This is a genomic window from Litchfieldella xinjiangensis, assembly GCF_000759345.1.
Taxonomy (GTDB): Bacteria; Pseudomonadota; Gammaproteobacteria; order Pseudomonadales; family Halomonadaceae; genus Litchfieldella_A; species Litchfieldella_A xinjiangensis.
The window spans coordinates 573,864-628,648 of the sequence record NZ_JPZL01000001.1 but is presented as its reverse complement, the minus strand read 5'-3'; the positions used below and the strand labels follow the sequence as shown (position 1 = coordinate 628,648).

The window sequence follows — 54,785 nt, the reverse complement described above, 5'->3', positions numbered from 1 at the left end:
TTTTTCAGCGAACTGACCGAGGGGCTCACCTTGCCTTGTTCTATCAGCGACAGGCTGGAATGGGTCACCCCGCAGCGCTTGGCCAGCTCGCGCTGCGAGATCCCGCGAAGGCTTCGCAGGGCACGCAACCGCGTGCCCACATCATCCGACATCGCACCCTCCCATGTCGTCAGGACGATACCGCACCCGGTTCAGCACAGCGCATCCAGTTTTTCCTTGAGCAACTGGTTGACCTGTTGCGGGTTGGCTGTGCCTCGTGATGCCTTCATGACCTGGCCTACAAAGTAGCCGATCATCTTGCCGCGCTTGTCGGGCTCCGCATCACGGTATTGGGCGACCTGAACCGGGCTGTCGGCGATCACCTGGTCGATCATCGACTCGATGGCGCCGGTATCGGTGACCTGCTTGAGTCCCTTGGCCTTGATGATCTCGTCGGCGGTCTTGCCTTCGCCGTTCCACAAGCCTTGGAAGACCTGCTTGGCGGCCTTGCCGTTGATGGTGTCGTCGAGTACGCGGGCCACGAGTTCGCCGAGCTGCTGCGCTGAGACCGGGCTTTGCTCGATGTCGAGATTCTCGCGGTTCAAGGCACCGGCAAGCTCGCCCTGGACCCAGTTGGCGGCCTGCTTGGCATCGCCGCAGGTATCCTTGACGATATCGAAGTACTCCGCCATCTCACGGCTCGAAGAGAGTACACCGGCATCATAGGCGGAAAGGCCCAGTTCATCCTGAAAACGGGCGCGCTTCTCGGAGGGCAGCTCGGGTAGCGCGCTTCGAAGATGGTCGACATACGCCTGGTCGAGCACCACCGGCAGCAAATCCGGGCAGGGGAAGTAACGGTAGTCGTTGGCTTCTTCCTTGGTGCGCATGCTGCGCGTCTCGTCGAGTTCAGGATCGAACAGGCGGGTCTCCTGGACCACCTTGCCGCCGTCCTCGATCAATTCGATCTGACGCTCGACCTCGAACGCGATGGCGCGCTCGACGAAACGGAACGAATTGACGTTCTTGATTTCGGCGCGGGTGCCGAATTCCGCCTGGCCCTTGGGGCGCACCGAAACGTTGACGTCGCAGCGCATCGAGCCCTCGGCCATGTTGCCGTCACTGATACCCAGGTAGGTCACGATGGCATGGATGGCCTTGAGGTAGGCCGCAGCCTCCTTGGCCGAGCGCATGTCGGGCTCGGAGACGATCTCGAGCAGCGGGGTGCCTGCCCGGTTGAGATCGATGCCGGTCATGCCCTGAAAGTCCTCATGAAGCGACTTGCCGGCATCTTCCTCGAGGTGGGCGTGATGAACCCGGACACGCTTGGTGCTGCCATCGTCAAGGCTGATCTCGATCTCGCCACGACCGACGATGGGGTGGTACATCTGGCTGGTCTGGTAACCCTTGGGCAGGTCGGGGTAGAAGTAATTCTTGCGATCGAAGATCGAAACTTCGGGAATCTCTGCATCGATGGCCAGGCCGAATTGAACGGCCATGGCCACGGCGGCTTCGTTGAGCACCGGCAGAGCGCCGGGCATGCCCAAGTCGACGGCGCAGGCCTGGGTGTTGGGCTCGGCACCGAAGGCGGTAGAGGCGCCGGAAAAGATCTTCGAACGGGTGGCGAGCTGGACGTGGACCTCCAGGCCGATCACGGTTTCCCATTCCATCATGCGTTCTCCTTGCCGAAGGCCGGCTGCTGACGATGCCAATCGGTGGCCTGCTGGAACTGGTGGGCGATGTTGAGCAACTGCGGTTCGGCGAAATGCGGCGCAAGGATCTGGAGGCCGACGGGACGTGAGCCCGCCAGGCCGACCGGAATGCTGATGCCGGGGATGCCCGCCAGATTGATGGCAATGGTGTAGATGTCCTGCAGGTACATCGATACCGGATCCTTGTTGGCGCCCAGGTCGAAGGCCGGGGTCGGCGAGGTCGGTCCCATCAGCACATCGACATCCTCGAAGGCGTCCAGGAAGTCCTGGCGAATCAGGCGGCGTACCTGCTGGGCTTTCTTGTAATAGGCATCGAAGAAGCCTTCGGAAAGCGTATGCGTTCCCATCAGGATGCGGCGCTTGACCTCTTCACCGAACCCTTCGGCCCGCGAGCGCTTGTACAGATCGATCAGGTCGGTAGGGTTCTCGCAGCGATGTCCGAAGCGTACACCGTCATAGCGAGACAGGTTGGAAGACGCTTCGGCCGGGGCGATGACGTAATAGGCCCGGATCGCATGATGGGTGTGTGGCAGGCTGACCTCGCGCACCGTGGCGCCGAGCGATTCATAGACCTTGACCGCGTCGCGAACCGCGGCCTCCACCTGGGGATCGAGCCCGTCGCCGAAGTACTCCTTGGGGAGGCCGATCTTCAGGCCTGACAATGATTCGCCGAGTGCCTCCCGATAGTCGGGGACGCCGCGCGCGACACTGGTTGAGTCGCGCAGGTCATGGCCGGCAATGGCGCCGAGCAGCAGTGCACAATCCTCGGCGCTACGTGCCATGGGCCCGGCCTGGTCGAGACTCGAGGCATAGGCAATGATGCCGTAACGCGAGACCCGGCCGTAGGTCGGCTTCAGGCCTGTAATGCCGCAAAACGAGGCAGGCTGGCGAATCGAGCCACCGGTATCGGTTCCCAGCGCTGCCGGTACCAGCCCGGCGGCGACCGCCGCGGCGCTGCCACCCGAGCTGCCGCCCGGCACTGCATTCAGGTCCCAGGGATTCTTGACCGGGCCGTAATGGCTATTCTCGTTCGACGAGCCCATGGCGAACTCGTCCATATTGGTCTTGCCCAGGCTGACCATACCGGCCTCGCTGAGCTTCTCGACCACGGTCGCATCGTAGGGTGACACGAAGCTATCGAGCATGCGTGAGCCGCAGCTGGTCTTCACGCCGAGCGTACAGAAGATGTCCTTCAATGCCAGCGGCAGGCCGGTAAGCGGGCCGGCATTACCCTTGGCCCGGACCGCATCGGCGGCGTCGGCCGCGGCCAGGGCCTGTTCGCCGGTCACGCTGATAAAGCTATTGATTTCGGGGTCGAGCGCACCGATGCGCTCGAGGAGGTTCTGGGTCAGTTCGCGACTGGAAAACTCACCGGCATCGAGTGCGGCGGCAAGTTCGGTCAATGTCTTGTCATGCATGTGGAGGGTGGCTCCGGATCAAGGCTAGAGGCTCGCGCCGGCAACGGCCGGGCGGCGAAATCGATGTCGCATCACTCCACGACGCGGGGCACCAGGTAGAGACCGTTCTCCACGGCAGGCGCACAGCGCTGGAAACGCTCGCGCTGATTGCCTTCGGTGACCTCGTCGGCGCGGAGTCGCTGGGTGGCGTCCAGCGGATGGGCCAAGGGGGCAACGCCCTCGGTGTCGACAGCTTGCAATTGATCGGCCATTTCCAGGATGCGCCCCAGGTCGGCGGCATAATGGGCGGCCTCGTCGTCTCCCAATGCGATCCGGGCAAGGTGCGCCGCCCGCTTTACGTCGGCATGTTCAAGCGACATGGCGGTGTTTCCCTCAACGTTGTGGTCCGAGCACGTTCGGTGCCCCGTCAAATAACCGAAAAAGGTACCATATCTTAGCGTGTCTGGCAGGTTGACTTGCTTGCCGCCTACCACCGGCGATGATACCGTTTGCCTCCGCACAGGGTTCCGGTCTGGACAGGTGAAAAACTTCCATGTTTAAACGTTTGAGGGGGCTATTTTCCAGCGATCTTTCGATCGACTTGGGAACGGCCAATACACTGATTTATGTTCGCGGTCGTGGCATCGTCCTCGATGAGCCGTCAGTGGTGGCGATTCGTCAGTCGGGCAACATGCGCAGCGTGGCGGCGGTTGGCCTGGATGCCAAGCGCATGCTCGGCCGCACCCCTGGCAACATCACCGCGATTCGCCCGATGAAGGACGGCGTCATCGCCGACTTCACCGTGACCGAACAGATGCTCCAGCACTTCATTCGCAAGGTTCATCAGAGCACATTCCTGACACCGAGTCCGCGTGTCCTGGTCTGCGTGCCCTGTATGTCGACCCAGGTCGAGCGCCGCGCCATCAAGGAGTCCGCCGAGGGCGCCGGGGCACGTGAAGTCTTCCTGATCGAAGAACCCATGGCGGCTGCCATCGGCGCCGGCTTGCCGGTCGAGGAGGCCCAGGGCTCGATGGTCGTCGATATTGGCGGCGGCACCAGCGAGATCGCCATCATCTCGCTCAACGGCGTCGTCTATTCCGAATCGATCCGTGTGGGTGGCGACCGTTTCGACGAAGCCATTACCGCTTACGTGCGTCGCCATTATGGCAGCCTGATCGGCGAAGCCACGGCCGAACGCATCAAGGAAGAGATCGGTTGTGCCTACCCGGGGGGAGAACTGCGTGAGATCGACGTGCGCGGTCGCAACCTGGCCGAAGGCATTCCCCGTAGTTTCACCCTGAACTCGCATGAAATTCTAGATGCCCTCCAGGAGACCCTGGCGTCCATCGTCGCCGCGGTGAAGAGTGCGCTCGAGCAGTCCCCTCCCGAACTTGCCTCCGACATCGCCGAACGCGGCCTGGTGCTCACCGGAGGTGGCGCGCTGCTACGCGATCTCGACAAGTTGATTGCCGAAGAGACCGGCCTGCCGGTGATCGTCGCCGAGGATCCGTTGACCTGCGTGGCCCGTGGTGGCGGCAAGGCACTCGAAATGATCGATCAGCATACCTTCGAATTGCTTTCCAGCGACTGACGCATCGTTTGGCTGTCTTCGGGGGGGACGCCTATCAAACCGCTGTTCTCGCACGGCCCGGTGCCTGGCTATCGCATGCTGTTGTGTGCGATAGCCGCTTTCGCTTTGATGTTTGCCGAAGACCGTTTCTCGAGCATGGAAGGCGTAAGGGCCCAGCTTTCCACTATCGTTGCTCCCATTCAATGGGCGGTCAGCATGCCCAGCGATGTCCTGACCTGGGCGTCGCTCTCGCTCTCCGACCAGCGTCAGTTGGTCGAGGAAAATGGCCGGTTGCGTGAGCAGCTTCTAACGCTCTCGCATCGTGTCCAGCGAATGGCCAGCCTGACGGCGGAAAACGTACGCCTGCGAGAGTTGCTGGGGGCGGCCAGGCATGCGGATATGCCGTATATCACTGCCCAACTGCTGGCCCTGGACTCCGATCCCTTCACCCAACAGATGGTCGTCGACCGGGGGCGCCGGGATGGCGCCTATGTAGGCCAGCCTGTCCTCGATGCCTCGGGGTTGGTGGGACAAGTGACAGCCGTTTCGGCCTACTCGAGCCGGGTGTTGATGCTGGCCGACGCGAGCCACGCCTTGCCGGTGCAAGTCAACCGCAATGGGCTGCGTTTCATCGTCCAGGGCTCAGGCCGCTTCGATGCCATGCATGTTCTGCACGTTCCCGATACCGCCGATATTCGCGAAGGCGATCTTCTGGTAACTTCGGGACTTGCCGGACGTTTTCCTGCCGGCTACCCGGTGGCCACTGTTACGCGGGTCGAGCATGATCCCGGTGAGCCCTTTGCTCAGGTCACGGCGGAGCCGGTTGCCCAACTGGAACGCTCTCGACACTTCCTGCTGCTTTTTCCGCCGCCGCCGATCGACACCAGTGACGATCTTCCGTTGTGGGACGACAGTTTCGAGCTGATCGAGCCACCCAGCCTCGAGGGGGGAGCCTGATGGCGGCAAAGGGACCCAGAGGGTTGCTGATGATCTGGCTGAGCCTGCTGTTGGCGTTATGCCTTCAGGTGATGCCGCTCTCCGATGCATGGCTGATTTGGCGCCCCGATTGGCTGGGGCTGATGCTGATCTATTGGTGCGTGGTCACCCCTCAGCGAGTGGGGGTGTTGCATGGGTTCGTGCTCGGGATATTGCTCGATCTCATCGAAGGCTCGCCGTTGGGCCTGAATGCCCTGAGCTTCTCATTGCTGGCGTTCATGAGCGCCCTGGTATATCAACGCTTTCGGGCTTACTCATTGTTTCAGCAAGCCTTTCTCGTGTTCCTCCTGCTGGGTATCGTGCAACTCATGGAGCAATGGCTACGAACGATTTTCGGGCCGTTCTCCATGCATCTCGCCTTCCTGCTGCCTGCGGTGATAGGTGCCATTCTATGGCCTTGGCTGTTCACGATGTTGCAGTCCCTGCGTCGCCGCCTGGCCATTCTTTGATCGACACGCGTTTCAGACCCAAGGAGTCGAGACATGTCCGCCTCTCTTTTCCTGGCTTCCGCGTCGCCTCGTCGCCGTGAATTGTTGGCATCGATCGGGGTAGACACCGTGGTGGGTGCAGTGAATATCGACGAGACCCCACGACCGGGTGAGGCGCCTGGGGATTATGTGTTGCGTCTAGCCAGCGAGAAGGCGTGTGCCGGGGGGAAACTGACCCTTCTCCCGGCCCTGGGGTCCGATACGGCGGTGGTTTGCGATGAGCGCATCCTGGGCAAGCCGCATGACAAGGCCCATGCCCACGAGATGCTGCGTGCCCTGTCGGGACGCCAGCATCAGGTCATGACCGCTGTGGCAGTGATTGGTGGGGCGGGGCTTCTCAAGACGTGTGTCACGACACAGGTTTTCATGCGTGATATTACCGATGCGGAAATCGAGGCGTACTGGGCTACGGGAGAACCGCAGGACAAGGCGGGAGGCTATGCCATCCAGGGGCTGGCATCGGTATTCGTCGAGCGCATCGAGGGCAGCTACTCAGCCGTCGTTGGGCTGCCGCTATTTGAAACGGCGCAGCTGCTTCAGCGCCAGGACGTACCGTTATGGAAGGCTATGCCATAATGGCGCCATGAACTTTCTATAAGGAATCCCGCATGAGCGGTGAAGTCTTGATCAACCTGACGCCAATGGAAACTCGCGTGGCTATGGTCGAGAACGGCGTCCTCCAGGAAGCCTTTATCGAGCGCAGCCGGCGACGTGGCATTGTCGGGAATATCTATAAGGGGAGGGTGGCGCGCGTGCTGCCCGGCATGCAGGCCGCCTTCATCGACATCGGGCTGGAGCGCGCGGCCTTCATCCATGCCCAGGAAGTCATGCCCGCCAACACCCCGCCGGATGAGCAGGTCTCCATCGGCCACCTGCTCAGCGAAGGGCAGCCCCTCGTGGTCCAGGTCACCAAGGACCCGATCGGCTCCAAGGGCGCGCGTTTGACCACACACCTCTCGGTGCCATCGCGCTTTCTTGTCTATATGCCCGACTCTCCCCACAATGGCGTGTCCCAGCGTATCGAGGATGAGACCGAGCGAGAGCGGTTGCGTGAGCTGGTGGAGCTTTGCCAGGCAGAGCAGGAACTGGACGTGACCGGTGGCTTCATCATCCGTACCGCGGCTGAAGGTGTCAGTAGGGAAGAGATGTACGCCGACATGCATTTTCTGTTGCGTCTATGGCGTCGTGTCGGCGAGCGCAAGGTGGTCGCACCGGCCCCCAGCCTGATCTACGATGACCTGCCGCTGTTCATCCGTACCCTCCGCGATGTCATGAACGACGATATCGAGAAGGTCCGTATCGATTCGCGCGAGAACTTCCACAAGCTGGTCGAATTCGCCCGGGATTTCATGCCCGGAAGCGAGGACCGGATCGAATACTACCCCGGTGAGCGACCGATCTTCGACCTGTTCAGTGTCGAGGACGAAATCCAGAAAGCCCTGAGCCGCAAGGTGCAGCTTAAGTCGGGTGGGTATCTGGTCATCGATCCGACCGAGGCGATGACGACCATCGACGTCAATACCGGAGGTTATGTCGGTCATCGCAATCTCGAAGAGACCATCTTCAAGACCAATCTCGAAGCTGCCACGGCGATTGCCCGTCAGTTACGCCTGCGTAATCTGGGCGGGATCATCATCATCGATTTCATCGATATGGAAGACCCCGAGCATCAGCGTCAGGTGGTGCGCATGTTGGAGAAAGCGCTGGAACGCGACCATGCCAAGACCAAGTGCACCGGGGTTACGGAGCTGGGCCTGGTGCAAGTGACGCGTAAGCGTACCCGCGAGAGCCTCGAACAGACCCTCTGCGAGCCCTGTTCGGTCTGCAGTGGCCGGGGTACGCTGAAGACCCCCGAAACCGTGTGCTACGAGATTTTTCGCGAGATTCTGCGTGAGGATCGCGCCTATAGTGCGGAGACCTACATGGTACTGGCGTCCCAGGCGGTCGTGGATAGACTCCTGGATGAGGAATCCGCGGCGGTGGCTGACCTCGAAGTGTTCATCGGCAAGACGATCCGCTTTCAGGTCGAGATCCACTATTCCCAGGAGCAGTACGACATCGTGCTGATGTGACATGTCGCCGTACCGAGTCCTGTTGCGCTGGGTCTTGACGTTCCTGGCCATCACCCTGGTGGTGATGGCCCTGTTATTGTCGGGATTGCGGCTGCTGGCCGCTCAGTTAGATGAGCTACGTCCACGCTTGGAAGCCTTGCTTGAAGAGCGCTTCAATGCCGAGCTCGACATCGCTTCGTTGACCGCCGACTGGCATGGGCTCGACCCGGCCATGAGTGTGGATGAGGTGAATCTGGTGGCGTATTCGCGCCAGGGTGCCTTGCCCCTTCTCGAGCTTCAGCAGGCTCGCTTGCGGCTCAATACCCTGGGATCGCTTCGCGATGGCCTACCGGTCGTCGAGGATGCTCGGCTGAAGGGGCTCACTCTACACCTCTACCAGACCCCCGAACGCACCTGGCATTGGCCTGAGCCTGCCGATGTCCCGCCCGAGTTCCAGCCCGATGATGCCTTCGATCTGGAGCGACTCGACTTCTGGGTGGGGTTGCTGCTGCGTCAGCGGGTGGATATCGAACATGTTCGTCTCGTACTGCATGGGCAGGATCGAGAGATGGCATTGCTTGCGCCGCGCATGTTGATGACCGGCGATGAGAGGCGCGCCCACCTCGAAGGCGAAATGTACGTCGAGGGCATGCGCGAAGCGACGCTTCAGGCGGCGCTGGAGGTACTTCCCGGTCGACGGGGGCTCTCGGACTTCAATGCTGCCCTGCAAGCGCGCCTGCAAGTGGAAAGTCTGGTTCATCTGGCTGACGTCCTGACACGCAACGACCCGCTTACTCTCGAGCAAGCCAGTGGCGAGGCCGTGGTATGGGGGCGCTGGCAAGCGGGGGAGCTTAGAGATGCGCGCCTCATGCTGGATGTGCCCGAGTTGACGCTAGCCAGGCAGGGCCAGCAATGGCCCCTCGCTCCGCTGAGAGCCGAAGGGCAATGGCTTCGTAATGAAACGGGGTGGCAGGGCTGGCTGAGCTTTCAGGACCCCCCTTCGCTCGGCGATAGTGGCGAGTCCACGGATCGCACCGGTTCACCCTTGCCTCGATACTGGCAGGCCGAAGGTAGTCCGGGGGAATGGCGAGTCTGGAGCAGTGCGCTTCGGCTCGAGACGATCGCCGCATGGCTTGATCCTTGGCCATTACCGTCGCGCTGGTCTGGGTTGATCGATAGCTTGTCGCCACGTGGCGAGGTCAGAGGCATATCGCTAGGACGTCGCGACAGCCAATGGATCGCTCGGGCGGCCCTTCACGACGCAGCTGTCGAGCCGTGGCGTAACGCCCCGGGGGGCGGGCCTGTCGATGCCTGGGTGGAAGGTAATCTCGATGCGGGGCAGGTGCGCTTCGCGGGGGGTGAAAGTGCCGCGCTGCTCATGCCCGAACTGTTTGAAGAGCCGTTGGAGCTCGCTCAGGCCCAGGGCACGGTAAAATGGCGCCACGAGGCAGGGCGAACCCATCTTGATGGATACGATCTGGCTGGCTATTGGCACGGCGCCCGGGTGCAAGGCGGGTTCGGCCTGCAGCTCGGGGGGGAGGCTCCGGGCCTATTCGATCTCGATCTCGCCTTCCATGATGTCAATGCCATAGAGACACCCCCCGCCCGGTGGCTTCCGAATCGTATTCTCGGCGATGGTATGGCCGAATGGCTGGCGCTGGGGGTGGCCGGTCGAATTCCCGAAGGCCGTTTGTCCCTGTCACAACCGCTGCAGGAGGGGGTCGACGCAGAAGACCTCTCGATCGATCTGGTAATGGCCATTGAAGAGGGACGCTTACCCTTTGCTGCGGACTGGCCTGCCCTGGAGAACGTATCCGGGCATATCCATCTCAAGGACCGACATCTCGAGGCGCGGCTCGAGGAGGCAGAGAGTCATGGCGTGTGGGCGCGCAACGGCCAGGTACGGGTCATTAATAACATTTTCTCTGTCGAAGGTGAACTGGGCGGTACGACCCGTGCGCTACTCGAGTACGTCGCTCATCTTCCCTGGGGGGAGTTGGACACCCAGGACTGGCAGGGCGAAGGTGAAATCAGCGGTACGCTTGCGTTGCAATTCCCGCTGGATGATATCGAGTCACTGGCGCTGGAGATCGATACTGACGTTGCTGTGCCCCGCTTGCAGTACATGCCGCTTGGCGTGGCGATCAACAACGTCAACGGTACGCTGGGCTATCGGCATGCTGATGGAGAAGGGGGGCTGGCTGGACGGCTGGGTGCCCGGCTGTTCGAGGGACCGCTCGTGGCGGAATTCGATAGTCAGCGACAACGAGCAACATTCCAGGGTCGCGCCCTGGCCCGAGGCATTCTCGATTGGCTGGGGGACGAAGGTCTCGAGTCGCTGGTCGAGGGCTATTTCCCCTATGCCGCCAGGTTGTCGTTGGGTGAAGGCAATCGACGGCTGACGCTTGAAAGCGATCTTCAGGGCTTGGGCATCGCTTTACCGGCGCCTTTCGGCAAGCCTGCCCAGGCAACGTCAGCGCTGGAACTGGATGCCGACCTCGACACTGGGTTGCTTCGTGCCTCGCTGGACGAGCGCCTTCGCCTGCGCTGGCGAGAGTGGGGTGATAGTGGTCAGGGCCAGGTCTGGTTCGAGCAGTGGCCCGCTTCTCCGGATTGGCCGGATCAGGCGGGCTGGGAGCTTCACTGGCAAACGCCGCGATTGGATATTCAGCGCTGGGCCTCGTCCCTTTCTGGCATAACGTTGGCTGCGCCTGATGACGCCATTGCTCTGAATGGCTTGAGCGCCGTTCGATTGGGGACCTCGTGTCTTTTCGTTCGTGGACGCTGTATCGGTTCGCTATTTGCCAGCGCCTATCCCGACGCGGAGCGCGCCTCAGGATGGCGAGTTGACTTGGGCGGGAACCTGCTCGAAGGGAATGCTCGCTATCGACCCGATACCGAGAGCGGGAACTTTGCCGACCAAGTGGAGGTTGGACCGTTGGATGTGACCTTGTCACGCTTTAACTTGGATGCCTTGCTTCCCGACACGCCCGTATCCGCGGACATATTGGACGAAGTCAAGGTGGACCCTGAGCCCGAGGCTTACCCTGCCTGGCTCGGCGAACTGCCCAATGGTCGGCTACGGGTGGCTACCTTCGAGCGTCAAGGGCAACGGTTCGGTCCGCTGACGGCCTATTGGCGGACCACCCCGGACAAGCTCGCCCTTCATCCACTGGGGTTGACGCTCGGCGAGGTATCGGCCCGTGGCGAACTCGTCTGGGAAGCGGCAGGGCCTGATGCCAGCCTGACCCGGGCGCGCCTGGCGCTGGATGGCCGGGATGTCGGAACCGCCCTTGAGCGGCTGGCTCAGCCAGTCGCTATACAGAACGCGTCGACTGCAGTGAGTTCTCAACTCGCCTGGCCCGGTGCACCTTGGCAGTTTGCTTTGGAGCGCTCACGTGGCAGTGTGGACGTCGAGTTGCGTGACGGACGCTTTCGCTATCTGGAATCCCCGCCGGCCAAACTGGTGGGACTGCTGAACATCGATAACTTGTTGCGTCGCTTGCGGCTGGATTTCTCCGATGTGACGCGGCAGGGCACGGCATTCGATACGGTGCAGGGGGGAGCCACCCTCTATGAGGGTATACTGGAAACGCAGGGGCCGGTTTCGATCAAGGGGCCGGCGACCTCTTTTACGCTAAATGGGCAGGTCGACCTGATACGCCGTGAACTCGATCAACATCTGGCAGTCACTGTACCATTGAGCCAGAGTCTACCGTTGGCTGCACTCGCCGCTGGGGCGCCGGTCGTCGGTGGCGCCCTGTTCATTGCCCATCGCCTGTTCGGGGGGGCGATTGAACAGGCGACCCAAATTCATTATCGCGTGCGGGGTCCCTGGACCTCGCCTGAGATTGCGCTGGAAGGTGCCGAATGAACCAACAGACAGCTGATATCAGCGCTCATCATGCACTCGCCCATGCCGAGGCCACGCTGCTTGCGCCGGGGGGATTGAGTCTGGCCTCGCTCGATGCGGGACTGGAGCACGCCTTGGGGCCGGGCGTGGATTTTGCCGATCTCTACTTTCAGCGTAGCTGGCAGGAAAGTTGGGTCCTCGAAGATGGCGAGGTCAAGGACGCCAGCTACGATATCGATGGTGGTGTCGGCGTGCGGGCCATGGCGGGTGACAAGACCGGCTTCGCCTATTCCAACCAGATACACGCCGAGGCGCTGGCCGAAACCGGCAAGACTGCATCGGGCATTGCGCGACGCGGTGAGCGTCTCAAGGCAGCGCCCTGCGTGGCGGGACGGGCGCAGGATAGGTATGCCGGAATCGATCCGCTATCCGGGCTCTCCGTGGAAGACAAGATTGCCATGCTCAAGGAGGCCGATCGCGTGGCACGCGCCTCGGATCCTGCCGTCAATCAAGTGAGCGCCTCGCTGTCCGGCGTTTATGAAGTGATACTCGTACGTGCCAGTGACGGGACCTTGGCCGCCGATATTCGGCCTTTGGTACGGCTTAACGTGAGTGTCATTCTGGTGCGTAACGGTCGGCGTGAGCGGGGTAGTGCCGGAGGTGGCGGGCGTTTCGCCATGTCACGGCTGCGTGACGAGAAGGCGGCTGAACGCTATGCCCGCGAAGCGGTTCGCCAGGCCCAGGTCAATCTCGAGGCTGTGGACGCGCCGGCCGGGCAGATGCCGGTCGTTCTGGGCCCCGGCTGGCCCGGGATACTGTTGCATGAAGCGGTGGGCCATGGCCTGGAAGGGGACTTCAACCGCAAGGGCAGCTCGACCTTCGCCGGTCGCATGGGCGAGCGTGTCGCCGCCCCGGGCGTGACTGTCGTCGACGATGCCACGCTCCCCGATCGTCGCGGCTCGATGACGGTCGACGACGAAGGCACACCAGGCGGCTATACCCCGCTGATCGAGGACGGCATTCTTACCGGTTACATGCAGGATAAGCTCAATGCGCGTTTGATGGGCATGGCGCCCACCGGAAACGCGCGCCGTGAATCCTACGCACATATGCCGATGCCCCGCATGACGAATACCTACATGCTTGCCGGCCAGGACGATCCCGACGAGATTCTCAAAAGCGTCAAGCGTGGGATCTACGCGGTCAGTTTCAGCGGAGGGCAGGTGGATATCACCTCTGGCAAATTCGTCTTTGCCGCCAGCGAAGCCTACCTGATCGAGGACGGGCGTATCACTGCGCCGGTGAAAGGAGCGACGCTGATCGGCAGCGGGCCCGAAGCGATGGGACGCGTGTCGATGATCGGACACGATCTCGAGCTCGATGCCGGTATTGGCGTGTGTGGCAAGGAGGGTCAGGGCGTACCCGTAGGTGTCGGGCAGCCGACCCTCAAGCTGGATGAGTTGACGGTGGGAGGCACGCAGTCCTGATGAGTTACAGGCCGGCAGTGTCGCGGATCAGACGGAACAGCTTGCGGGCGCTGGTCGGCGGTTTGCCTCGCTCGCGTTCGCTCTTGGCATTGCGAATCAATTGACGCAATGCCTGCCGGTCGACATCGGGATAATCGCGAATGAACGCCTCGACGGCGTCATCACCTTCCTCAAGCAGGCGGTCGCGCCATGCCTCGAGGCGGTGGAAGGCTTGATCGCGGTTGATTTTCTCTTGCTCGATTTCATCGAACGTGGCCTGTATGGCCTCGAGGTCTTCACCGCGCATCACCTTGCCGACATATTGCATGTGCCGGCGTCGTCCTTCGTGAGAACGGATGCGCCCAGTTTCCTCGACGGCAAAGAGCATATCGTCGGAGAGCGGCAGCCGGGCACGGTCAGCGTCGGAAAGGGCGATGATCTTTTCGCCCAATGCCTGCAGATTCAGCATTTCCCGCTTGCGCTGGGACTTGCTCGGGCGCTCCTCGCGGTCGTCAGAAGGTTCGAAAGCCATGCTCATTCCATTGGGACGTGAAAGAAAGGGCGAGTATACCAGCCTGTCCGACGGGATCGGATAAACAAGTTCATCGGTTAGGAGACGTAACATGACACAGGCCTTCGATGCCGAAACCCAGCAGGCCGCGCTGGAGACGCGCGTCCAGCAAGCCCTGGATCAAGCCCGGCAACTGGGAGCCGATGCCTGCGAAGTCGGTGCCAGCGTCGATCAGGGCATGGGCATCAATGTCCGTCAGGGAGATGTGGAGAGTGTCGAACTCTCCCGCGATCAAGGCTTTGCCATCACGGTCTACGTAGGCAAGCGCAAGGGGACGGCGTCCTCATCCGATACGGGTGAAGCCTCCGTGCGGGCTGCCGTGGAAAAGGCCATGGATATCGCCCGCTACACCGGTGAAGACGCCGCTGCCGGCCTGGCGCCGGCTGACCTGATGGCCCAGCACTTTCCCGATCTGGATGTCCATCACCCTTGGGCACTGAGCACCGACGAGGCCATCGAGATAGCACTGGCCTGCGAGCAGGCGGGCCGTCAGGTGGAGGGGATCACCAATTCCGACGGGGCATCGCTCTCCAGTGGTGAGGGGGTGCGAGTCTATGGCAACAGTCATGGATTCCTGGGCGGGCAATGCGGAAGCCGCCATTCACTTTCCTGCATGCTGATCGCCGGTAGCGGGGCCGGCATGCAACGCGACTACGACTACTCGAGCGAACGCGATCCACGCGCTCTGGCCAGTCCGGAATCGATAGGCGCCCGGGCGGCAGAGCGCACCTTGCGTCGCCTGGGTGCCAAACGACCGGCGACAGGGCGCATGCCGGTCATGTTCGAGCCCACATTGGCTGCGGGCCTGATCGGACATTTCCTGAGTGCCATCGCGGGTGGATCGCTTTACCGCCAGTCCTCATTCCTCTGCGATCGGCTCGGCGAGACGTTATTTCCCGACTGGTTCACGCTGGGTGAACGGCCTCTCGAGCGCGGGGCAATGGCCAGCTCCCCCTTCGATAACGATGGGGTCTATACGCGTGACAATGTCTTTGTCGCCCAAGGGCGCGTGGCGAGCTATATGCTCTCTGCCTATAGTGCGCGCCGGCTGAATATGGAAACCACGGGTAATGCCGGTGGGGCGCGCAATATTCGTCTCGACGTCCCGTTGGCTTCGTTCGAGGAGCTGCTTTCCAGAATGGATCGTGGCGTGCTCGTGACCGAGTTGATGGGGCAGGGGGTCAATGGCGTGACCGGCGATTATTCACGCGGTGCAGCGGGCTTTTGGGTCGAAAACGGCAAGATTCAGTACCCGGTGGAAGAGTTCACGATTGCCGGCAACCTGGAGAGCATGTTCAAGGGGTTGGTCGGGGTCGGTGACGATATCGATACGCGCGGCAGCATTCATACCGGTAGCTGGCTGGTAAATGAGATGACCGTAGCCGGCGGACAGTGATCCTCAGTGCTCCTCATCGAAGCGCTTGTCGATAAGGGCTTCGATGGCATCGAGGGCTGCCGATGCATCTTCGCCCTCGGCTGAGAATCTAAGCTGACTGCCGCAGGGCGCCGCCAACATCAACAACGACATGATGTTGGCGGCATCGGCGTCGCGGCCACGGTGGGAGACGATGACCCTCGCTTGGTAAGCCTGACAGCATTGCACCAGCCGGGTAGCGGCCCGAGCATGCAGGCCACGTTTGTTGATGAGTGTCAGCTCGCGGCTTGGCATGCGTCAGGAATTCTCCGGTGTCATTCGTGCCGCCTGCGCGGGGAGTGCAGTATGAATGCCCAGTTCGCGGTGACGCAACTGAACCCCCGGGTAGGCTGCCGAGAAGCGCTCGGCCAAGCGTTCTGTGAGGTATACCGAGCGATGCTGCCCTCCGGTGCAGCCGATCGCCACGGTGACGTAGCTGCGGCGGCTCGCTTGGTAGGCGGGTAGCCAGCGCTCCAGCCACCCGGCGATATCGTCGAGCATGGCCTCGACATCCGGATAGCGTTCGAGAAACGCGACGATCTCACTGTCTCGCCCCGTGAAGGGTCGAAGCCGAGGGTCCCAATAGGGATTGGGCAGGCAGCGTGCGTCGAAGACGGTATCCGCGTCCAGAGGCACACCCCGCTTAAAGCCGAACGATTCGAAGGTCAGCGTCAGCTGAGTGTTGCTATGACGTGCCACTTGATCGGCAATGCGGCCCCTCAGTTCATGCACCGACAGCTGTGAGGTGTCGATGATCAGGTCCGCCAGGTCACGAATTTCCGTCAGGGTCTCTTCCTCGGAATCGATTGCCTCGGCCAAGGTCATGTCACTGTTGCGGGTCAGCGGATGGCGGCGTCGGGTTGCCGAGTAGCGCTCGAGCAGAATCCGGGCGTCTGCAGTGAGATAGACGACTTGGCAGTCGACCCCTTTCAGATCGACCGACTCCAGCAATGCGGGGAAGCGCCGCAGGGCGTCCGGCAGGTTGCGGGCGTCGATGCTGACGGCCACCGACGAGCGTTGGGCTTCACCGTTCTGAAGCTCGTCAACCAGCGAAGAGAGCAGGACCGCAGGCAGGTTGTCGATGGCATAAAATCCCAGGTCTTCCAGGGCCTGCAAGGCGATCGATTTTCCCGAGCCTGAGCGGCCACTGATAATGACGAGCTGCATGGTCGCGCCTCCAGGGAGTCGAAGGGGGGTCGGCAATAGGGGTCGAATGCCGATAGGACTGGGTGTAAGCGGGAAAGGGCTCGCTCAGGCCGATTCGTCGTTCTGACGCTGGATGGCCTCCAGCAGGATCTCGTGCAATTCGCGCTGGCTTTCACTCTGGCGCAAGCGATGGCGAACCTCTGCATCGTTCATCATGCCTGCTACCTGCCCTAACAGGGCCAAATGGGTATCATCGGCCTCTTCAGGCACCAGTAGCACGAATACGAGATCGACAGGTTCGCCGTCGACGGCATCGAAGTCCACTGCATCGGCAAGCTTGAGAAAGCCAGCAAGTGGCGCCTTGCAATGCGGATCCCGGGCGTGGGGAATCGCTACCCCGCTGCCTATACCGGTACTTCCCAGTCGCTCGCGTCCTATCAGGCGACTGAAAACTTCCTGGCTATCCAGGCTGGGTGTGTTCTGGGCAATGAAGGTGCTGAAAAATTCTAGCACACGCTTTTTGCTTCCCCCCGGAACGTCGAAGAGGGTCCGCTCCGGGGGTAGGATGGCTTGCAGATTCATGGAGTTCAGCGAGCGCCAGCGCCTTGAGCGCGGGCCTGTGCCTTTTCCTTGTGTTTGACGAGCTGACGGTCGAGTTTATCGGCGAGCGCATCGATAGCCGCATACATGTCGACATCCTGAGCGACGGCATGCAGGTCCGCACCGGCCACGTGAAGTGTGCAAGCCGCCTGCTGCCGCTCCTTTTCTATCGAGAGCGTGACTTGCACCGTGGTGATGTTGTCGTAGTGACGCTCCAGGCGAGTGAGCTTTTCGTTCACATAGTTGCGCAGGGAGTCGGTCAACTCGACGTGGTGGCCGGTAATATTGACTTGCATGGCACGCTCCTATTCCTCGCGGATGTCGCTTCGATTGTAACCCTTTTTCCACAAGAGCAAACCCCTCGAAGCGAGGGTTTTCTCATGGCTAGCCAGCCGAGTGGTAGCGTCAGGATAATCGCTTGCGTTCACTGGACGGGGGGATGCCCATGGCTTCGCGATATTTGGCTACCGTGCGGCGAGCCACTTGAATGCCACCATCGGCCAGTGCCTCGACCAGTTTGCTATCGGAAAGGGGTTTGCGTGGCGGTTCGTCGGCGATCAGTTTCTTGATGCGTGCCCTGATGGCGGTGCTGGAATGGGCGTCGCCCTCGTCACCGCCCACATGGCTGGAGAAGAAGTACTTGAGTTCGAACACGCCACGAGGCGTGTGGATATACTTCTGCGTCGTCACGCGGGAGATCGTCGACTCGTGCATCTCTACGGTCTGGGCGATATCCGCGAGAATAAGCGGTTTCATGGCTTCCTCGCCCTGGTCGAGAAAATCGAGTTGGCGGGCCATGATTTCACGTCCAACCCGCAGCAAGGTGTCGTTCCGGCTCGATAGGCTTTTCAGCAGCCAGCGTGCTTCCTGCAGGTGCTGCTTCATGAAGGTGTTGTCGTCGCTCTTATCGGCTCGCTTGATCAATGCCGCGTAATCGGGCTGGATGCGCATGCGTGGCAGCGCCTCGGGGTTGAGCTCGATTCGCCAACCTTCCTGGCTGTACCGGGCAACCAGGTCGGGAATGACATAATCGTCGCTGCTATCGTCGAACGCCTGGCCGGGTCGGGGATCGAGCGACCTGATCAAGGCGATGACGGCATCCAGCTGGTCATCCTCGAGACGAAGCCGGCGCTTGAGCATCTTGCGGTCGTCGCCTGCCAATGCCTCGAGAAACTGGCGTACCAAGCGTTTGGCCTGGGGAAGCAGGGGCGTATCATCCGGAAGCGCGCCGAGTTGCAACAGCAAGCATTCCCGCAGGTCGCGGGCGAATATGCCCGTAGGTTCGAATTGCTGTAAACGCAACAGCACGTGCTCTGCATCGCTCAACTTGAGTGTTGCCAAGCCTTGCTGGCGCAGCCCATCACAGAGGTCTTCAAGGCTCGAGTCGAGATAGCCGCTGGGCGATACTGCGTCGATCAGACTTTCGGCAATCAGCCGATGCGTATCCGTGAGATCGGTCATGGCCAATTGCCAGCGCAAGTGATCCTGTAAGCTTTCGCCACTGGCGTTGCGCTCGAAATCAGGCGCTTCGCCGCTGCTGGACGGGGCTACATCCTGATAGGTGTCGGACCAATCGCTATCGACCGAGAGTTCTTGGGGAATCTCGCTGTTCCAGTCGTCTTCGGGGGGCTCTATGGCGTCCTGCTCGGTGAAGTCTTCCTCGAGTTCCAGCATCGGATTGGATTCCAGCGCCTGCTGGATTTCCTGACGCAGATCGAGCGTCGAAAGCTGCAACAGGGCGATTGCCTGTTGCAACTGAGGCGTCATGGTCAGTTGGGTCCCGACGCGCAGCTGCAAGGAGGGTTTCATGGCCATGGTGGGGGATGAGGTCGCTCGATCACAGACAAATGAGACGATACGTTATCCCGCCGGCGGCTGGCATGCAAGCAGTTGGGGTCTAAATTAAAGCAATAAACATGCCATGCGCAATCGATGTGCCATGCTGAAATCTAAATAGCAATATCAGTAAGTTGTAAAGCGAAATATTGTGGCTTAGAGCCGGAAGTCTTCGCCCAGGTAGATGTCGCGAACCTGCTGGTTGCCTAGAATGGCTTCAGCATTGCCTTCGGCAATGATCTTGCCATCACCGACGATATACGCACGATCACAGATATCTAGCGTCTCGCGAACGTTATGGTCGGTGATCAATACGCCAATATCGCGGCTACGCAATTGGCGAATGATACCCTTGATCTCGCCAACCGAGATGGGGTCGACGCCGGCGAAAGGCTCATCGAGCAGGATGAACGCCGGTTCGGTGGCCAGGGCGCGGGCGATCTCGACGCGCCGACGCTCGCCACCCGACAGGCTCATGCCGGGATTGTCCCGGATATGGGTCACGTGGAACTCCTCGAGCAACTGCTCGAGGCGAGCCTGCCGGCCTGCCTTGTCGAGATCTGAGCGGGTCTCGAGGATGGCCATGATATTGTCGGCAACCGAGAGCTTGCGGAAGATGGACGCTTCCTGGGGAAGGTAGCCGATGCCCGCCCGCGCTCGTTCGTGCATGGCGGCACGGGAGAGATCGTGGTTGTCGATGTGAACCTCGCCCGCGTCGGAACGAACCAGGCCAACGATCATGTAGAACGAGGTGGTTTTGCCAGCCCCGTTGGGCCCGAGCAGCCCAACGATGGCGCCTTGATCGATATGCAGGCTGATGTCCTGAACGACACGGCGCCGATTATAACTCTTGGCCAGGTGTCGCGCGGTCAAGGTCTTCATGGGGCCTTATTCCTGCTCTGGATTGAGAGTCATGCGCACACGCTGCTTTTCACTGCCCTGCACGTTGGAGCGGGCCTGGACGGTGCGGCGATCGAGGTAATACTGCACGTAGGCGCCGTCGAAGGTATCGGCCGCCTGGTGGAGTTCGGCCTGGTCAATGAGCTCGACTCGGCGCTCCGCAGAGTGGTAGACAATCGTGCGCCCCCACCCCTTGACGACCGGCTCGTCGGGTGCAGGCTGCTGTTCGATATAGGCCCGCTGGCCGGTTGCCGTGATGCGGGACACCTCACCGGCATCGTTGCGTTGGATCTCGACCCGCTGGCCGGTCAGCTGCATGCTCCCCTGGCGTATCTCGACGTCCCCCGAATAGACGGCCGTCCCATCGCGGTCATCGAGGTCGAGCTGATCGGCAGCCACTTCAATGGGTTGTTGGGCATCGCTTTGCAAGGCCATGGCCGGTGACACCGCGAGTAGTGTCACTGTTGCGATGAGCGCGCCGACGATGAGGGCGCCATGGCGAGTGCAGGGGAGTGTCTGTCGCGTCATGGTGAGTCAACCTCTTGGTCCTGGGGCGGATGAAAGCCCCTCACGTTGTCGGTCAGCCGCATTCGGCTTTCATTGAACCAGGCTTCGAAGCGCTCGCCGCGGATGCGCTGGGGGGGCTGCTGAAGCACTGCTTCCGTCTCGCTCCAGGCATGGCCGCGCTGGGTGTCGACATGCAACGTCTCGGTGTCGAGTTGCCAGCCTTCACTGGGCGCATTGAGCCGGGCATTGCCCTCTAGAATCAGATGAACGCCTTCGGGACCAAGGATACCGGTATCGCCGCGACCGAACCAGATGCGCTCATCGCTATCCAGGAATCGGGCGACTGGTTGTTGCGTGCGCGTCACGTCATCATGGGGGGTATGCACGAGGCGCGGAGTCTCCAGCCGCTGGTGGGCTCGGCCCTGCTCATCGAAGCGGGTCAAGGTGGCGTTTTCCAGATAGTAATCCGGCTCGCCGCTATCGTCGCGGGGGATGGGGCCGGACAGTCCCACATCCTGTAGATCCAGTACTGCCAGAATGCCGCCGACTCCGACCAGGAGCAGAAACAGCCATAGCTTGGGCGAGGGGCGATAAAGCCGAAAAGGCATCGGGTTCAGAGCTTCTCGTGGAGATAAGTATCGACGACCGCTCCCCAGTGCCCCTGGGCATCCATCAGGGCGTCACAGATTTCCCTGGCGGCCCCATGCCCCCCTGTGCGCTGGGTGACCCAATTCGCATGCTCACGTACATAAGCAGGCGCGTTAGGCACGCTGATGCCCAGGCCAGATCGACGGATCGCAGGCAGGTCGGGAAGGTCGTCCCCACAATAGGCTACCTGCTCCATTTCCAGGCCGAGGCGCGCACTCAGTTGGCGCAGAACGGCAAGCTTGTCCTCCCGGCCCTGATAGACATGTTCAATGCCCAGGGCGGCGGCACGACGGCTGACCATGGGTGACTCGCGGCCGGTGATCAGGGCGACCTCGATACCCGCCCGCCGCAGCAGCTTGATGCCATGGCCATCCTGGGTATGGAACGCCTTGATTTCCTGACCGTCCGTCTGGAAATAGAGACGCCCGTCGCTGAGTACGCCATCCACATCCATGGCAAGCAGGCGCACTGCTCTTGCGCAAGCGATCAGCTCGGGGGGAAGGGTGTGATCGGGACTCATGTGCAGCTCCTTTTATATAACACCGCTACTCAGCAGGTCATGCATATGCAACGCTCCCACAGGCTTGCCATCGTCATCGACGACGGCAAGCGCGGTGATGCGGTTGTCTTCCATGACACGTACCGCCTCGGCGGCCAGCACGTCAGCCTTGATGCGCTTCCCCGGGCGTGTCATGACGTCATCGACCTTGAGCGAACGAAGGTCGGCGTATTGGTCGAGCGTTCGCCGAAGGTCGCCGTCAGTGTATACGCCGACCATTCGACCGTCTGCGTCAGTCACGCAAGTAAAGCCCAGACCCTGGCGGGTGATCTCGAGCAGGGCATCGCGAAGCGGGCTACCCAAGGCCACGCGAGGCAACCTTTCCTCACGATGCATCAAGTCGCTGACACGAAGCAACAGCCGGCGGCCCAGGCTGCCGCCGGGATGAGATAGGGCGAACTCCTCGGCAGTGAACCCGCGTGCCTCCAGCAGGGCGACCGCCAAGGCATCGCCCAGGGCGAGTGCGGCGGTCGTCGAGGAAGTCGGCGCAAGATCCAGCGGGCAAGCTTCGCGCTCGACGCCTGCGTCGAGATGGGCGTCGGCATGTTTGGCCAGTGTCGAGCCGGGGCGTCCGGTCATGCTGACCAAGGGAACGCCCATGCGCTTGAGTAGCGGCAGAAGGGCGGTGACTTCATTCGTCTCGCCGGAATTGGAAAGCGCAAGGACGACATCGATGGGCGTGATCATGCCCAGATCGCCATGACTGGCTTCACCGGGATGAACGAAGAACGCGGGCGTACCCGTGCTGGCAAGGGTGGCGGCGATTTTACCAGCCACATGACCGGATTTTCCCATACCGGTGACTACGACACGCCCTTGGCACGCGAGCATCAGCTCACAGGCCCGGTCGAAATCGGTGCCGAGTTTGGATATCAACGCCCCAATGGCCTGCTGTTCCAGCCCGAGGGTGCGGCGGGCGCTGGTGCGAAATGGCGAATCCTGTTCGTGAACCTGAGACGTATCCATAGTTTTCAGCCAAGGCCGGTGGGATTGCCGCTGACGATCAGCCAGCCTAGGTAACTTACATAGCATACCAGCATGAATGCACCGGGAAGCCGGCCGATATTGCCATGTCGGTGCCACAACAACAGCGTACCCAGTAGAAGCGTCATTCCCAGCATGACCGGATAATCGCGCTCGCCGGCGGCCGGGTCGATGATGCCCGGTGCGATCAAGCCGGGCACCGGCAGGACCGCGAGCATATTGAACAGATTGGAGCCAATGACATTGCCGATGGCGATATCGTGGTGCTTTTTCAAGGCGCTGGCTACGCAGGCGGCGACTTCCGGCAAGCTGGTGCCAATGGCGACGATGCTTAGGCCGATGACCAACTCACTGACCCCCAAGGCTAGCGCTACCTGGGTAGCGCCCCAGACCAGGAAGCGTGAGCTGATGACGAGCAGTATCAACGTGGCGGCCAGCCAGGCCAGCGCTTTGGGAAGCGCCATGTCGGGGACTTCGGCGAGATTCTCATCGGGGGTGTCGGCACGAAACAGCCACCACAGGCTGAAGCCCAGCAGTAGCACTAGAAATAGTGCATCGAACCGACCCAGCACGCCGTTGGCCAGGGCGTAGCCCGCCAGGCCGGTCGCCCCCAGCAACAAGGGCAATTCGCGGCGCACGACTGAAAAGCGTACGGGAATTGGCATTACCAGGGCCGTTATGCCCAACACCAGACCGATGTTGGCGATATTCGAGCCTAGGGCGTTGCCTGTGGCAAGGTCCGGTGTGCCATCCAGCGAGGCCATCACCGAGACGACGATCTCCGGGGCCGAGGTGCCCAGCGCAACTACGGTCATTCCCACCAGCATGGCACTCATGCCGGCACGGTAGGCTGTAGCGGCAGCGGCACCGACAAAGCGATCGGCACTCCATATCAGGCCAACGAAGCCGATCAGGATAGCGAGAGCGGGCATGACCATAAGAGGGGCTCGGGTCGTGTATGGGCGGCATATTTAACGCCTTGATGCGAGCCCTATGCAAGGTGGGGCGTTCTCGCTAGCGAGAACGCCCCTAGTTAGGATACGATGTTCGATAATATTATTCAGGGGTTTGCGGCATGACAGAGACGCCCTTCGTGGTGGTTGAGGGGTTGCGCTTTTCGCGAGGCGAGACGGAGATTTTCCGCGGACTCGACTTATCCATCCCGCGCGGGAAGATTACGGCCATCATGGGTCCGAGCGGCACCGGCAAGACGACATTGCTCAAGCTGATCGGTGGGCAGCTGGTGCCCGATGCCGGGCGCGTCGTGATCGATGGCCAGGATGTCCATGCACTATCGCGTCGGGCGCTTTTTCGCTTGCGGCGTCGCATGGGCATGCTCTTCCAGAGTGGCGCGCTATTCTCCGACCTGGACGTCTACGAAAACGTGGCGTTTCCGTTGCGGGTACATACCGACCTTCCCGATGCCATGGTTCGCGACGTGGTATTGATGAAGCTTCAGGCGGTGGGGTTGCGCAATGCTCGTCATCTCAAGACATCCGAACTCTCCGGTGGCATGGCGAGACGCGTCGCTCTGGCCCGCGCCATGGCGCTGGATCCTGAGCTGATCCTCTACGATGAGCCCTTCGTCGGTCAGGATCCGATATCCATGGGCGTGCTGGTCCAATTGATAAAGCACATCAATCAGGCACTGGGCCTGACCGCAGTGGTGGTCTCGCACGATATCAAGGAGACCTTGTCGATAGCCGATTACGTTTATGTCATCGCCGACGGCAAGGTCATGGCGCACGGCACCCCGGCCAGCCTGGACGTCGACCAAGATGCCCGGGTCCGGCAGTTCGTGCACGGCGAGCCGGACGGGCCGGTGCCGTTCCACTATCCGGGACGGGAATACCATGCCGATATCCTTGCGACAGGGGGACGCCGATGACCGCTTGGATACAACGTCTGGGGCAGGCCGGCTGTAACCTGCTGGTGTCGCTCGGCCGCGCCGGTATTTTCCTGGGGCTTTCAGCCGTAGGCGTGCCGTCTCGTGAGGGCTGGTCGTTGTGGCTGCGACAGATGCACTTCGTCGGGGTCATGTCGCTAGCCATCGTGCTGGTTTCGGGGCTCTTCATAGGCATGGTGCTGGCACTGCAGGGCTACACTATCCTGGTCGATTTCGGCGCCGAGCAGGCGTTGGGTCAGATGGTGGCGTTATCGCTACTCCGCGAGCTGGCGCCGGTAGTGGCTGCGCTGTTGTTCGCTGGGCGTGCGGGCTCTGCACTGACAGCGGAAATCGGCCTGATGAAGGCCACCGAGCAGTTGTCGAGCATGGAGATGATCGGTGTCGATCCTCTGCGGCGTGTCGTTGCGCCTCGGCTATGGGCGGGCTTTGTATCGCTGCCGTTACTTACCGTGGGGTTCAGCGTGGTGGGTATCGGCGGTGGCTACCTGGTGGGCGTCGAGTGGCTAGGCGTCTTCGAGGGGTCGTATTGGGGCAACATGCAGTCGAGTGTCGATTTCCTCGATGATGTAGGCAATGGCATGCTCAAGAGCCTGGTGTTCGCCTGGGTCGTGACATGGATTGCGGTATTCCAGGGCTATGACCTGGTGCCGACATCGGAGGGGATATCTCGAGCGACGACACGCACCGTCGTCTATTCGTCACTGGCTGTACTGGGGCTTGATTTCGTGCTGACCGCGCTGATGTTTGGAGACTTGGGATGAAGCGCAGCAAAATGATGGAAATGGGGGTCGGCCTGTTCATGCTCGCCGGTATCTTGGGGCTGTTGTTTCTGGGGCTCCGTGTCAGTGGCTTGTCGGCGACGGGCATCGGCACAGCCGATACATTCAATCTCGAGGCCAACTTCGGCAATGTGGGGGGGCTCAAGCCGCGTGCCCGGGTCACCATGGCCGGCGTTACGGTAGGGCGGGTGAGTTCCATTGAACTCGACACCGAATGGTACGATGCACGTGTCGTCCTCGAGCTCGATGGCCGTCTCGAAGGGCAGCTGTCGCGTGACACCACGGCGGCCATCCTGACGGCTGGGTTGCTTGGCGAGCAGTATGTAGGGCTGACGGTGGGCGGCGATCCGGAAACCCTGCAAGCGGGCGATACCTTGCATGATACGCAGTCGGCGCTGGTGCTGGAGGAGCTCATCCAGCAGTTCGTGTCGAATATGGCCACCAATTGAACGTTGAATCAACGAGAGAGTCGGCAGCGGTATGAAAATGATACCTGAGGCGGTACGGCAGTGTTGGCTGGGTCTGGTCATGATGCTGGTGGCTTTTGGAGCCATGGCGCAGCAGGGCCAGAGCCCGGAGCAATTGATACGTAAGAATGTAGACGCGTTGATGTCTCAGATTGAGGGGCGTCGTGACTATTTCGCCGAAAACCTCGACGAACTCGAGGCGCTAGTGGACGAAAGCCTGGAGGGAGTGGCCGACTTTCGTTACATCGGTGCCAGCGTCATGGGGCGGTATTTCAATAACGCCACGCCTGAGCAACGTTCGCGCTTCGTCGAAACCTTTCGTCAGACCTTGATCGATACCTACGCCAAGGGGCTGGTGACCTTCGATTATCGTGAATTGCGTGTCCTCGACGACCAGCGCGACCCTCGCCATGAAGATCAGGCCAGCGTAGCCATGGAGGTCGTGGCGAGCGACGGCCAGGTCTTTCCCGTCAGTTACACGCTTCGCCTGACCAACGGCGAATGGCGGGTCGTGAATGTCATCGTCAACGGTATCAACCTCGGGCTGACGTTCCGTAACCAGTTCGACCAGGCGATGCGTGAGCGCAATCGTGACTACGATGCGGTCATCAATAATTGGGCGCCGGAAGTGGGTGTCGAAGAGCTCGAGGAAGGTGGGTCGGCATGACCCCCCTTTTCAGCCGACCGGACACTCGCCTGGAAGCCGGCGATGCGGTGCTGCGGATAACCGGCGAGGTCGATTTCGACGTGGCGGCTCCGCTGGCCGCCTCCGGGCGCCAATGGCTGAGCGCCGTCGCCCCGGGGCAAACGGTTAGCTTCGACCTGAGCGGCGTCGATCGTGTGAGCAGTGCAGCGCTAAGCGTTCTGCTCGACTGGACGCGCTGCTCGCATGCTGCCGAACTGAACGTCGAAAAGGTGGTTCTTTCGCCTGCGCTTGCCAGGCTTACGGCTGTCGCCGATCTCGATTCCTTGCTGCCCATCGAAACTGTCTAGCCTCCCTCCGAGCGAATACCGCCCCGGCCATCGCCATTGTCGGCGCTTTTCTTTACCATGGTTCTCTTTGTGCCTCGGCCTGGCCGGGGCTCTGTCATCGATTCGTGAGCAAGGAGTCTCCTCCCATGCAACCCAGTGATGTCAAAGGGCTACTCGACGCCCGCGTCGACGGCTGCGATTTTTACATTCAGGGTGAGGGCTGCAATTTTCAGGTCATCGCCGTGGGTGATGTCTTTGAAGGGCTCTCTCCGGTAAAACGACAGCAGTTGATCTATGGCGCCTTGTCGGAGGAGATCGCCAGCGGTGCGTTGCATGCTATCAGCATCAAGGCCTACACCCCGTCGCAGTGGCAGAACGCCCCTGAAAATAGTGGGGCCTGACGGGAACGCATCGACATGGATAAACTGATCATTACCGGCAACGGGCCTCTCGACGGCGAAGTCTGGGCCAGTGGCGCCAAGAATTCGGCACTGCCGATTCTCTGCGCCACCCTGCTTTCCGAAGGCCCCGTTACCATAGGTAATCTGCCACACTTGCAGGACATCACCACCACCCTCGAGCTCTTGGGCAGGATGGGTGTCGAGGCGGTGATGGGCGAGAAGATGACCATCGAGCTCGACGGGGCCCAGGTGCGCCAGTGCCATGCTCCCTATGAGCTGGTCAAGAAGATGCGTGCCTCCATCCTCGTCCTCGGGCCGCTGTTGGCGCATTTCGGCACGGCCGATGTCTCGCTTCCAGGGGGCTGCGCGATTGGCTCACGTCCTGTCGACCTACATCTGCGGGGGCTCGAAGCGATGGGGGCCCAGATTCGTGTCGAAGCGGGCTATATTCGAGCCAGTGTCGAGGGGCGGCTCAAGGGCGCGACGATCTACCTTGACACCGTGACCGTGACCGGCACCGAAAACCTGCTCATGGCGGCGACATTGGCAGATGGTGTGACGGTTCTCGAGAATGCAGCACGCGAACCCGAAATCGTCGATCTTGCCGAGTGCTTGATCAAGATGGGGGCGCGCATTCGTGGTCATGGCACGGATACGATCACCATCGAGGGTGTGGAGCGGCTACATGGTTGTCACCATGACGTGATGCCCGACCGTATCGAGACCGGTACCTTTCTGGTGGCTGCTGCGATCAGTCGCGGCCGGGTGCGGGTTCGCAACACCCGCGCAGATATACTCGAAGCTGTGTTGGCCAAGCTCGAGGAAGTCGGTGCCAAGGTCACGACGGGTGAAGGCTGGATTGAGCTGGACATGCAAGGGCGTCGTCCCCGGGCGGTCAATATACGCACGGCGCCCTATCCGGCGTTTCCCACGGACATGCAGGCGCAGTTCGTCGCGCTCAATGCCGTGGCAGAAGGCAGCAGCCGCGTCGTCGAAACCATTTTCGAAAACCGCTTCATGCACGTTCAGGAGCTCAATCGCATGGGGGCAAACATTGCCTTGGAAGGGAATGCGGCATTGATCACCGGTGTGGAGCGGTTGTCCGGGGCGCCTGTCATGGCGACCGATCTGCGAGCCTCGGCCTCGCTCGTCGTGGCGGCCATGCATGCCGACGGCGAAACCATGGTTGATCGCATCTATCACATCGACCGAGGCTACGAGTGCATCGAGGAGAAGCTGCATTTGCTGGGAGCCAGGATCAGGCGGGTGCCGGGCTAGATCCGCCAGGCTGCGTTGCGCCGGCTCGGTAGCGTGGCCATTGACGTCCAGGTTCGCTTCGCCCATTCACGAAACGAAAGCGCTTATGAACAAGCAATTGATACTCGCCCTGTCGAAGGGGCGTATTCTCGAAGAAACCCTGCCGCTATTGGCGGATGCTGGAATCGTTCCTGCCGAAGATCTGGGGGCGAGCCGTAAACTGCTTTTCGATACCAATCTACCAGGGGTCAAGCTGGTCGTGATTCGCGCGACCGATGTGCCGACCTATGTCCAGCTCGGGGCGGCCGATCTGGGCATCGCCGGAAAGGACGTCTTGCTTGAGCACGGCGCCGATGGGCTCTACGAGCCCCTGGATCTGGAGATCGCCAAGTGTCGTCTGATGACTGCCGGCGTCAAGGGGTGCGAGCCGGCCCGCGCGCGTCGTAGGGTCGCCACCAAGTTCGTCAACGTGGCGCGGCGGTACTACGCCGAGCAGGGCACCCAGGCGGAAGTCATCAAGCTTTACGGTGCCATGGAGCTGGCCCCCTTGATGAATCTGGCGGACGAGATTGTCGATATCGTCGATACCGGTAATACCCTGAAGGCCAACGGGATGGAGCCCCGGGAGCTCATCGCCTCGATCAGTACGCGTCTGGTCGTGAACAAGGCTTCCATGACCATGAAGCACGACATGCTGAAGCCGCTGATCGAACGACTGCGCCTGGCCGTAGCCGCACGTCGGAAAACCAGCGATGCACCAGCCTGACCACGAGTATCGCCGGCTTCGTTCTGGCCCACGACGTCATGGCCCACTGATAGATAGTACGCTTGTAGAGAATCCCATGAGCAATAGCGATCCCGTTAAGTTATCCGTTTCACGCCTGGCCACGTCCGACACGGATTTCGATGTCCGTCTCGAAAAGCTCCTGGCTTGGGAAGGAGTTTCCAGCGCCGATGTACAGCAGCGTGTCGAAACGATCATCGAGACAGTCAGGGCTAATGGCGATCGTGCCTTGGTCGACTACACCAATCGCTTCGATCGCCTGTCAGCGCAAAGCATGGATGAACTGAAGCTCGACGCGGCACGGCTCAAGCAGGCTTTCGTGGGGCTGCCAGAGGAGCAGCGTGAAGCGCTATCGATCGCTGCAGAGCGCATACGCAGCTACCACGAGCGCCAGAAACCCGAATCGTGGCAGTACACCGAAGCCGATGGCACCGTGCTGGGTCAGCAGGTCACTCCTCTCGATCGCGCCGGGATCTACGTCCCGGGCGGCAAGGCCGCCTATCCTTCATCGGTCCTCATGAACGCTATACCGGCTCATGTCGCTGGGGTGCGTGAAGTGGTCATGGTAGTGCCGACTCCGGACGGGGTGCTCAACGAGCTGGTTCTGGCGGCCGCGCATCTGGCGGGAGTGGATCATGTCTTCACCCTGGGCGGGGCACAGGCAGTCGCGGCCTTGGCCTACGGTACCGAAAGCGTGCCGCGCGTCGACAAGATCGTGGGGCCGGGCAACATCTACGTTGCGACGGCCAAGCGTGCCGTCTTCGGGCAGGTGGGCATCGACATGATCGCCGGTCCCTCGGAAATTCTTGTGGTGTCGGATGGCGCTACCGATGCCGACTGGCTGGCCATGGATCTCTTTTCGCAAGCTGAGCACGACGAGGATGCGCAGGCAATCCTGGTCAGCTGGGATGCCAACCATCTTGCAGCGGTGGAGGGGGCGATGGCGCGGCTGCTGCCGACCATGGAGCGCGAAGCCATCATTCGTGCCTCATTGAAAGAGCGAGGCGCGCTGATTCACTGCGCGGATCGTGAGGATGCACTGCGTATCATCAACCGAATCGCCCCCGAGCATCTGGAGCTATCGGTCGCAGAGCCTGATACCTGGTTGCCTGAAATCCGTCACGCCGGCGCCATTTTCATGGGGCGCCATACGGCTGAAGCGCTGGGCGATTACTGCGCCGGCCCCAACCATGTCCTGCCCACGTCGGGTACGGCACGCTTCTCATCCCCCTTGGGGGTATATGATTTCCAGAAGCGCTCTTCGATCATTCACTGTTCCGCCGAGGGGGCGGCGCAGCTGGGCAAGACGGCGTCCGTGCTGGCGCGAGGCGAGTCACTCACGGCGCATGCACGCTCCGCCGAGTACCGCATCGAGCCTTGATCTGACTGCGTCTACGGCTTCGGCGATAATCACCGCTCAGGATTCATCACGGGGGGCGGCCGCTCCCCGACCTCGACCTTGACTTCCCGGCGCTGCCCATTGCGTACCACTTCGAGCGCCAGACGATTGCCAGGCTCGATGGCGGCGATATCGGCCATGGCGGCACGCGCATCGATGATCGGGCGATCGTTGACCTTGAGCAGGATGTCGCCTGGCCTCAGCCCGGCCTGATCGGCCGGACCGCCAGGCACCACGCCCGCGATCACGACGCCGTCCAGGGTATTCAAGCCGAACGAACTGGCCAGTTCCTGGGTCATTTCCTGGGCTTCCACACCGAGCCAGCCGCGTATCACCCGTCCTTGGGTCACCAATTGTTCGAGAATGTCACGCGCCAGGTTGGTCGGAATGGCAAACCCAATGCCCTGAGAGCCGCCCGAGCGTGAGAAGATGGCGGTATTGATGCCGACCAGCCCGCCTTCCGGATTGACCAGGGCGCCTCCTGAATTACCCGGGTTGATGGCCGCATCGGTCTGGATGAAGTCCTCGTAGGCGTTGAGCCCCAAATGGTTGCGTCCGGTCGCACTGATGATACCCATGGTCACGGTCTGACCGACTCCAAACGGGTTGCCTATGGCCAACGCCACATCGCCAACTGCGGTCTGTGTGGAGTCGGTCATGGCAATCACCGGCAGCGCATCCAGGTCGATGCGCAACACGGCCAGGTCGCTCTCGGGATCGGTGCCGATTACTTCGGCAAGCGTTTCGCGTCCATCGCGCAGGGCCACCTGGATCTGGTCTGCGTCGTTGATGACATGATGATTGGTGAGTACATACCCTTCGGGACTGACGATGACGCCAGAGCCAAGGCTCGACAGCATCCGTTGTCGGCTGGGCATGTCCCCCCCAAAGAACTGGCGGAAGAAGGGATCCGACATCAAGGGGTGCTGTTCGTTTTCGACGACACGCGACGAGTAAATGTTGACGACGGCCGGTGCGGCACGTTCAACCGCCCGGGCGTAGCTGACGGGCCCTTGCTCGCGGGACATGGGTGGTGCATTGGAAAGCTCGGGAGCGGCCCTCAGCGCCTGCTCGCTTGATCTTGTCGAGTCGCTAGAGGTCTGCGAAACGGTTTCTTGCCCTGAAGAGAACAGGGGGCTTTCACCTCGCAGTTCCGGAAACGCATAAAGCAGTCCTAAAGCCAGTAATAGACCAGTGATGACAGGCCACACGAATGGCATCAGGTATCGACGCATGAAGCGGTCCTTGAGTCATGGTAGGCGGTCGCTGAGAAAGGCGGCGCTGGCTACAATGGCGCTATTGTAACATTGCTTTATTCCCCATGTCCGAAGGAGACCCCATGATATCCCGAGATGTGCTTGTAGAGGCTTGCGACAAGGAGCTTCAGGCCGAACGGTTCAAGGACTATACGGTAAACGGCCTGCAAGTGGCGGGGGCCGACCGGGTAGCCCGGGTCATGAGCGGCGTGACGGCCAGCCAGGCGCTCCTCGATGAGGCCGTTGCCTGGCAGGCGGACTTACTGCTGGTGCATCACGGTTACTTCTGGAAAAACGAACCTGTCGCCATTACCGGTATGAAGCGCCGTCGTCTGGCTACCTTGCTGGCTCACGACATCAATTTGCTGGCCTACCACCTCCCACTGGATGCACATCCCACGCTGGGCAATAACGCGCAGTTGGCGCATCGGCTCGGGTTTGAGTTCGAACGGAGTATCGACGGCGAGTTGGGCAGCGGTTTGCTGTGGCTGGGCGCTTGCCCAGGCGGGACGAAGACGAACGAGCTGGCGATTCTGGTCAACGAGAAGCTTGGGCGAAAACCTATGGTGATTGACGGCCACGACGGGCTCATTGAACGTGTCGCCTGGTGTACCGGGGGGGCTCAGGACATGATCGCGGCCGCTGCGGATGCCGGCGCTCAGGCCTTCATTTCCGGTGAGATATCAGAACGAACGACCCATCAGGCTCGGGAGATGGGCATAAGCTACATCGCGGCCGGGCATCATGCCACCGAGCGCTACGGGGTACAGGCGCTCGGGGCATGGCTGGCCGAACGGTTCGATATCGAACATCGCTTCGTCGACATCGATAATCCGGCGTAATGCGCGTCTGTCGTTGCTGCTGTCGTTCAGTAGCGAGGCGGCTGAACGTTTGAGGACTCTTCGTCCCTGCGCAACCCGAAGTCTTCAGCCAAGGTGCCACGATCACCATCGGCATAATCGCGTGGCATCGCGGGAGAGTCCGCTAGCGGCTCTTCTGCATCAACGGAGGCGAGACGACGCTTGACCTGAAGGTCGTCACACAAACGGTCAGCGTCTTGCGCCAGCTGGTGCTCCAGCTCCTGGCTCTGGCGCTGTATGCTTGCAACCAGATCCGCCGCACGAGCGAAGTGATCGTTCAATGCATCCCTGACCTGGCTGAGCTCCAGTTCGGTTTCCGCCAGTCGTTGGCGAACCTTCTGATTCCTTGCCACGTTGGCATTGAGCAGGTGGTAGCCCAGGGCGCCGATGCCGATGCCGGCAAGACCACAGACGATGGCTAGTATCCAGATATTGCTTTCGTACACATGCTTCCCCTTCGGTTTTCTACCGGAGCCAAGGCACGGCCTGCTCCTTAAGCAGTTGGCGTCCCATTATAGGAACGAGAGCGAGACCCGGGTCAATCGATAGCCGCCTTACATAGGCGAAATTGACCGAGGCGCGTATAATGCTCGGCTCGATGACCAGCTGTGAGGTAGCCGAAACGTCAATGAGCGCGACAACCTCTTCTTCGAGTGCCCCCGGTGCCGATAGGCCGATGACGCCGCTGGAGCGCTACCGTGCCGATCTGGAACGCGACGATTTCAAGTATGATCCCGCCCAGGAAAAGGCCGTCAAACATCTTCAGCGTCTGTATGACGATCTGCTCGCGACCCCCCGAACACCGCCTAAACCAGTGAGTTCCGGCAAGGGTCTCAAATCGCGAATGTCCAGTCTCCTGGGCAAGAACAGCAAGCCCGCCTCACCGCATGAGGCCCCGCCGGCCATCATGGGGTTGTACTTCTGGGGAGGGGTGGGGCGCGGCAAGACCTATCTGGTAGATACGTTCTACGAGGCGCTGCCGTTCCCCGAAAAAATGCGCACCCACTTCCACCGTTTCATGCAGCGGGTGCACAACGAGCTCGATCATTACAAGGGCGAGAAGAATCCGTTGCGGCTCATCGCGGCCAAGTTCGCAAGTGAGGCGCGTGTCATCTGCTTTGACGAATTCTTCGTCAAGGACATCACCGACGCCATGATTCTCGCCAATCTGCTCGAGGCCCTGTTCGAGCAGGGTGTGGTGTTGGTCACGACGTCCAATATCGTACCTGACGATCTCTACAAGGACGGCCTGCAGCGCGCCCGTTTTCTGCCGGCAATCGACCTTCTGAAACGGCATTGTGAAGTGGTCAACGTCGATTCAGGCATCGATTACCGGTTACGTGCGTTGCAACACGCCGAGATATTCCACTCGCCTCTTGATGAGGAGGCCGAGGCGCTGCTCGCGAAAAGTTTCAAGAGCATTGCCGGGCACGAGGGGGAGTCCGACGTCACGATCGAGATTAACCGGCGCGTGCTCAAGGCCCGGCGCCTACATGATGACGTCGTCTGGTTCGATTTTACCGAATTGTGTGATGGTCCTCGCAGCCAGAACGATTACATTGAGCTTGCGCGTGAATTTCATACGGTATTCGTGTCGGGCGTTCCATGCATGGGGCGCGGTAGTGATGACCAGGCGCGTCGCTTCATCAACATGGTGGACGAGTTTTACGATCGTGCCGTCAAGCTGTTGATGTCCGCCGAAGCCCCGGCGCCGGAGCTATATAGCGAAGGCAATCTCAACTTCGAGTTCGAGCGGACACTTTCGCGCCTCCAGGAGATGCAGTCACAGGAATACCTGGCGTTGCCGCATAAACCCTGACAGAGCTATTAACCTTCGGCGTGCTGTCATGTATAATTCGCGCTCGCTGTACCGTTGCGTGCCATGAAGCAGGCACGCAACCAAGAAAAATAGGGATGGTCGCGTATCCAGGGCGTCATGTCCGGTACAAGGCCCAATACATTCAGTTTGGTGATTCATCCATGAAGACGTTCAGTGCAAAGCCGCAGTCCGTCCAGCGCGACTGGTATGTCGTCGACGCCAAGGACAAGACGCTCGGTCGTCTGGCTACCGAGATTGCTCGCCGCCTGCGCGGCAAGCATAAGCCGGAATACACACCTCATGTCGATACCGGCGATTACATCGTCGTTGTCAATGCCGAGAAGGTCGCCGTGACCGGCAACAAGGCTCAGGCAAAGACTTATTATCGTCACACCGGTTATCCGGGTGGTCTGCGCTCGATGAATTTCGAGAAGATGATCGCGCACGCCCCCGAGCGCGTCATCGAGTCCGCCGTCAAGGGTATGTTGCCGAAAGGGCCGCTGGGCCGCGCCATGTACTCCAAGCTCAAGGTCTATGCCGGTGCCGAGCATCCGCATACCGCTCAGCAGCCGCTCGAACTGAACATCTAAGGGATCTCTCGCCATGACACAGCAGTATTACGGTACCGGGCGCCGCAAGACATCGACTGCCCGCGTGTTCCTGAAGCCGGGCTCCGGCAAGATCACCGTCAACAGCCAGGACCTCAACGACTATTTCGGTCGCGTGACCGGTCGTATGGTGGTCCGCCAGCCGCTCGAGCTGACCGAGACCGTCAGTCAGTTTGACGTTTACGTGACAGTGCAGGGTGGGGGCGGCTCCTCTCAGGCCGGCGCCATTCGTCACGGCATCACGCGTGCGCTGATGGTGTACAACGAAGAATTCCGCAAGCCGCTGCGTGCTGCCGGTTACGTGACTCGCGACGCACGCGAAGTCGAGCGTAAGAAGGTCGGTTTGCGCAAGGCGCGTCGTCGTCCGCAGTTCTCCAAGCGTTAATTTCGCTCCCGGCCGCGACAAAAGCGCCCAGGCCTTTACAGGCCTGGGCGCTTTTTCATTTTATAAACAATGGCTTGGCGCAAGATAACAACCATGGTCGAGTATCGAACAACCTTGTGTTAATGCTCACCTTTTTTTAACATAGCCATCATTTTGTGTCAGTGGGTCGCGGGACCTCTTTCGCGATTTAGCAGCGGGATCGATGGGGAGAAACTAAAAAATGGCAGATAACGGCGTGAACAAAGGGCGGCGCCGTTTCCTCTTGGGTGCCACCACCGTTGTGGGTGCGGTGGGTGCCGTTGGGGTTGCGGTTCCCTTTGTAGCTTCCTGGCAACCCAGTGCCAGGGCAAGAGCGGCCGGGGCTCCGGTCCAGGCGGACGTATCCAAGCTCGAACCCGGGCAACGGATGACCGTCGAGTGGCGCGGGCGTCCGGTATGGCTGGTACGCCGTTCCGACGACATGATAGAGCGTATTCGTAACTTCGATGGATCGCTGCTGGCGGATCCCCAATCCGAGGAGCAACAGCAGCCCACCTATGTCGAGGGTGAGCTGCGCTCGATACGCCCCGAAATCGGTGTCTTGGTCGGGATCTGCACGCACCTGGGCTGTTCGCCGCTATATCGTCCCGAACCAGGCGCAGCCGATCTGGGTGGTGAGAACTGGCCGGGCGGCTTCTTCTGTCCTTGCCATGGCTCGCGCTTCGACCTTGCCGGCCGTGTCTTTGCCAACGTACCGGCGCCTACCAATCTCGAAGTGCCACCGCATCGCTATGACAGCGAAGAGATCATCATCGTTGGCGAAGACGAGGAGACTGCCTGATGGGTAACCCGAATCGCGTCAAGGCAGAAAGCGGCTTCATGCGCTGGGTGGATGACCGCTTCCCTGCCACACAGATGTGGCAAGACCACATGGCTCAGTATTACGCACCCAAGAACTTCAACGTATGGTATTTCTTTGGTTCGTTGGCCCTGCTCGTGCTGGTCAATCAGATCCTGACCGGTGTGTGGCTGACCATGAGCTACAACCCCTCCGCGGAAGGGGCCTTCGCGTCGGTCGAATATATTATGCGCGATGTGGAATATGGCTGGTTGATCCGCTATATGCACTCGACAGGGGCGTCGGCATTCTTCGTCGTGGTCTATCTCCACATGTTCCGGGGTTTGCTGTACGGCTCCTACAAGGCGCCACGCGAACTGGTGTGGATATTCGGTATGACCATCTACCTGGCTTTGATGGCCGAAGCCTTCATGGGTTACCTGTTGCCTTGGGGGCAGATGTCCTACTGGGGGGCTCAGGTCATCATCTCGCTGTTCTCGGCCATACCGGTCATCGGACCTGATCTCGCCCAGTGGGTGCGCGGTGACTTCCTGATTTCAGGCATAACGCTCAACCGCTTCTTCGCCTTGCACGTGGTGGCCTTGCCCATCGTGATTCTGGCACTGGTGGTGCTGCACCTGATCGCCCTGCATGAAGTGGGTTCAAACAACCCTGACGGGATCGACATCAAGGCGCGCAAGGATGAAAGTGGCAAGCCGCTCGACGGCATTCCCTTCCATCCATATTACACCGTCAAGGATCTGGTCGGCGTGGCCGTATTCCTGTTCGTGTTCTGCGCGGTGATCTTCTACTTCCCCGAAGGGGGCGGGTATTTCATCGAGATTCCCAACTTCGAGCCTTCCGATCCGCTCAAGACGCCAGATCACATCGCTCCGGTCTGGTACTTCACCCCGTTCTACGCCATGTTGCGGGCGATCACGTTCTCGCTGTTCGGCTTGGATGCCAAGTTCCTGGGGGTGGTGGTCATGGGTGGCGCGATTGCCATTCTGTTCGTGCTTCCGTGGCTTGATCGTAGCCCGGTCAACTCCATGCGCTACAAGGGCTGGATATCCCGGATCATGCTGGTGCTGTTCTCCATCAGCTTCGTGATTCTCGGTGTGTTGGGTGTGCTGCCCTCGACGGCGGGCCGCACGTTGCTGGCACAAGCGTGTACGGCCATCTACTTCGCTTACTTCCTGTTGATGCCGTTCTACACGAAATATGAGTCAACAAAACCCGTTCCGGAAAGGGTGACTGGCTAATGAAAAAGCAACTGTTCGCACTGCTATTTGCGCTGGTGCCCTTCACGGCCCTGGCGGCAACGGAAGCCCACTTGCCGTACTCGATGTCCCCGGATCTGGATGACAAGGCTTCCCTGCAACGGGGAATGAAGCTATTCGTCAATTATTGCATGGGGTGTCATTCGCTCGAATACCAGCGCTTCTCGCGGGCGGCCGAGGATCTGAACATGCCCCAAGACTTGGTCGAGGAAAATCTTATCTTCTCCTCCGACCTGGCGTTCAATGACCAAATGGAAATCGCCATGAGCGAGGAGGATGGCGAGAGCTGGTTCGGCGCCGCGCCGCCCGACCTCACACTGCACGGCCGCCTGCGCGGACCTGATTGGCTCTATTCCTACCTTCTCAGCTTCTATAAGGACCCTGAGCGACCGACAGGCGTGAATAACGCCGTGTTCGACCTGGTGGCGATGCCGAACGTGCTGGAACCGCTGCAGGGCGTGCAGGAGATGGTGTGCGCCGAGAGTGACCGGCCCATTGGCGATGCCGAGCTGGACCCGCTTACCGGTAAATACCAGTCCTGTGAAGTGCTGCAGGTCACCGAGCCCGGCACCATGGAGCCTGCTGAGTTCGAGGAGGCGGTCTACGACATGACCAACTTCCTGGCTTATGTCGGTGAGCCCTCCAAATTGCAGGCTCAATCTCTTGGGCCAAAGGTGTTGATCTTCATCTTCATCTTCGGGGTGATTGCTTACCTGCTCAAGCGTGAGTACTGGCGCGATATCCACTGACGTACAGTCGGTGGTCTGTCTGGGGGCGCATGGCTCGGGTCATGCGCCCCGTTTCTTATATCTGGTGCGATAGTATCGACCCGTCCCATGGGTGGACGTGTCGTGTTATTATCCCTGTCCGAATTGATGCGAGGATTGTTACATGGGTGTAGTGGCCAAGCGGTCGTCGATGACCTTCTACTCCGGCAGCGATGATCACTTCAGTCATCGTGTGCGTATCGTCCTGGCGGAGAAGGGCGTTGCGGTCGATATCTTTGAGGTGACGGAAGACAACCCCCCCGAAGAGTTGGCGGATCTCAATCCCTACAACAGCGTACCGACGCTGCTCGATCGAGACCTGGTTCTCTATGAATCCAAGGTGATGATGGAGTATCTGGATGAGCGGTTTCCGCACCCGCCCCTGTTGCCCGTATATCCCGTCGCTCGGGCGCAGAGTCGCTTGTGGATGCATCGCATCGAGCGTGAGTGGTGCCCCCTCGTCGACGCTATTCTCGGTGGCAACAAGAAGGATGCCGAAAAGGCGCGTAAGGAGCTTCGCGAGAGCCTGGTAGGGATTTCACCCATCTTCGAAGACATGCCGTACTTCATGAGTGAAGAGTTCTCTCTGGTTGACTGCTGTCTGGCTCCGTTGCTTTGGCGCTTGCCCGCGCTCGGTATCGAGCTGCCGGAAAAGCAGATCAAACCGTTGGTCTCCTACATGGAGCGTGTCTTCTCCCGCGAAGCCTTCAAGGCGTCTCTGTCCGAGGCCGAGCGAGAGATGAGAACTTAAATACCTTCGGCAGGCCGGCTCCTGCCGATCAACAGGAGGAGGGGCTGACATGCTGTCAAGTCGTCCTTATCTCGCCAGAGCGCTCTATCAATGGCTTCTGGATAACGACCAGACGCCTTACATCGTTGTCGATGCCGAGTACCCAGGTGTCGTGGTGCCAGAGCAGTTCATTCAGAACGGCCAGATCGTCTTGAATATCGCGCCGACGGCGGTACGTGAATTGTTCATGGAGAACGAGGCCATAACATTCAGTGCGCGTTTCGGTGGTAAGCCAATGCAGGTCATGGTGCCGCAGGAAGCGCTGGTGGCTCTCTATGCGCGCGAGAATGGCGTCGGTATGGTGTTCGGCCACGAGCCGGTCATGCCGGGGTATATCGACTCGCTGCAAGCGCGTGAGGACGAGTCCCGGCCGACACTTTCAACTGTCGAGTCCGAAGAGTCCCAGGAACAGGGCGCTGAAACATCGGGTTCCGAAGAGGCGGGGGCTCGAGAGGAGGCGCCACGCAAAGGGCGTCCTTCATTGCGGGTCATCAAGTAGCCGAAAGTGGCATTCAGGTTGCACGGCAGGCGCAATGCCCGCCGTGCAACCGTGCTAGATCTCGCTATCAGTCGAGATATTCGAACACTTTGACGATGCGTTGTACCCCGCCAATGTCAGAGATGGCATTGACCACTCGGTCGCCTTCCGCCCGCGTCACCAAGCCCATCAAGTAGACGCTGCCATTCTCGGTAACGGCGCGGATTCGTCCGGCATCGATGTTTTCGTTCCCGATGAGTCGCGTACGGATGCGAGCTGTGACCCAAGTATCGTTGGTGCGCTGGGCCAGCGGAATGTTGGCAGCCACGGCCAGTTCGTTGTGTACCTGGCGAACATTGCGCACTTCCTTGGCAATGTTCATGGCCTTTTCCTTGAGTTCGTCACTCGGCACCTGGCCGCTCAGTAGGACCACGCCGTTATAACTGTCCACATTGACTCGAGCATCGTTGAAGCGGGCGTCCTGGTGGCTAAGGTTATGCCGGATTTTGGTCTCGATGCTCTGATCTTCGACCTGGGAGCCAAAGGTGCGCTCACCATAGTTTTCCTGAACGGGCCCTTGGTGGGTGGCGCTGGTCAGTGTGGTGCATCCACTGAGAGCCAAAGCCAGGCCCAGCAGGGCGGGGGTCACAAATTTCGCTGTTTTCATTCTCTCTACTCGCTGCCGCCGAAGAGTTGCTCATCAATCAGGTCGCACAGGCAGTGTATCACCAGTAGATGCACTTCCTGGATGCGGGCCGTGGAGGTGGCCGGAACGCGAATTTCGCAATCGTCCTGACCCAGTAGCGAGGCCATGTTGCCGCCGTCTCTGCCCGTGAGGGCGACCACGGCCATATCGCGATCATGGGCTGCCTGGATGGCTTGTACCACATTGGCGGAATTGCCGCTGGTGGAGATGGCCAGCAAGACGTCGCCGGGTTGCCCCAGGGCGCGTATCTGCTTGGAAAAGACGTCGTTGTAACTGTAGTCGTTGGCAATCGAGGTCAGTGTCGATGTATCGGTGGTCAATGCAAGCGCAGGTAGGCTGGGGCGTTCCCGCTCGAAGCGATTGAGCAGTTCGGATGAAAAATGCTGACTGTCGCCGGCACTCCCCCCATTGCCGCAAGCGAGGATCTTTCCCTCGCTGACCAGGCATTGAACCATCATCTGGCTAGCGACTTCGATGAAAGGGGGGAGCACTTCGCTGGCATAGGTCTTGGTATCGATACTGGCATTGAAGTGGCCGAGAATGCGCGCTTGGAAATCCATTGCTAGGGTCCTATGGCCGTCAGAACGCTTCGAAGGCTGCTTGTACCCAGAGAAACTCCAGGTCGGGGGCATGCCCGGTAACAGCAATAACATCGAAGCGGCAGGGACATGATAAGTTGTTCCGCATCAGATAAAAACGTGCAGCCTTGATGAGGCGGCGCTGCTTGGTTGGGGTCACGGTTTCGAGGGGGTGGCCATGGCGTGCGTTAGCGCGATGCTTGACCTCTACGAACACCAAGGCATCGCCATCGCGCATCACCAGGTCAAGCTCACCGCCCTTGGCATGCTGATTATGTGCGATGAGGCGTAGTCCTCTAGCCTGAAGCCAACTCGCAGCAGCCTGTTCCACGCGTGCGCCCCGTGCGCGAGCATCAGTCGGCCCCGGCATCCGTGGTCTCCGCGTCGGTATTCCGGGTTTCGCGAGCCTCGGTTTCGGTTTCGGTGTCGGCTGAGGTGTCTTCACCGTCTTCGTCATTTGGCTCGTAGTCGTCGAATAGCCCATTGATCAAGGGCGGCTGCGGTATGCCCCCCACGAAGCGTGCCCAGGGAAGAAGCCGCACGATTCGTCCATCCTCGGCCGGGCTGAGAAGGCCGGTGGCGCCGTAAAGTTCGCTGTCGGGAATCAACTGAAACTGGGGTAACCGGCGCCCCAATTCATAGGCATCGACGCCCATGGCGGTCAGCTTGAGCAAGGCCGGATCGTTGTCTTCCTGCAGGTCCCGGTAACTCGCCAGGAAGGGCAGGGCTTCTTCACCCCCTACAGCGGCGTCGGGAATCATCCAGGGGATATCAATGAACAGTACCCCATTGAGATCGTGGTCATCCCGCGGGCGCGGTTTGCCTTCGTACAGGTGCGATGTCCCGTAGATAGGCAGATCCCCTGCATAGTAGTACTCCAGGGTGGGGGGAACCTGGCGGGCGTAGCTGGGCAGGGCCAGCAGGAATAGCATGTCCATGCCATCCAGGCGCGCACGCTCTCCCCGCACGTTCACCAAGGGTTCGATGGCCGAGGCCACGGGGGCCTGCGGATCGTAGCGAATGGCGGACCCTACCTCGCCACCTTCGGCCTGCCAGGCCTGACGGAACGCTTCCTCGACACGCCAGCCCCATTCGTTGTTAGGCACGAGTAAGGCGCTGCGACGCTTGCCGTCGGCATAAGCGCGTTTCGCCACTTGGCGCGCTTCGTCTTCAGCGGAAAGGCCATACTGGAACAGGTCGCGAGCCGAGTTTTGCCGACCTTCGCCGTAATTAAGCGCCAATGTCGGTAATGGCACGCTGCCGCGCTGCTCGAGCTCGGTGACCAGGCGTTTGTCCAGTGGGCCGATGACGACCTGGGCGCCGGTCATCGTGGCTTGCGCATAAAGCGCTTCCAGGTCGCCGTTCTGTGAATCGAAGTACAGCAATTGTGGCGTGGTGTCGCCGCTGTCGACTGCCTGCAAGTGGCGTGTCTGAATCCCTTCACGAATCTTCTGGGCCACGTTGGCCAGCGGGCCGGATTCCGGCAGGAAGACCGCTATACGGCGTACTTCGCGGCCGCGTAGTTCACGTAGGGCCGTGAGATCGGAAGGGGGGCGCCGTGCGGCCGGATGATTGGGATTGCTCTCTCGCCACTGCTCGAAGGCGCGCATCAGGCGGTCGATATCGCTGCTATTGCGGCGTTGCAGCTCGTTGAGGGCCAGCCAGCCGGCTGTCAGAGCGTCGGGCGAGCGTGACAGCTCCTCAAGGGCAGGACGTCCAAGCCGAGAGAGCTGTTTCCAGATGGGATCGTTGAGCTCAGTGCTCTCAGTGGCGTCCTGGACTTCGAGCAAGGCCTCGATGGCCGCTTGGGGCTCTCCCACCATGCCCAGTGCCAGCCCTTGCCGATAGCGCAGCGTCAAATAAGTGTTGCGCTCGAAAGAGAGATCCTCGTCGAGGAGTTGGGTCGCTTCGATCACGCCCCTGGGGTCTTCCTGGTCATAGGCCAGTTCGGAGTAAAGCAGTGCCCAGCGTATGCGAGCCTCGTCGGAAAGCCGATCGGCGTCGAGATCGCTGACGATGTCCAGCGCCTGCGTCTCCTGGCCTTGCCGTGCTAGGATACTCGCCGCTTCCAGACGCGTGGTTGCGGCCTGCTCAGGTGCTTGCTGTTCGGCACGCTGCAGCAGCTCGTCCGGCTGGGGGTCGTCCATTCGCTGGCCCACATCCATGGGTGCGCATCCGGCGATGAAAAGCATCACTATTGCGGCGGCCAGCAAGCCGCGTCGCGAAGTTGGCATCAATCCTGTCCCTGACTCGATAACTGGCTTTCGGAATCGTAATGACTGATTCAGCTTATGGCGCATTGTACGTGGTCGCCACGCCGATTGGGAATCTTGACGATCTGTCACCCCGCGCGGCTCGTACCTTGGGAGAGGTCGCCCTGGTCGCTGCCGAGGACACCCGTCATAGCGCCCGACTGTTGCGGCATCTGGGAATTTCTCAGCCGATGCTTTCCTTGCACGAGCATAACGAGGCCGATCGCGTTGCACGCATTGCTGATCATCTCGAAGCAGGTAGGGATGTGGCGTTGATCAGCGATGCAGGAACCCCGCTGATCAGCGATCCCGGCTTCGTGCTGGTGCGTGAGCTTCGCAAGGCCGGGCATCGTATCGTCCCGGTACCTGGCCCATGTGCCTTGGTGGCTGCGTTGTCGGCGGCCGGTCTGCCCACCGATAGCTTTCAATTCAGTGGCTTTCTCCCAGCCAAGCGCGGGCCGCGTCAGGCTCGGCTGGCATCGCTCGAGCATCGCCTTGAGACGCTGGTGTTCTATGAGTCTCCCCATCGGATCAGCCAGACGCTCGAAGATATAGCCAGCGTGTTCGGGGCCCGTCATGTCGTACTCGGGCGCGAATTGACCAAGACCTTCGAAACGTTCCTCGAGGGCGATGCAACGACACTGCTCGGGCGCATGGAACATGACCCCGATCAGGCGCGAGGGGAGTTCGTGGTCATGGTGGCCGGTTCGCAGCGGCAGGCCGAATCGGCGCAAGCGGTCGAGGCCACTAACCTGCTTTCGGCGCTTCTCGCAGAGGGACTGGGAGTCAAGCAGGTCGCGTCGGTGGCGGCGCGCGTGCTGGGCGGCTCGAAGAAGTCCTGGTACGAGCAGGCACAAGCTCTCAAGGACGGTGCTTGAGGGGGCTCGGCGGCACTGGTATTCTTCGCCTCGGGAGTTGGCCAGACAGTCGCCGCCGACCTTGGTCGGGGGAGGAAAGTCCGGGCTCCATAGGGCAGGGTGCCAGGTAATGCCTGGGCGGCGTGAGCCGACGGAAAGTGCAGCAGAGAGTAGACCGCCTAAGCAGCTTCGCTGCCGGCAAGGGTGAAAGGGTGCGGTAAGAGCGCACCGCGCGCCTGGCAACAGTGCGTGGCATGGTAAACCCCACCTGGAGCAAGACCAAATAGGAACCCTTAGGCGTGGCCCGCGCTGGGTTCGGGTAGGTCGCTCGAGGGCCGTGGTGACGCGGCCCCTAGATGAATGACTGTTCTCGACAGAACCCGGCTTATCGGCCGACTCCTTCCTTCATTCCTGATGCGGGGCACGCGATATCTGCGCCCCGCTTCCTATCGCCCTTGCCTATCGTTTTCATTGAGAGCCGCATGACGTTTCCCCAAAGCCCAGCATCCCCCTATCGTCATGCCAGTGTACTGCTCGAGGGGGCGGTCGACGCGCTAATCCACGACCCAGCGGGGGCGTATCTGGATGGAACGTTCGGGCGAGGGGGGCATTCCCGTGCAATCCTCGAACGGCTGGCGCCGGAAGGCCGCCTGCTGGCGATCGACCGCGATCCACAGGCACTCGACGAAGCCCGTAATATCGATGACGCGCGCTTTACCATCGAGCAGGGAGAATTCGCCCATTTGCGAGCGCTGGCGGCGCAGCATGGTCTCGACGGCCGTCTTTCGGGAATCCTTCTGGACATCGGTGTCTCTTCCCCGCAGCTCGACGATCCCGATCGAGGGTTCAGTTTCCTGCGTGACGGCCCACTGGATATGCGCATGGACCCGACCCAAGGGGAGAGCGCTGCCAAATGGCTGAGCCATGCGAGCGTCGACGAAATGGCCCGCATCTTCAAGAGCTATGGCGAAGAACGCTTTGCCAAGCGCATTGCCCGAGCCATTGCCGAGCGGCGTCAAACGCAGCCTTTCGAACGCACTCAGGATCTGGCCGAAGTCATCAAAGCAGCCCATCCCGCCTGGGAAAAAGGCAAGCATCCGGCGACACGTGTTTTCCAGGCGATGCGCATCCATCTCAATGGCGAACTGGAGCAGCTTGATGCCGCTCTGTACGCCGCGCTCGATGCCCTGTCGCCAGGAGGTCATCTCGTGGTGATCAGTTTCCATTCGCTGGAAGATCGGCGAGTGAAACGCTTCATTCGCGACCAGGCGCGTGGAGATACCCACTTGCCCCGCGGCATGCCTATCCGAGAAGATCAGCTCAATCGACGTCTCGAACCGGTGGGCAAGGCGCAACGTCCCGGAGCCGACGAGGTCGAGGCCAATCCCCGCTCGCGGAGCGCCGTGATGCGTGTCGCGCGCAAGCTTGCCTAAGGGACCTCCATGAGTCGGAAACGCGTCATCTTTACCTCGCTTGGTCTTCGCCTGGGGCTCGTCTCGCTGCTGACCCTCCTGGTATTGGCGAGTGCGACGGCTGCCGTCACGGCCAGTCACCTGACACGTGAACAGTATGCGCGACTTCAGCAGTTGGAACGCGAGCAGAACCAATTGCAGACCGAGTGGGGGCAGTTACTGCTCGAGGAGAGCGCCTGGTCGTCTCCAGCGCGCATCGAGCGGCTGGCAGTGGAGCGTCTGGAGATGCGCTTGCCGGATATCAATGAAGTCGAGGTCATTCGCCCATGAGAGCAGAAGGCAGCAATGCCGCGACTCCTCGCCGCCCACCACCCATGCAACCCCTGGGTGGGCTTCGCTATGGGCTGATGCTGCTGTTGGTACTGTTGGCATTGGGCGCGTTGACGGGCCGAATCGTCTACCTGCATGTCATTGACCGTACCTTTCTCCAGGGGCAGGGCGATGCCCGTACGCTGAGGGTAGATCCGATACCCGCTCACCGAGGCATGATTACCGATCGCAACGGGGAGCCGTTGGCAATCTCCACGCCCGTGGTGACGTTATGGGCCAATCCGCAGGAACTGCCTCCCGACGACATTCAGCGCTTGATGTTGGCGCGTGCCCTTGAGGTCGACCTCGATGAGTTCAATTCAAGGGTCTCGCGCTATGCCGAACGTGAATTCATGTTCCTGCGTCGTCAGATGACCCCGGAAGCAGCCCAGCGCATCCTCGACCTCGGTCTGCCCGGTGTCTACGCCCAGAACGAGTACAAGCGTTACTATCCTTCGGGGGAGGTCACGGCGCAGTTGCTTGGTGTGACGAATGTCGACGACCAGGGCCAGGAGGGGCTGGAGCTTGCCTATCAGCCCTACCTGTCTGGTACGCCTGGTCAGCGCCGGGTGCTCAAGGACCGCAAGGGGCGATTGGTGCGTGACCTGCACATGCTACGCGAAGCCCGGCCCGGCGGAGACCTGGTACTCTCCATCGATCAGCGTCTTCAATACATGGCCTACCGTGAGCTCAAGGCGGCCGTTGCCGAGCATGGTGCCGACGGCGGGTCGCTGGTGATGATGGACGCCTTGACGGGAGAGGTGCTGGCGATGGCCAATCAGCCCTCCTATAACCCCAACAATCGTGCCGGTCTCGACCCACGCGGCTTACGCAACCAGGCCATCGTCGATGTCTTCGAGCCGGGGTCGGTCATGAAACCCCTGGCCATGGCAGCCATCCTTGAAAGTGGCCAGTTCGATCGGGATATCGTGGTCGACACCTCTCCAGGCTGGATGCGTATCGATCGCTTCACCATTCGCGACATCCGCAATTATGGTGAACTGGATCTCGCGGGCATTCTCGAGAAATCGTCCAACATTGGCATGTCGAAGCTGGTGCTGGCGCTTGATGACCCCTTGGTAGCGGACAAGTACCGTGCGCTAGGCTTTGGCCAAAGTACCGAAACGGGCTTTCCCGGTGAAGCCACCGGCAGCTTGCCCGCCCCGGTGCGCTGGTCACGCAGTCAGTGGGCAGCGCTTTCCTATGGTTATGGCCTGTCGGTTTCGGCGTTGCAGTTGGCCAGTGCCTATACGGCCTTGGCCAATGGCGGGGTTCGACAATCCCCTTCCTTGCTGAAGCTGGACGAGCCGCCGGTCGGTACGCCGGCGATCGATCCGCAGGTAGCCCATGACCTGCTGCGCATTCTGGAGGAGTCGGTTCAGGGGCGCAGGGCAGGGGTGACGGGCTATCGTGTCGCCGGCAAGACCGGTACGGTGAGAAAAAGCTCATCGAGCGGTTACATGGAAAACGCCTATCGCAGCGTATTCGCCGGTATCGCCCCGGTGTCGGATCCGCGCATTGTCACCGTGGTCATGATCGATCACCCGCGTGGTGAGGAATATTACGGTGGCGCCGTTGCCGCCCCGGTATTCTCTCGGGTAACCGGCAATGCGCTGCGCTTGCTGGATGTACCGCCAGATCAGCGGTTGTCGCCTTGACTCTCCCTCGCACCCAGCCACGCCCAGTCAGGAGCTAAGTCACGCATGCAAGTCGATTCGCAACGTCTCATCTCGGTGCTGGCGCAGCGTTGGCCAGCCATCGGCGAGGCGATCGAAAACACCCCGCTCGATTCTCGGGTGGCACTGGTCACCGATAGCCGAGAGGTCCATCCCGGCGATGTATTCGTGGCGGTACCGGGAAGCCAGGGCGACGGTCGGGACTATATCGATGTCGCTCTTGGGGCCGGGGCCGCTCTGATCCTGTGCCATTGCGACGAGGACGCTCAGCGACATTCCCAGGACCCACGCGTTATTCACCTCGTTGGACTCAAGACCCGACTGGGGCATTTCGGCCAGCAGCTATTCGACGTTCCGGAGACGATGCAGGTCGTCGGAGTGACAGGCACCAACGGCAAGAGCTCGGTGACGCATTATATCGCCGCGCTCAGCGAGGCGCTGGGGCATAAATGCGGTGTGATCGGCACACTGGGGGCTGGGCAGCTCGGTCGACTTCAGGATGTCGGGCTGACGACGCCGGGTCCGTTGGCCTTGCAGGCCTACCTGGGCGAGATGGCCGCTGACGGCGTGACCCGTGTGGCGATGGAGGTATCCTCGCATGCTCTAGACCAACAGCGTCTTGAGGGGTGCCTTCTCGAGGTCGGGGTATATACCAACCTGAGTCGCGACCATCTCGATTATCACGGCAGCATGGCGGCTTACGCCGCTGCCAAGGCTGCGCTGTTCAAGCGAGAGGAGCTCTCGCTTGCCGTGGTCAATGCCAACGATGGGTTGGCCAGGCTCATGCTGGCGGGACTGCGCCCGGGCGTCAGAGTATTGGCCGTGGGTGACGATGAGGCCACTACGCTACGCGTTCTCGACTGGCAGCCCCACGAAACGGGGCAGCGCGCATTGATCGCCGGCCCGGCAGGGGAGTTTGCCTTGTCCCTGGAACTCATGGGACGTTTCAACCTGGATAATCTCTTGCTGGCCATGGCGGTGTTGTATGGTCTCGGCGAAGATCTGGATGCCTTGGCTGAGTTGGCCAACCAGGTATCAGCGGTGCCGGGGCGAATGCAACTACTTGCTCGCCCTGGCCAACCCAGCGTCGTCATCGACTACGCACATACGCCCGACGCCCTGAGCAATGCGCTGACTGCACTTCGGGCGCATCTCGGTAATCGGGGGCGGCTGTGGTGCGTGTTCGGCTGCGGGGGGGATCGTGATGTCGGCAAGCGTCCCCAGATGGGGCAGGTAGTCGAGTCCCTGGCTGACGAGGTCATCATTACTGACGATAACCCCCGACATGAGCGTGCCGAAGCGATCCGTGAGCAGATTATTGCCGGGCTGACGCCAGCGGGGCGTCAGTCGGCGAGGGCGGTGGAAGGTCGCCAGCGCGCTATTGAATACGCCGTCTCGACCGCTGCGTCCGAAGATGTGATTCTGATTGCAGGCAAGGGACATGAGCCTTACCAGGAAATTGCAGGGGTGCGTCATTCGTTTTCGGATGTCGCCGTGGCCGAGGCAGGCCTGGACCTTCGTGGGGTGCGCTCATGAGCCGTTGCGGGCTGGAAACGCTGGCTAATATCGCCGCTCTGTTGGGGGCGGATTCTTCGGTTGCGTATGATATCGACATCGAGTCGATCACTACCGACACGCGGCGGGCGGCCCACGGTGCCCTTTTCATCGCCTTGATCGGTGAGCGTTTCGACGGCCATGACTATCTCGCCGAGGCTCGCCAGGCGGGGGCCTGTGCGGCCATTGTCTCACGACGCGTCGACGATCCGCTCCCCCAGGTGGTGGTGCCCGATACGCGACTGGCTCTGGGGCTGCTGGGGCAGGCTCGACGCCAGGCATGGCCAGGACGGCTGGTAGCCGTGACCGGTAATAGCGGCAAGACCACCGTCAAGGAGATGTTGGCAGGCCTGTTGCGCCGCCAGGGTGAGACCCTGGCTACCCGTGGCAACCTCAATAACGACATTGGGGCGCCACTGACCCTGCTGGAGCTGACGCCTGAGCATCGCCACGCGGTCATCGAACTCGGCGCCAACCATCTGGGGGAAATAGCCTGGACCACGGCGCTGGCGATTCCCGATGTCGTGGTGATTACCAACGTGACGGGGGCTCACGTTGGAGAATTCGGCGGCATGGGAAACATTGCCCAGGCCAAGGCGGAGATCCTCGGTGGGCTGCCGGAAAGCGGCAAGGCCATTCTCAACCGGGACGACCGTTACTATGCGGTCTGGCGCTGCCTTGCAGGCGAGCATGCCGTCATCGATTTCGGTCTGTCTCCGTTGGCGAGAATGACCGCACGCGAACTGGTCGTCGACGCATCGGGACGGTATGCTTTCACGCTGGTTTTCGATGGCCAGGCCCTGGGGCGGGTATCCCTCGCGCTACTGGGGCGTCATAACGTGCTCAACGCCCTCGCCGCTGCCGCGGCAGCGGTGGCCATGGGGCTCGATGCATCCGAGCTGGTCGAGGGGCTTTGCGCCCTACAGCCGTTGTCAGGCCGCATGACGGCGTCCATGGGAATCCGGGCGACACGGCTACTCGACGATACGTATAATGCCAACCCCGGTGCGATGCGAGCAGCGATCGAGGTGCTGGGTGAGTTACCCGCACCGCGTTGGTGTTTGCTGGGAGCCATGGGGGAGTTGGGGGAAGAGAGCGAGCGGCTGCACGCCGAAGTCGGTGCCTATGCCGGAAGCAAGGAAATCGATGTTTTGCTGACAGTCGGTGAGGCGGCACAGACCGCGACGGCATCCTTTGGCGGTGCCGGGCGACATTTCGAGGATTGGGAGGCCATGGCTCGCTATGCCCGGGAGCACCTCCCCACGGGGGCCAGTGTGCTGGTCAAAGGTTCGCGCAGTGCCGGCATGGAACGAGTCGTAGCCGCACTACGTGACGACGCATCAAGGTGAACGCGATACATGTTGCTTTTTCTGGCCAATTACCTGGCGCAATTCCAGAGCGCCTTCAACGTCATCAATTACCTGACGCTACGTATGATTCTCGCCGCCCTGACAGCGTTATTGCTCTGTCTGTGGCTGGGACCGATGATGATTCGCCGCCTGGTCGAACGACAGATCGGCCAGGCCGTGCGCGACGACGGTCCCCAATCCCATCTTTCCAAGGCCGGTACACCGACCATGGGCGGTGCCATGATCCTGATGGCCATCGCTGCAAGTACCCTGCTATGGGGTGACTTGACCAACCACTATATCTGGGTGGTTCTTGCGGTGACGCTGGGGTTCGGTGCGATCGGCTGGGTCGACGACTACCGCAAGGTGGTCGAGAAGAACCCCCGCGGCCTGCCGGCGCGCTGGAAATACTTCTGGCAGTCGGTGGTGGGGCTGGCCGCGGCGATCGTGCTGTACCTGACAGCCGCCGCTCCCGTCGAGACCAGCCTGATCGTGCCACTCTTCAAGGATATCGTGCTGCCGCTGGGTCTGTTCTATATCGTGCTGACCTACCTGGTGATCGTCGGTAGCTCCAATGCCGTGAACTTGACCGACGGGCTCGATGGTCTGGCGATCATGCCCACCGTCATGGTTGCCATGGGGCTTTCGGTATTCGCCTATGCCAGCGGCAATACCGTCTTTGCCGAGTACCTGCATATTCCGGTCATACTCGGTGCGGGGGAACTTGCCGTATTCTGCGGGACCATTGCCGGCGCCGGCCTGGGCTTTCTCTGGTTCAATACCTATCCGGCCCAGGTCTTCATGGGCGATGTTGGTGCACTGGCGCTCGGGGCGGCTCTTGGTGTCGTGGCGGTCATCGTGCGCCAGGAAATCGTCCTGTTCGTCATGGGCGGCGTGTTCGTGATGGAGACCGTATCCGTCATCCTGCAAGTGGGCTCGTACAAGCTGACGGGGCGCCGCATTTTCCGCATGGCCCCGTTGCATCATCATTTCGAGCTCAAAGGGTGGCCGGAGCCGCGTGTCATCGTCCGCTTCTGGATCATCACCGTAGTGTTGGTCCTGCTGGGCCTGTCGACGCTCAAGATCCGCTGACCGACACGAACCCCCATGAGCGGGCAGGAGCGCGCAATGCAGAGTGTGCCGCAGCAAAAGAGCCTGGTGGTGGGGCTGGGTGTATCGGGGCGTGCCATCGCCCGCCATCTGACCCGCCTGAAGCAACCTTTCATTATGGCCGATACCCGCGAATATCCTCCCGGCCTGGAGGCATTTCGAGCGGAGCTTCCCGGGGTCGAGGTACATTGCGGTGACCTGGCCGATCTCGATTTCGATGCGATTGACGAGGTTGTGCTGAGTCCCGGCGTTGCGCCCGATACCCGGGGGCTCGAGAAGATGGCGAATCGCACCTGTGCCACTACGGGTGGTCCTTCCATTATCGGTGAAATTGCCTTGTTCTCGCGGGCATGCCAAGTGCCGGTTGCCGCCATTACCGGGTCGAACGCCAAGTCCACGGTCACCACATTATTGGGTGACATGGCCCGAGATGCAGGCGTCAAGGTCGCGGTAGGCGGTAATCTGGGTACGCCAGCATTGGATCTGCTACACAGCCATCCCGACGCCGAACTGTTCGTATTGGAACTTTCGAGTTTTCAACTCGAGACGACCCCTCTTTTGGGGGCGACAACAGCCGCGTTTCTCAACCTCTCGGATGATCATCTGGATCGGCATGGCAACATGCAGCGCTATCGTCTCGCGAAGCAGGCGATCTTCCAAGGCGCCTCACATGCCTTGGTCAACGCTGACGATTCTCAGACCTGGCCGTTACAGGCCGTGCCGACTCTCGAACGCTTCACCACCCAGCCTCCCGGCGAGGGGGAGTGGGGGGTTGCCGTCCATCAGGCGCAAGACTGGTTGATGCATGGTGAACAGCCGTTGATTCCCTGTCGTTCACTACGCATCCGGGGTCGGCATAACCAGGCCAACGCCCTGGCAGCGCTGGCCATGGGTACCTACTTGGGTCTGCCTCGCGACAGCATGCTCGAAACGTTGAAGCATTTTCCCGGGCTACCCCACCGAGGCGAGTGGGTGGCCGACCTTGATGGGGTCGCATGGATCAACGACTCAAAGGGCACTAATGTCGGTGCGACGCTGGCGGCGATCGAAGGTCTGGGACCCACCCTGTCGGGTCGTTTGATCTTGCTGGCCGGCGGTGTGGGGAAAGGGGCGGACTTCACGCCGTTGGCCGAACCGCTGGCGCGTTATGCCCGTGAGGCGGTGTTGTTCGGTCGTGATGCCTCGCTTATCCAGGCCGCATTGGGCACTCAGGTTCCTGTCATGCGTTGCGACGACCTGGACGCTGCCATGCAGCGCGCTCAGGTCATCGCCCAGCCAGGGGATGTCGTGCTGCTATCGCCCGCCTGTGCCAGCCTCGATCAATTTGCCAATTACGAAGCACGTGGCGAGCTCTTTCGTCGCTGGGTCATGTCCCGTGTACGAGGGCAGGAGTAAAAGAATGCCAAAGGCACGTATCGCTTCGCTTGCCCAGCCTTGTGACGGGTTACTCATCATCGCTGCATTGTCGCTACTGCTCACCGGCTGGGTGATGGTGACCTCGGCCTCGACGGAAGTCGCCTCCGGCCTCACCGGCAATCCTTACTATTTCAGCATTCGTCATGGCATCTTCGTTCTGGTTTCAATGACCGCGGCGATCCTGGTTTCCCGGGTGCCGTTGGCCTGGTGGCGTGTCAACGGTCCGTTCCTGTTGTTGGTAGGCATGGCCCTGTTGTTGCTGGTGCTTCTGGTCGGCCGAGAAGTCAATGGCAGTCGTCGCTGGCTTTCGATACCGGGGGTGCCTTTCAACTTGCAGGCGTCTGAGGTTGCCAAGCTTTGCCTCATCACTTACATGGCTGGGTATCTCGAACGCTTTCTGCCCCAGGTCAGAACCGAATGGGGGGCCTTCCTCAGGCCTTTGATGATCATCGCCTTGTTTGCCTTGTTATTGATTTTCGAGCCCGATTACGGCGCGGTAGTCGTCATGACGGGGTGTGTGATGGGCATGCTGCTCATGGCGGGCGCCCCTTTCATTCGCTTTCTACTGCTGCTGGTCGGCGTCGGTGCCCTGGGCTTCTATATCGCCATCGCCGAGCCTTACCGACTGGCTCGACTCACCAGCTTCGCCGACCCGTGGGCCGATCAGTTCGCCAGTGGTTATCAGCTCACCCAGGCGTTGATCGCCTACGGTAGAGGGCACTGGCTGGGCTTGGGATTAGGTAACAGCGTGCAAAAACTGTTCTACCTTCCCGAAGCGCATACTGACTTCGTGTTTGCCGTGATTGCCGAAGAATTGGGCCTGTTCGGTGCCGTGGCTGTCGTCGGCCTGTTTGCGTTGCTCATCTATCGTGCCTTCAAGGTCGGTCGGCGTGCCGAGCTTGCTCAATTGCCGTTCGCCGCCTACCTCAGTTACGGTATCGCACTGGTCATCGGTAGCCAGGCCTTCATCAATATTGCGGTCAGCACCGGCATGCTCCCAACCAAGGGGTTGACCCTGCCTCTGCTCAGTTATGGGGGGTCCAGCCTCTTGGTCAGTGGCGCCATGATCGGGCTGCTGTTGCGTGTGGACAGCGAAACGCGCCAGGCCATACGACGGGCAAGCCCTGCGGCGCCTCGGTCCGATTCCCGAACGACTTCATCAAGGGCAAGGAGTGCATGACGTGACCCCAGCTCAACCGACGCGTGTAATGGTCATGGCCGGAGGAACCGGCGGACATGTGATTCCCGCCCTGTCACTCGCTGGAGCGCTGCAGAGCGCCGGATGCCAGGTCGAGTGGCTGGGCAGTCCTCGGGGTCTCGAGAATCGATTGGTGCCCGAGGCAGGCTTTACGCTTCATCGGGTGGCGGTCGCCGGGCTTCGAGGCAACGGCGTGGCGGGGTGGCTAATGGCGCCGATACGGCTTACACGCGCGATATGGCAGGCACACCGCATCATCAGACGCTTCGATCCTCATCTGGTGGTGGGGCTCGGTGGCTTTGCCAGTGGGCCGGGAGGCTTGGCAGCCTGGCTGCTTCGGCGGCCACTGGTGATACATGAGCAGAACGCCATCGCCGGCATGACCAACAAGGCGCTGGCCAAGCTGGCCACGCGTGTCTATGCCGCGTTTCCGGGCGCCTTTCCAGACAGTGGATGCGAGGTCATCGGCAATCCGGTACGTGACGACATAGCGGCCTTGGGCAACGCCCCGCGTGGCGCCGATGAGATGACATCGCGACGCTTGCGACTCTTGATCGTCGGCGGCTCGCTGGGCGCACTCTCCCTCAACCAGACACTTCCCGACGCCTT

The 54,785-nt window shown here is 60.9% G+C and carries 58 protein-coding genes and 1 other RNA gene (2 of these 59 cut by a window edge); 37 read left to right on the top strand and 22 right to left on the bottom strand.

What is annotated here, in order from left to right; all coding sequences use genetic code 11:
• The 4 genes from JH15_RS03025 to gatC form a co-directional block, all read right to left on the bottom strand.
• On the bottom strand, positions 1 to 152 hold the 5' end (the start) of the coding sequence (locus JH15_RS03025; RefSeq protein WP_043526883.1) for a cupin domain-containing protein. 400 nt of this gene lie to the left of the window's left edge; the window shows 152 of its 552 coding nt (coding positions 1-152); it begins with the start codon at positions 150 to 152; its stop codon lies beyond the left edge, outside the window.
• A gap of 39 nt (positions 153 to 191) precedes the next feature.
• Positions 192 to 1,646 (bottom strand): Asp-tRNA(Asn)/Glu-tRNA(Gln) amidotransferase subunit GatB, encoded by a 1,455-nt coding sequence (gene gatB / locus JH15_RS03020; RefSeq protein ID WP_043526881.1) that lies wholly within the window; start codon positions 1,644 to 1,646, stop codon positions 192 to 194.
• A complete protein-coding gene (gene gatA / locus JH15_RS03015; protein ID WP_043526879.1) occupies positions 1,646 to 3,106 on the bottom strand; it encodes an Asp-tRNA(Asn)/Glu-tRNA(Gln) amidotransferase subunit GatA in 1,461 nt (486 codons plus the stop codon). The genes gatB and gatA overlap by 1 nt, the downstream gene beginning before the upstream one ends.
• Positions 3,107 to 3,177: 71 nt before the next feature.
• Positions 3,178 to 3,465, bottom strand: coding sequence for an Asp-tRNA(Asn)/Glu-tRNA(Gln) amidotransferase subunit GatC (gene gatC / locus JH15_RS03010; protein WP_043526877.1), 288 nt, complete (start codon positions 3,463 to 3,465; stop codon positions 3,178 to 3,180).
• Between the two features lie 173 nt (positions 3,466 to 3,638).
• Here gatC and JH15_RS03005 point away from each other — a divergent pair, with 173 nt between their 5' ends.
• The 7 genes from JH15_RS03005 to tldD are packed head-to-tail and all read left to right on the top strand — an operon-like array spanning position 3,639 to position 13,530.
• Entirely contained in the window at positions 3,639 to 4,676 is a 1,038-nt protein-coding gene (locus tag JH15_RS03005; protein ID WP_043526875.1) for a rod shape-determining protein, read from the top strand.
• A 33-nt stretch (positions 4,677 to 4,709) separates the two neighbouring features.
• Positions 4,710 to 5,612: a rod shape-determining protein MreC gene (mreC, locus tag JH15_RS03000; RefSeq protein WP_269319782.1), complete on the top strand. Its 903-nt coding sequence runs from the start codon at positions 4,710 to 4,712 to the stop codon at positions 5,610 to 5,612.
• The gene (gene mreD / locus JH15_RS02995; protein WP_043526870.1) at positions 5,612 to 6,100 is read left to right on the top strand and encodes a rod shape-determining protein MreD; all 489 of its coding nucleotides are present in this window, start codon (positions 5,612 to 5,614) and stop codon (positions 6,098 to 6,100) included. The genes mreC and mreD overlap by 1 nt, the downstream gene beginning before the upstream one ends.
• Before the next feature lie 33 nt (positions 6,101 to 6,133).
• Positions 6,134 to 6,715, top strand: coding sequence for a Maf family protein (locus JH15_RS02990; RefSeq protein ID WP_043526867.1), 582 nt, complete (start codon positions 6,134 to 6,136; stop codon positions 6,713 to 6,715).
• Between the two features lie 32 nt (positions 6,716 to 6,747).
• Positions 6,748 to 8,211, top strand: a complete 1,464-nt coding sequence (gene rng, locus JH15_RS02985; RefSeq protein ID WP_043526865.1) for a ribonuclease G — start codon at positions 6,748 to 6,750, stop codon at positions 8,209 to 8,211.
• Position 8,212: 1 nt separating this feature from the next.
• Positions 8,213 to 12,064: a YhdP family phospholipid transporter gene (locus JH15_RS02980; RefSeq protein ID WP_043526863.1), complete on the top strand. Its 3,852-nt coding sequence runs from the start codon at positions 8,213 to 8,215 to the stop codon at positions 12,062 to 12,064.
• Positions 12,061 to 13,530: a metalloprotease TldD gene (tldD, locus tag JH15_RS02975; RefSeq protein WP_052383867.1), complete on the top strand. Its 1,470-nt coding sequence runs from the start codon at positions 12,061 to 12,063 to the stop codon at positions 13,528 to 13,530. Before JH15_RS02980 ends, tldD begins: the two co-directional genes overlap by 4 nt.
• Positions 13,531 to 13,534: 4 nt before the next feature.
• Here the strand turns inward: tldD and yjgA are convergent, their stop codons facing one another.
• Positions 13,535 to 14,041, bottom strand: a complete 507-nt coding sequence (gene yjgA / locus JH15_RS02970) for a ribosome biogenesis factor YjgA (RefSeq protein WP_081948846.1) — start codon at positions 14,039 to 14,041, stop codon at positions 13,535 to 13,537.
• Between the two features lie 91 nt (positions 14,042 to 14,132).
• Between yjgA and pmbA the strand changes: the two genes are divergently transcribed.
• Entirely contained in the window at positions 14,133 to 15,476 is a 1,344-nt protein-coding gene (gene pmbA, locus JH15_RS02965) for a metalloprotease PmbA (RefSeq protein WP_043526861.1), read from the top strand.
• Between the two features lie 3 nt (positions 15,477 to 15,479).
• Here the strand turns inward: pmbA and JH15_RS02960 are convergent, their stop codons facing one another.
• From JH15_RS02960 to JH15_RS02910, 11 genes are all read right to left on the bottom strand, one after another.
• A complete protein-coding gene (locus JH15_RS02960) occupies positions 15,480 to 15,749 on the bottom strand; it encodes an HPr family phosphocarrier protein (RefSeq protein ID WP_043526859.1) in 270 nt (89 codons plus the stop codon).
• A 3-nt stretch (positions 15,750 to 15,752) separates the two neighbouring features.
• Positions 15,753 to 16,661 (bottom strand): RNase adapter RapZ, encoded by a 909-nt coding sequence (rapZ, locus tag JH15_RS02955; RefSeq protein ID WP_043526857.1) that lies wholly within the window; start codon positions 16,659 to 16,661, stop codon positions 15,753 to 15,755.
• Between the two features lie 84 nt (positions 16,662 to 16,745).
• Positions 16,746 to 17,222: a PTS IIA-like nitrogen regulatory protein PtsN gene (gene ptsN / locus JH15_RS02950; RefSeq protein WP_043526855.1), complete on the bottom strand. Its 477-nt coding sequence runs from the start codon at positions 17,220 to 17,222 to the stop codon at positions 16,746 to 16,748.
• A 5-nt stretch (positions 17,223 to 17,227) separates the two neighbouring features.
• Positions 17,228 to 17,536, bottom strand: a complete 309-nt coding sequence (hpf, locus tag JH15_RS02945) for a ribosome hibernation-promoting factor, HPF/YfiA family (protein WP_043526853.1) — start codon at positions 17,534 to 17,536, stop codon at positions 17,228 to 17,230.
• A gap of 109 nt (positions 17,537 to 17,645) precedes the next feature.
• A complete protein-coding gene (locus JH15_RS02940; RefSeq protein ID WP_043526851.1) occupies positions 17,646 to 19,055 on the bottom strand; it encodes an RNA polymerase factor sigma-54 in 1,410 nt (469 codons plus the stop codon).
• 177 nt (positions 19,056 to 19,232) lie between these two features.
• Complete coding sequence (gene lptB / locus JH15_RS02935) at positions 19,233 to 19,958, bottom strand: LPS export ABC transporter ATP-binding protein (protein WP_043526849.1); 726 nt, start codon at positions 19,956 to 19,958, stop codon at positions 19,233 to 19,235.
• Between the two features lie 6 nt (positions 19,959 to 19,964).
• The gene (lptA, locus tag JH15_RS02930; RefSeq protein ID WP_052383866.1) at positions 19,965 to 20,504 is read right to left on the bottom strand and encodes a lipopolysaccharide transport periplasmic protein LptA; all 540 of its coding nucleotides are present in this window, start codon (positions 20,502 to 20,504) and stop codon (positions 19,965 to 19,967) included.
• Complete coding sequence (gene lptC / locus JH15_RS02925) at positions 20,501 to 21,091, bottom strand: LPS export ABC transporter periplasmic protein LptC (protein ID WP_043526847.1); 591 nt, start codon at positions 21,089 to 21,091, stop codon at positions 20,501 to 20,503. Before lptC ends, lptA begins: the two co-directional genes overlap by 4 nt.
• A 5-nt stretch (positions 21,092 to 21,096) precedes the next feature.
• A complete protein-coding gene (locus tag JH15_RS02920) occupies positions 21,097 to 21,651 on the bottom strand; it encodes a KdsC family phosphatase (protein ID WP_043526845.1) in 555 nt (184 codons plus the stop codon).
• A gap of 12 nt (positions 21,652 to 21,663) precedes the next feature.
• On the bottom strand, positions 21,664 to 22,656 hold the full coding sequence (locus JH15_RS02915) for a KpsF/GutQ family sugar-phosphate isomerase (protein ID WP_043526843.1): 993 nt from the start codon (positions 22,654 to 22,656) through the stop codon (positions 21,664 to 21,666).
• Between the two features lie 5 nt (positions 22,657 to 22,661).
• Positions 22,662 to 23,612: a calcium/sodium antiporter gene (locus JH15_RS02910; RefSeq protein ID WP_043526840.1), complete on the bottom strand. Its 951-nt coding sequence runs from the start codon at positions 23,610 to 23,612 to the stop codon at positions 22,662 to 22,664.
• 137 nt (positions 23,613 to 23,749) lie between these two features.
• Here JH15_RS02910 and JH15_RS02905 point away from each other — a divergent pair, with 137 nt between their 5' ends.
• From JH15_RS02905 to hisD, 9 genes are all read left to right on the top strand, one after another.
• Positions 23,750 to 24,562 (top strand): ATP-binding cassette domain-containing protein, encoded by an 813-nt coding sequence (locus JH15_RS02905; RefSeq protein ID WP_043526838.1) that lies wholly within the window; start codon positions 23,750 to 23,752, stop codon positions 24,560 to 24,562.
• Entirely contained in the window at positions 24,559 to 25,341 is a 783-nt protein-coding gene (gene mlaE, locus JH15_RS02900) for a lipid asymmetry maintenance ABC transporter permease subunit MlaE (protein WP_043526836.1), read from the top strand. Before JH15_RS02905 ends, mlaE begins: the two co-directional genes overlap by 4 nt.
• The gene (mlaD, locus tag JH15_RS02895) at positions 25,338 to 25,808 is read left to right on the top strand and encodes an outer membrane lipid asymmetry maintenance protein MlaD (RefSeq protein WP_043526833.1); all 471 of its coding nucleotides are present in this window, start codon (positions 25,338 to 25,340) and stop codon (positions 25,806 to 25,808) included. Before mlaE ends, mlaD begins: the two co-directional genes overlap by 4 nt.
• Before the next feature lie 31 nt (positions 25,809 to 25,839).
• The gene (locus tag JH15_RS02890; RefSeq protein ID WP_052383865.1) at positions 25,840 to 26,493 is read left to right on the top strand and encodes an MlaC/ttg2D family ABC transporter substrate-binding protein; all 654 of its coding nucleotides are present in this window, start codon (positions 25,840 to 25,842) and stop codon (positions 26,491 to 26,493) included.
• Entirely contained in the window at positions 26,490 to 26,819 is a 330-nt protein-coding gene (locus JH15_RS02885; RefSeq protein ID WP_043526831.1) for an STAS domain-containing protein, read from the top strand. Before JH15_RS02890 ends, JH15_RS02885 begins: the two co-directional genes overlap by 4 nt.
• A 125-nt stretch (positions 26,820 to 26,944) precedes the next feature.
• The gene (locus JH15_RS02880) at positions 26,945 to 27,199 is read left to right on the top strand and encodes a BolA family protein (protein WP_043526829.1); all 255 of its coding nucleotides are present in this window, start codon (positions 26,945 to 26,947) and stop codon (positions 27,197 to 27,199) included.
• Positions 27,200 to 27,214: 15 nt separating this feature from the next.
• Entirely contained in the window at positions 27,215 to 28,477 is a 1,263-nt protein-coding gene (gene murA, locus JH15_RS02875; protein ID WP_043526827.1) for a UDP-N-acetylglucosamine 1-carboxyvinyltransferase, read from the top strand.
• Positions 28,478 to 28,562: 85 nt separating this feature from the next.
• On the top strand, positions 28,563 to 29,222 hold the full coding sequence (hisG, locus tag JH15_RS02870) for an ATP phosphoribosyltransferase (protein ID WP_043526825.1): 660 nt from the start codon (positions 28,563 to 28,565) through the stop codon (positions 29,220 to 29,222).
• A gap of 76 nt (positions 29,223 to 29,298) precedes the next feature.
• Positions 29,299 to 30,621 carry a histidinol dehydrogenase gene (gene hisD, locus JH15_RS02865; RefSeq protein ID WP_043526822.1) on the top strand — a complete coding sequence of 441 codons (1,323 nt, stop codon included), beginning with the start codon at positions 29,299 to 29,301 and terminating at the stop codon, positions 30,619 to 30,621.
• A 29-nt stretch (positions 30,622 to 30,650) separates the two neighbouring features.
• On the opposite strand, the gene JH15_RS02860 is transcribed toward hisD, so the two are convergent.
• The gene (locus JH15_RS02860; RefSeq protein WP_043526821.1) at positions 30,651 to 31,874 is read right to left on the bottom strand and encodes a Do family serine endopeptidase; all 1,224 of its coding nucleotides are present in this window, start codon (positions 31,872 to 31,874) and stop codon (positions 30,651 to 30,653) included.
• 104 nt (positions 31,875 to 31,978) lie between these two features.
• On the opposite strand from JH15_RS02860, the gene JH15_RS02855 reads away from it, so the two are divergent.
• Entirely contained in the window at positions 31,979 to 32,737 is a 759-nt protein-coding gene (locus tag JH15_RS02855) for a Nif3-like dinuclear metal center hexameric protein (protein ID WP_043526818.1), read from the top strand.
• A gap of 26 nt (positions 32,738 to 32,763) precedes the next feature.
• Here JH15_RS02855 and JH15_RS02850 read toward each other — a convergent pair whose 3' ends face one another.
• Positions 32,764 to 33,201, bottom strand: coding sequence for a Z-ring associated ZapG family protein (locus JH15_RS02850; protein ID WP_043526816.1), 438 nt, complete (start codon positions 33,199 to 33,201; stop codon positions 32,764 to 32,766).
• A 182-nt stretch (positions 33,202 to 33,383) separates the two neighbouring features.
• On the opposite strand from JH15_RS02850, the gene zapE reads away from it, so the two are divergent.
• From zapE to JH15_RS02810, 8 genes are all read left to right on the top strand, one after another.
• Positions 33,384 to 34,574 carry a cell division protein ZapE gene (gene zapE / locus JH15_RS02845; RefSeq protein WP_043528702.1) on the top strand — a complete coding sequence of 397 codons (1,191 nt, stop codon included), beginning with the start codon at positions 33,384 to 33,386 and terminating at the stop codon, positions 34,572 to 34,574.
• Between the two features lie 161 nt (positions 34,575 to 34,735).
• On the top strand, positions 34,736 to 35,164 hold the full coding sequence (rplM, locus tag JH15_RS02840) for a 50S ribosomal protein L13 (RefSeq protein WP_043528699.1): 429 nt from the start codon (positions 34,736 to 34,738) through the stop codon (positions 35,162 to 35,164).
• Positions 35,165 to 35,177: 13 nt separating this feature from the next.
• Positions 35,178 to 35,567, top strand: a complete 390-nt coding sequence (gene rpsI / locus JH15_RS02835; RefSeq protein ID WP_043526814.1) for a 30S ribosomal protein S9 — start codon at positions 35,178 to 35,180, stop codon at positions 35,565 to 35,567.
• A gap of 220 nt (positions 35,568 to 35,787) precedes the next feature.
• A complete protein-coding gene (petA, locus tag JH15_RS02830) occupies positions 35,788 to 36,387 on the top strand; it encodes a ubiquinol-cytochrome c reductase iron-sulfur subunit (RefSeq protein WP_043526811.1) in 600 nt (199 codons plus the stop codon).
• Positions 36,387 to 37,646, top strand: coding sequence for a cytochrome b (locus JH15_RS02825; protein WP_043526809.1), 1,260 nt, complete (start codon positions 36,387 to 36,389; stop codon positions 37,644 to 37,646). The genes petA and JH15_RS02825 overlap by 1 nt, the downstream gene beginning before the upstream one ends.
• Entirely contained in the window at positions 37,646 to 38,413 is a 768-nt protein-coding gene (locus tag JH15_RS02820) for a cytochrome c1 (RefSeq protein ID WP_043526807.1), read from the top strand. The genes JH15_RS02825 and JH15_RS02820 overlap by 1 nt, the downstream gene beginning before the upstream one ends.
• A 142-nt stretch (positions 38,414 to 38,555) precedes the next feature.
• Entirely contained in the window at positions 38,556 to 39,182 is a 627-nt protein-coding gene (sspA, locus tag JH15_RS02815) for a stringent starvation protein SspA (protein ID WP_043526804.1), read from the top strand.
• A 49-nt stretch (positions 39,183 to 39,231) separates the two neighbouring features.
• A complete protein-coding gene (locus tag JH15_RS02810; RefSeq protein ID WP_043526802.1) occupies positions 39,232 to 39,720 on the top strand; it encodes a ClpXP protease specificity-enhancing factor in 489 nt (162 codons plus the stop codon).
• A gap of 67 nt (positions 39,721 to 39,787) precedes the next feature.
• Here the strand turns inward: JH15_RS02810 and JH15_RS02805 are convergent, their stop codons facing one another.
• The 4 genes from JH15_RS02805 to JH15_RS02790 are packed head-to-tail and all read right to left on the bottom strand — an operon-like array spanning position 39,788 to position 43,217.
• Positions 39,788 to 40,366, bottom strand: coding sequence for a BON domain-containing protein (locus JH15_RS02805; RefSeq protein ID WP_043526800.1), 579 nt, complete (start codon positions 40,364 to 40,366; stop codon positions 39,788 to 39,790).
• A gap of 5 nt (positions 40,367 to 40,371) precedes the next feature.
• Entirely contained in the window at positions 40,372 to 40,965 is a 594-nt protein-coding gene (locus JH15_RS02800; protein ID WP_043526797.1) for a phosphoheptose isomerase, read from the bottom strand.
• A 19-nt stretch (positions 40,966 to 40,984) separates the two neighbouring features.
• Positions 40,985 to 41,353: a YraN family protein gene (locus JH15_RS02795; RefSeq protein WP_043526795.1), complete on the bottom strand. Its 369-nt coding sequence runs from the start codon at positions 41,351 to 41,353 to the stop codon at positions 40,985 to 40,987.
• A complete protein-coding gene (locus JH15_RS02790; protein WP_043526793.1) occupies positions 41,337 to 43,217 on the bottom strand; it encodes a penicillin-binding protein activator in 1,881 nt (626 codons plus the stop codon). The genes JH15_RS02795 and JH15_RS02790 overlap by 17 nt, the downstream gene beginning before the upstream one ends.
• 41 nt (positions 43,218 to 43,258) lie before the next feature.
• On the opposite strand from JH15_RS02790, the gene rsmI reads away from it, so the two are divergent.
• The 11 genes from rsmI to murG all read left to right on the top strand — a co-directional run.
• On the top strand, positions 43,259 to 44,113 hold the full coding sequence (gene rsmI / locus JH15_RS02785; protein ID WP_043526791.1) for a 16S rRNA (cytidine(1402)-2'-O)-methyltransferase: 855 nt from the start codon (positions 43,259 to 43,261) through the stop codon (positions 44,111 to 44,113).
• Between the two features lie 33 nt (positions 44,114 to 44,146).
• An RNA gene (gene rnpB, locus JH15_RS17480) (RNase P RNA component class A) lies at positions 44,147 to 44,496 on the top strand.
• A gap of 78 nt (positions 44,497 to 44,574) precedes the next feature.
• Positions 44,575 to 45,525, top strand: a complete 951-nt coding sequence (rsmH, locus tag JH15_RS02780) for a 16S rRNA (cytosine(1402)-N(4))-methyltransferase RsmH (protein WP_043526789.1) — start codon at positions 44,575 to 44,577, stop codon at positions 45,523 to 45,525.
• A 9-nt stretch (positions 45,526 to 45,534) separates the two neighbouring features.
• Complete coding sequence (gene ftsL, locus JH15_RS02775; RefSeq protein ID WP_043526787.1) at positions 45,535 to 45,834, top strand: cell division protein FtsL; 300 nt, start codon at positions 45,535 to 45,537, stop codon at positions 45,832 to 45,834.
• The gene (locus tag JH15_RS02770; RefSeq protein ID WP_043526784.1) at positions 45,831 to 47,531 is read left to right on the top strand and encodes a peptidoglycan D,D-transpeptidase FtsI family protein; all 1,701 of its coding nucleotides are present in this window, start codon (positions 45,831 to 45,833) and stop codon (positions 47,529 to 47,531) included. The genes ftsL and JH15_RS02770 overlap by 4 nt, the downstream gene beginning before the upstream one ends.
• A gap of 45 nt (positions 47,532 to 47,576) precedes the next feature.
• On the top strand, positions 47,577 to 49,085 hold the full coding sequence (locus JH15_RS02765; protein ID WP_043526782.1) for a UDP-N-acetylmuramoyl-L-alanyl-D-glutamate--2,6-diaminopimelate ligase: 1,509 nt from the start codon (positions 47,577 to 47,579) through the stop codon (positions 49,083 to 49,085).
• Complete coding sequence (locus JH15_RS02760; protein ID WP_043526779.1) at positions 49,082 to 50,452, top strand: UDP-N-acetylmuramoyl-tripeptide--D-alanyl-D-alanine ligase; 1,371 nt, start codon at positions 49,082 to 49,084, stop codon at positions 50,450 to 50,452. The genes JH15_RS02765 and JH15_RS02760 overlap by 4 nt, the downstream gene beginning before the upstream one ends.
• 9 nt (positions 50,453 to 50,461) lie before the next feature.
• On the top strand, positions 50,462 to 51,544 hold the full coding sequence (gene mraY / locus JH15_RS02755) for a phospho-N-acetylmuramoyl-pentapeptide-transferase (protein WP_043526777.1): 1,083 nt from the start codon (positions 50,462 to 50,464) through the stop codon (positions 51,542 to 51,544).
• Between the two features lie 36 nt (positions 51,545 to 51,580).
• Positions 51,581 to 52,957 (top strand): UDP-N-acetylmuramoyl-L-alanine--D-glutamate ligase, encoded by a 1,377-nt coding sequence (gene murD / locus JH15_RS02750; RefSeq protein ID WP_043526775.1) that lies wholly within the window; start codon positions 51,581 to 51,583, stop codon positions 52,955 to 52,957.
• A gap of 4 nt (positions 52,958 to 52,961) precedes the next feature.
• Positions 52,962 to 54,158, top strand: coding sequence for a putative lipid II flippase FtsW (ftsW, locus tag JH15_RS02745; protein ID WP_043526773.1), 1,197 nt, complete (start codon positions 52,962 to 52,964; stop codon positions 54,156 to 54,158).
• Between the two features lies 1 nt (position 54,159).
• Positions 54,160 to 54,785: the 5' portion of an undecaprenyldiphospho-muramoylpentapeptide beta-N-acetylglucosaminyltransferase gene (murG, locus tag JH15_RS02740; RefSeq protein WP_422730546.1), read on the top strand. It continues 466 nt past the right edge of the window; only the first 626 of its 1,092 coding nucleotides appear in the window; it begins with the start codon at positions 54,160 to 54,162; the stop codon falls past the right edge of the window.

What these genes read in the sequence shown, in the direction of transcription:
- JH15_RS02990 (WP_043526867.1), top strand. Translation starts at nt 6,134, where the DNA reads ATGTCCGCCTCTCTTTTCCTGGCTTCCGCGTCGCCTCGTCGCCGTGAA.
- JH15_RS02940 (WP_043526851.1), bottom strand. Translation starts at nt 19,055, where the DNA reads ATGGCCATGAAACCCTCCTTGCAGCTGCGCGTCGGGACCCAACTGACC.
- hpf (WP_043526853.1), bottom strand. Translation starts at nt 17,536, where the DNA reads ATGCAAGTCAATATTACCGGCCACCACGTCGAGTTGACCGACTCCCTG.
- rng (WP_043526865.1), top strand. Translation starts at nt 6,748, where the DNA reads ATGAGCGGTGAAGTCTTGATCAACCTGACGCCAATGGAAACTCGCGTG.
- rplM (WP_043528699.1), top strand. Translation starts at nt 34,736, where the DNA reads ATGAAGACGTTCAGTGCAAAGCCGCAGTCCGTCCAGCGCGACTGGTAT.
- JH15_RS02765 (WP_043526782.1), top strand. Translation starts at nt 47,577, where the DNA reads ATGCAAGTCGATTCGCAACGTCTCATCTCGGTGCTGGCGCAGCGTTGG.
- lptC (WP_043526847.1), bottom strand. Translation starts at nt 21,091, where the DNA reads ATGCCTTTTCGGCTTTATCGCCCCTCGCCCAAGCTATGGCTGTTTCTG.
- JH15_RS02795 (WP_043526795.1), bottom strand. Translation starts at nt 41,353, where the DNA reads ATGCCGGGGCCGACTGATGCTCGCGCACGGGGCGCACGCGTGGAACAG.
- ftsW (WP_043526773.1), top strand. Translation starts at nt 52,962, where the DNA reads ATGCCAAAGGCACGTATCGCTTCGCTTGCCCAGCCTTGTGACGGGTTA.
- JH15_RS02770 (WP_043526784.1), top strand. Translation starts at nt 45,831, where the DNA reads ATGAGAGCAGAAGGCAGCAATGCCGCGACTCCTCGCCGCCCACCACCC.
- JH15_RS02855 (WP_043526818.1), top strand. Translation starts at nt 31,979, where the DNA reads ATGATATCCCGAGATGTGCTTGTAGAGGCTTGCGACAAGGAGCTTCAG.
- hisG (WP_043526825.1), top strand. Translation starts at nt 28,563, where the DNA reads ATGAACAAGCAATTGATACTCGCCCTGTCGAAGGGGCGTATTCTCGAA.
- pmbA (WP_043526861.1), top strand. Translation starts at nt 14,133, where the DNA reads ATGACACAGGCCTTCGATGCCGAAACCCAGCAGGCCGCGCTGGAGACG.
- hisD (WP_043526822.1), top strand. Translation starts at nt 29,299, where the DNA reads ATGAGCAATAGCGATCCCGTTAAGTTATCCGTTTCACGCCTGGCCACG.
- JH15_RS02760 (WP_043526779.1), top strand. Translation starts at nt 49,082, where the DNA reads ATGAGCCGTTGCGGGCTGGAAACGCTGGCTAATATCGCCGCTCTGTTG.
- mlaE (WP_043526836.1), top strand. Translation starts at nt 24,559, where the DNA reads ATGACCGCTTGGATACAACGTCTGGGGCAGGCCGGCTGTAACCTGCTG.
- JH15_RS02810 (WP_043526802.1), top strand. Translation starts at nt 39,232, where the DNA reads ATGCTGTCAAGTCGTCCTTATCTCGCCAGAGCGCTCTATCAATGGCTT.
- JH15_RS02800 (WP_043526797.1), bottom strand. Translation starts at nt 40,965, where the DNA reads ATGGATTTCCAAGCGCGCATTCTCGGCCACTTCAATGCCAGTATCGAT.
- JH15_RS02880 (WP_043526829.1), top strand. Translation starts at nt 26,945, where the DNA reads ATGCAACCCAGTGATGTCAAAGGGCTACTCGACGCCCGCGTCGACGGC.
- rsmH (WP_043526789.1), top strand. Translation starts at nt 44,575, where the DNA reads ATGACGTTTCCCCAAAGCCCAGCATCCCCCTATCGTCATGCCAGTGTA.
- JH15_RS02825 (WP_043526809.1), top strand. Translation starts at nt 36,387, where the DNA reads ATGGGTAACCCGAATCGCGTCAAGGCAGAAAGCGGCTTCATGCGCTGG.
- JH15_RS02980 (WP_043526863.1), top strand. Translation starts at nt 8,213, where the DNA reads ATGTCGCCGTACCGAGTCCTGTTGCGCTGGGTCTTGACGTTCCTGGCC.
- JH15_RS02905 (WP_043526838.1), top strand. Translation starts at nt 23,750, where the DNA reads ATGACAGAGACGCCCTTCGTGGTGGTTGAGGGGTTGCGCTTTTCGCGA.
- gatC (WP_043526877.1), bottom strand. Translation starts at nt 3,465, where the DNA reads ATGTCGCTTGAACATGCCGACGTAAAGCGGGCGGCGCACCTTGCCCGG.
- rpsI (WP_043526814.1), top strand. Translation starts at nt 35,178, where the DNA reads ATGACACAGCAGTATTACGGTACCGGGCGCCGCAAGACATCGACTGCC.
- gatB (WP_043526881.1), bottom strand. Translation starts at nt 1,646, where the DNA reads ATGGAATGGGAAACCGTGATCGGCCTGGAGGTCCACGTCCAGCTCGCC.
- mreD (WP_043526870.1), top strand. Translation starts at nt 5,612, where the DNA reads ATGGCGGCAAAGGGACCCAGAGGGTTGCTGATGATCTGGCTGAGCCTG.
- JH15_RS02805 (WP_043526800.1), bottom strand. Translation starts at nt 40,366, where the DNA reads ATGAAAACAGCGAAATTTGTGACCCCCGCCCTGCTGGGCCTGGCTTTG.
- ptsN (WP_043526855.1), bottom strand. Translation starts at nt 17,222, where the DNA reads ATGAATCTGCAAGCCATCCTACCCCCGGAGCGGACCCTCTTCGACGTT.
- zapE (WP_043528702.1), top strand. Translation starts at nt 33,384, where the DNA reads ATGAGCGCGACAACCTCTTCTTCGAGTGCCCCCGGTGCCGATAGGCCG.
- JH15_RS02890 (WP_052383865.1), top strand. Translation starts at nt 25,840, where the DNA reads ATGAAAATGATACCTGAGGCGGTACGGCAGTGTTGGCTGGGTCTGGTC.
- JH15_RS02960 (WP_043526859.1), bottom strand. Translation starts at nt 15,749, where the DNA reads ATGCCAAGCCGCGAGCTGACACTCATCAACAAACGTGGCCTGCATGCT.
- mraY (WP_043526777.1), top strand. Translation starts at nt 50,462, where the DNA reads ATGTTGCTTTTTCTGGCCAATTACCTGGCGCAATTCCAGAGCGCCTTC.
- rsmI (WP_043526791.1), top strand. Translation starts at nt 43,259, where the DNA reads ATGACTGATTCAGCTTATGGCGCATTGTACGTGGTCGCCACGCCGATT.
- sspA (WP_043526804.1), top strand. Translation starts at nt 38,556, where the DNA reads ATGGGTGTAGTGGCCAAGCGGTCGTCGATGACCTTCTACTCCGGCAGC.
- JH15_RS03005 (WP_043526875.1), top strand. Translation starts at nt 3,639, where the DNA reads ATGTTTAAACGTTTGAGGGGGCTATTTTCCAGCGATCTTTCGATCGAC.
- rapZ (WP_043526857.1), bottom strand. Translation starts at nt 16,661, where the DNA reads ATGCAGCTCGTCATTATCAGTGGCCGCTCAGGCTCGGGAAAATCGATC.
- JH15_RS02910 (WP_043526840.1), bottom strand. Translation starts at nt 23,612, where the DNA reads ATGGTCATGCCCGCTCTCGCTATCCTGATCGGCTTCGTTGGCCTGATA.
- petA (WP_043526811.1), top strand. Translation starts at nt 35,788, where the DNA reads ATGGCAGATAACGGCGTGAACAAAGGGCGGCGCCGTTTCCTCTTGGGT.
- JH15_RS02860 (WP_043526821.1), bottom strand. Translation starts at nt 31,874, where the DNA reads ATGCGTCGATACCTGATGCCATTCGTGTGGCCTGTCATCACTGGTCTA.
- lptA (WP_052383866.1), bottom strand. Translation starts at nt 20,504, where the DNA reads ATGACGCGACAGACACTCCCCTGCACTCGCCATGGCGCCCTCATCGTC.
- mlaD (WP_043526833.1), top strand. Translation starts at nt 25,338, where the DNA reads ATGAAGCGCAGCAAAATGATGGAAATGGGGGTCGGCCTGTTCATGCTC.
- JH15_RS02790 (WP_043526793.1), bottom strand. Translation starts at nt 43,217, where the DNA reads ATGCCAACTTCGCGACGCGGCTTGCTGGCCGCCGCAATAGTGATGCTT.
- lptB (WP_043526849.1), bottom strand. Translation starts at nt 19,958, where the DNA reads ATGAAGACCTTGACCGCGCGACACCTGGCCAAGAGTTATAATCGGCGC.
- JH15_RS02820 (WP_043526807.1), top strand. Translation starts at nt 37,646, where the DNA reads ATGAAAAAGCAACTGTTCGCACTGCTATTTGCGCTGGTGCCCTTCACG.
- tldD (WP_052383867.1), top strand. Translation starts at nt 12,061, where the DNA reads ATGAACCAACAGACAGCTGATATCAGCGCTCATCATGCACTCGCCCAT.
- JH15_RS02885 (WP_043526831.1), top strand. Translation starts at nt 26,490, where the DNA reads ATGACCCCCCTTTTCAGCCGACCGGACACTCGCCTGGAAGCCGGCGAT.
- yjgA (WP_081948846.1), bottom strand. Translation starts at nt 14,041, where the DNA reads ATGGCTTTCGAACCTTCTGACGACCGCGAGGAGCGCCCGAGCAAGTCC.
- ftsL (WP_043526787.1), top strand. Translation starts at nt 45,535, where the DNA reads ATGAGTCGGAAACGCGTCATCTTTACCTCGCTTGGTCTTCGCCTGGGG.
- murD (WP_043526775.1), top strand. Translation starts at nt 51,581, where the DNA reads ATGCAGAGTGTGCCGCAGCAAAAGAGCCTGGTGGTGGGGCTGGGTGTA.
- JH15_RS02915 (WP_043526843.1), bottom strand. Translation starts at nt 22,656, where the DNA reads ATGGATACGTCTCAGGTTCACGAACAGGATTCGCCATTTCGCACCAGC.
- JH15_RS02920 (WP_043526845.1), bottom strand. Translation starts at nt 21,651, where the DNA reads ATGAGTCCCGATCACACCCTTCCCCCCGAGCTGATCGCTTGCGCAAGA.
- murA (WP_043526827.1), top strand. Translation starts at nt 27,215, where the DNA reads ATGGATAAACTGATCATTACCGGCAACGGGCCTCTCGACGGCGAAGTC.
- gatA (WP_043526879.1), bottom strand. Translation starts at nt 3,106, where the DNA reads ATGCATGACAAGACATTGACCGAACTTGCCGCCGCACTCGATGCCGGT.